49 protein-coding genes and 1 pseudogene (1 of these 50 running past the window's edge) are annotated in these 41,746 nt (G+C 48.3%); 16 read left to right on the top strand and 34 right to left on the bottom strand.

What is annotated here, in order from left to right; genetic code table 11:
* Window positions 1-115: pseudogene (locus tag BLP64_RS10890) on the bottom strand (nitronate monooxygenase); the annotation flags it as partial.
* Between the two features lie 385 nt (window positions 116-500).
* On the opposite strand from BLP64_RS10890, the gene BLP64_RS05160 reads away from it, so the two are divergent.
* The 4 genes from BLP64_RS05160 (at window position 501) to BLP64_RS05140 (ending at window position 2,488) form a co-directional block, all read left to right on the top strand.
* Window positions 501-947 carry a hypothetical protein gene (locus tag BLP64_RS05160; protein ID WP_092592443.1) on the top strand — a complete coding sequence of 149 codons (447 nt, stop codon included), beginning with the start codon at window positions 501-503 and terminating at the stop codon, window positions 945-947.
* A 489-nt stretch (window positions 948-1,436) separates the two neighbouring features.
* Window positions 1,437-1,718: a type II toxin-antitoxin system Phd/YefM family antitoxin gene (locus tag BLP64_RS05150; protein WP_092592439.1), complete on the top strand. Its 282-nt coding sequence runs from the start codon at window positions 1,437-1,439 to the stop codon at window positions 1,716-1,718.
* A complete protein-coding gene (locus BLP64_RS05145) occupies window positions 1,715-2,017 on the top strand; it encodes a type II toxin-antitoxin system RelE/ParE family toxin (RefSeq protein ID WP_092592437.1) in 303 nt (100 codons plus the stop codon). Before BLP64_RS05150 ends, BLP64_RS05145 begins: the two co-directional genes overlap by 4 nt.
* A gap of 225 nt (window positions 2,018-2,242) precedes the next feature.
* Window positions 2,243-2,488 (top strand): DUF6868 family protein, encoded by a 246-nt coding sequence (locus BLP64_RS05140; RefSeq protein ID WP_092592435.1) that lies wholly within the window; start codon window positions 2,243-2,245, stop codon window positions 2,486-2,488.
* 316 nt (window positions 2,489-2,804) lie between these two features.
* Here BLP64_RS05140 and glmS read toward each other — a convergent pair whose 3' ends face one another.
* The 17 genes from glmS to BLP64_RS05055 form a co-directional block, all read right to left on the bottom strand.
* Window positions 2,805-4,637 carry a glutamine--fructose-6-phosphate transaminase (isomerizing) gene (gene glmS / locus BLP64_RS05135; protein WP_092592433.1) on the bottom strand — a complete coding sequence of 611 codons (1,833 nt, stop codon included), beginning with the start codon at window positions 4,635-4,637 and terminating at the stop codon, window positions 2,805-2,807.
* Window positions 4,638-4,644: 7 nt separating this feature from the next.
* Window positions 4,645-6,018 carry a bifunctional UDP-N-acetylglucosamine diphosphorylase/glucosamine-1-phosphate N-acetyltransferase GlmU gene (glmU, locus tag BLP64_RS05130; protein WP_092592431.1) on the bottom strand — a complete coding sequence of 458 codons (1,374 nt, stop codon included), beginning with the start codon at window positions 6,016-6,018 and terminating at the stop codon, window positions 4,645-4,647.
* A 169-nt stretch (window positions 6,019-6,187) separates the two neighbouring features.
* Entirely contained in the window at window positions 6,188-6,610 is a 423-nt protein-coding gene (locus tag BLP64_RS05125; protein ID WP_092592429.1) for a F0F1 ATP synthase subunit epsilon, read from the bottom strand.
* Window positions 6,611-6,627: 17 nt separating this feature from the next.
* Complete coding sequence (gene atpD / locus BLP64_RS05120) at window positions 6,628-8,013, bottom strand: F0F1 ATP synthase subunit beta (RefSeq protein ID WP_092592427.1); 1,386 nt, start codon at window positions 8,011-8,013, stop codon at window positions 6,628-6,630.
* Between the two features lie 39 nt (window positions 8,014-8,052).
* Complete coding sequence (gene atpG / locus BLP64_RS05115; protein ID WP_092592425.1) at window positions 8,053-8,919, bottom strand: F0F1 ATP synthase subunit gamma; 867 nt, start codon at window positions 8,917-8,919, stop codon at window positions 8,053-8,055.
* A 57-nt stretch (window positions 8,920-8,976) separates the two neighbouring features.
* Complete coding sequence (atpA, locus tag BLP64_RS05110; protein WP_092592423.1) at window positions 8,977-10,518, bottom strand: F0F1 ATP synthase subunit alpha; 1,542 nt, start codon at window positions 10,516-10,518, stop codon at window positions 8,977-8,979.
* 14 nt (window positions 10,519-10,532) lie between these two features.
* Complete coding sequence (atpH, locus tag BLP64_RS05105; protein WP_092592421.1) at window positions 10,533-11,066, bottom strand: F0F1 ATP synthase subunit delta; 534 nt, start codon at window positions 11,064-11,066, stop codon at window positions 10,533-10,535.
* 18 nt (window positions 11,067-11,084) lie between these two features.
* The gene (gene atpF / locus BLP64_RS05100; RefSeq protein WP_092592419.1) at window positions 11,085-11,555 is read right to left on the bottom strand and encodes a F0F1 ATP synthase subunit B; all 471 of its coding nucleotides are present in this window, start codon (window positions 11,553-11,555) and stop codon (window positions 11,085-11,087) included.
* 47 nt (window positions 11,556-11,602) lie between these two features.
* Complete coding sequence (atpE, locus tag BLP64_RS05095) at window positions 11,603-11,836, bottom strand: F0F1 ATP synthase subunit C (RefSeq protein WP_092592417.1); 234 nt, start codon at window positions 11,834-11,836, stop codon at window positions 11,603-11,605.
* A gap of 63 nt (window positions 11,837-11,899) precedes the next feature.
* Window positions 11,900-12,754, bottom strand: a complete 855-nt coding sequence (gene atpB / locus BLP64_RS05090; RefSeq protein WP_092592415.1) for a F0F1 ATP synthase subunit A — start codon at window positions 12,752-12,754, stop codon at window positions 11,900-11,902.
* A 16-nt stretch (window positions 12,755-12,770) separates the two neighbouring features.
* Window positions 12,771-13,226 carry an ATP synthase subunit I gene (locus BLP64_RS05085; RefSeq protein WP_176754925.1) on the bottom strand — a complete coding sequence of 152 codons (456 nt, stop codon included), beginning with the start codon at window positions 13,224-13,226 and terminating at the stop codon, window positions 12,771-12,773.
* A gap of 14 nt (window positions 13,227-13,240) precedes the next feature.
* A complete protein-coding gene (locus BLP64_RS05080) occupies window positions 13,241-14,146 on the bottom strand; it encodes a ParB/RepB/Spo0J family partition protein (RefSeq protein ID WP_092592411.1) in 906 nt (301 codons plus the stop codon).
* 14 nt (window positions 14,147-14,160) lie between these two features.
* Complete coding sequence (locus tag BLP64_RS05075; RefSeq protein WP_092592409.1) at window positions 14,161-14,958, bottom strand: ParA family protein; 798 nt, start codon at window positions 14,956-14,958, stop codon at window positions 14,161-14,163.
* A gap of 4 nt (window positions 14,959-14,962) precedes the next feature.
* Window positions 14,963-15,583 carry a 16S rRNA (guanine(527)-N(7))-methyltransferase RsmG gene (rsmG, locus tag BLP64_RS05070; RefSeq protein ID WP_092592407.1) on the bottom strand — a complete coding sequence of 207 codons (621 nt, stop codon included), beginning with the start codon at window positions 15,581-15,583 and terminating at the stop codon, window positions 14,963-14,965.
* Between the two features lie 3 nt (window positions 15,584-15,586).
* Window positions 15,587-17,488 carry a tRNA uridine-5-carboxymethylaminomethyl(34) synthesis enzyme MnmG gene (gene mnmG / locus BLP64_RS05065; protein ID WP_092592406.1) on the bottom strand — a complete coding sequence of 634 codons (1,902 nt, stop codon included), beginning with the start codon at window positions 17,486-17,488 and terminating at the stop codon, window positions 15,587-15,589.
* 363 nt (window positions 17,489-17,851) lie between these two features.
* Window positions 17,852-18,301: a flavodoxin domain-containing protein gene (locus BLP64_RS05060; protein ID WP_092592404.1), complete on the bottom strand. Its 450-nt coding sequence runs from the start codon at window positions 18,299-18,301 to the stop codon at window positions 17,852-17,854.
* A 24-nt stretch (window positions 18,302-18,325) separates the two neighbouring features.
* Window positions 18,326-19,729, bottom strand: a complete 1,404-nt coding sequence (locus tag BLP64_RS05055) for a sensor domain-containing diguanylate cyclase (protein WP_092592402.1) — start codon at window positions 19,727-19,729, stop codon at window positions 18,326-18,328.
* Between the two features lie 171 nt (window positions 19,730-19,900).
* Between BLP64_RS05055 and BLP64_RS05050 the strand changes: the two genes are divergently transcribed.
* Window positions 19,901-20,716: a S1/P1 nuclease gene (locus BLP64_RS05050; RefSeq protein ID WP_092592400.1), complete on the top strand. Its 816-nt coding sequence runs from the start codon at window positions 19,901-19,903 to the stop codon at window positions 20,714-20,716.
* On the opposite strand, the gene BLP64_RS05045 is transcribed toward BLP64_RS05050, so the two are convergent.
* The 3 genes from BLP64_RS05045 to flgA form a co-directional block, all read right to left on the bottom strand.
* Window positions 20,713-21,165, bottom strand: a complete 453-nt coding sequence (locus BLP64_RS05045) for a flagella synthesis protein FlgN (RefSeq protein WP_092592398.1) — start codon at window positions 21,163-21,165, stop codon at window positions 20,713-20,715. The two genes, BLP64_RS05050 and BLP64_RS05045, sit on opposite strands and share 4 nt — an antisense overlap.
* A gap of 9 nt (window positions 21,166-21,174) precedes the next feature.
* Window positions 21,175-21,444 carry a flagellar biosynthesis anti-sigma factor FlgM gene (gene flgM / locus BLP64_RS05040; RefSeq protein WP_092592396.1) on the bottom strand — a complete coding sequence of 90 codons (270 nt, stop codon included), beginning with the start codon at window positions 21,442-21,444 and terminating at the stop codon, window positions 21,175-21,177.
* Between the two features lie 112 nt (window positions 21,445-21,556).
* Complete coding sequence (gene flgA, locus BLP64_RS05035; protein ID WP_092592394.1) at window positions 21,557-22,249, bottom strand: flagellar basal body P-ring formation chaperone FlgA; 693 nt, start codon at window positions 22,247-22,249, stop codon at window positions 21,557-21,559.
* A 152-nt stretch (window positions 22,250-22,401) separates the two neighbouring features.
* Here flgA and flgB point away from each other — a divergent pair, with 152 nt between their 5' ends.
* Genes flgB through flgL form a run of 11 tightly spaced genes read left to right on the top strand, consistent with a single transcriptional unit; the run spans window position 22,402 to window position 31,689 of the window.
* On the top strand, window positions 22,402-22,806 hold the full coding sequence (flgB, locus tag BLP64_RS05030) for a flagellar basal body rod protein FlgB (RefSeq protein WP_092592392.1): 405 nt from the start codon (window positions 22,402-22,404) through the stop codon (window positions 22,804-22,806).
* Window positions 22,807-22,819: 13 nt separating this feature from the next.
* Window positions 22,820-23,224: a flagellar basal body rod protein FlgC gene (gene flgC / locus BLP64_RS05025; protein ID WP_092592390.1), complete on the top strand. Its 405-nt coding sequence runs from the start codon at window positions 22,820-22,822 to the stop codon at window positions 23,222-23,224.
* Between the two features lie 14 nt (window positions 23,225-23,238).
* Entirely contained in the window at window positions 23,239-23,910 is a 672-nt protein-coding gene (locus tag BLP64_RS05020) for a flagellar hook assembly protein FlgD (protein ID WP_092592388.1), read from the top strand.
* Between the two features lie 11 nt (window positions 23,911-23,921).
* Window positions 23,922-25,106 carry a flagellar hook protein FlgE gene (gene flgE / locus BLP64_RS05015; protein ID WP_092592386.1) on the top strand — a complete coding sequence of 395 codons (1,185 nt, stop codon included), beginning with the start codon at window positions 23,922-23,924 and terminating at the stop codon, window positions 25,104-25,106.
* A gap of 26 nt (window positions 25,107-25,132) precedes the next feature.
* The gene (locus tag BLP64_RS05010; protein ID WP_092592384.1) at window positions 25,133-25,876 is read left to right on the top strand and encodes a flagellar basal body rod protein FlgF; all 744 of its coding nucleotides are present in this window, start codon (window positions 25,133-25,135) and stop codon (window positions 25,874-25,876) included.
* 13 nt (window positions 25,877-25,889) lie between these two features.
* The gene (gene flgG / locus BLP64_RS05005) at window positions 25,890-26,672 is read left to right on the top strand and encodes a flagellar basal-body rod protein FlgG (RefSeq protein WP_092592382.1); all 783 of its coding nucleotides are present in this window, start codon (window positions 25,890-25,892) and stop codon (window positions 26,670-26,672) included.
* Window positions 26,673-26,691: 19 nt separating this feature from the next.
* Window positions 26,692-27,360: a flagellar basal body L-ring protein FlgH gene (locus BLP64_RS05000; protein ID WP_092592380.1), complete on the top strand. Its 669-nt coding sequence runs from the start codon at window positions 26,692-26,694 to the stop codon at window positions 27,358-27,360.
* Between the two features lie 15 nt (window positions 27,361-27,375).
* A complete protein-coding gene (locus tag BLP64_RS04995; RefSeq protein ID WP_092592378.1) occupies window positions 27,376-28,488 on the top strand; it encodes a flagellar basal body P-ring protein FlgI in 1,113 nt (370 codons plus the stop codon).
* Entirely contained in the window at window positions 28,488-28,808 is a 321-nt protein-coding gene (locus BLP64_RS04990) for a rod-binding protein (protein ID WP_092592376.1), read from the top strand. The genes BLP64_RS04995 and BLP64_RS04990 overlap by 1 nt, the downstream gene beginning before the upstream one ends.
* A gap of 58 nt (window positions 28,809-28,866) precedes the next feature.
* The gene (gene flgK / locus BLP64_RS04985) at window positions 28,867-30,471 is read left to right on the top strand and encodes a flagellar hook-associated protein FlgK (RefSeq protein ID WP_092592374.1); all 1,605 of its coding nucleotides are present in this window, start codon (window positions 28,867-28,869) and stop codon (window positions 30,469-30,471) included.
* Between the two features lie 15 nt (window positions 30,472-30,486).
* Window positions 30,487-31,689 carry a flagellar hook-associated protein FlgL gene (flgL, locus tag BLP64_RS04980; protein WP_092592372.1) on the top strand — a complete coding sequence of 401 codons (1,203 nt, stop codon included), beginning with the start codon at window positions 30,487-30,489 and terminating at the stop codon, window positions 31,687-31,689.
* A 43-nt stretch (window positions 31,690-31,732) separates the two neighbouring features.
* Here the strand turns inward: flgL and fliR are convergent, their stop codons facing one another.
* The 13 genes in view from fliR to fliF are tightly spaced (at most 41 nt apart) and all read right to left on the bottom strand, a layout consistent with a single transcriptional unit that may run on beyond the window.
* Window positions 31,733-32,515: a flagellar biosynthetic protein FliR gene (fliR, locus tag BLP64_RS04975; protein ID WP_092592370.1), complete on the bottom strand. Its 783-nt coding sequence runs from the start codon at window positions 32,513-32,515 to the stop codon at window positions 31,733-31,735.
* Window positions 32,516-32,522: 7 nt separating this feature from the next.
* Entirely contained in the window at window positions 32,523-32,792 is a 270-nt protein-coding gene (gene fliQ, locus BLP64_RS04970; RefSeq protein ID WP_092592368.1) for a flagellar biosynthesis protein FliQ, read from the bottom strand.
* An 11-nt stretch (window positions 32,793-32,803) separates the two neighbouring features.
* Window positions 32,804-33,550, bottom strand: coding sequence for a flagellar type III secretion system pore protein FliP (fliP, locus tag BLP64_RS04965; protein ID WP_092592366.1), 747 nt, complete (start codon window positions 33,548-33,550; stop codon window positions 32,804-32,806).
* A complete protein-coding gene (gene fliO, locus BLP64_RS04960; protein WP_092592364.1) occupies window positions 33,551-33,919 on the bottom strand; it encodes a flagellar biosynthetic protein FliO in 369 nt (122 codons plus the stop codon).
* Window positions 33,916-34,320, bottom strand: a complete 405-nt coding sequence (gene fliN / locus BLP64_RS04955) for a flagellar motor switch protein FliN (protein ID WP_233340111.1) — start codon at window positions 34,318-34,320, stop codon at window positions 33,916-33,918. Before fliN ends, fliO begins: the two co-directional genes overlap by 4 nt.
* Entirely contained in the window at window positions 34,313-35,449 is a 1,137-nt protein-coding gene (gene fliM, locus BLP64_RS04950) for a flagellar motor switch protein FliM (RefSeq protein WP_092592362.1), read from the bottom strand. Before fliM ends, fliN begins: the two co-directional genes overlap by 8 nt.
* A 21-nt stretch (window positions 35,450-35,470) precedes the next feature.
* The gene (gene fliL, locus BLP64_RS04945) at window positions 35,471-35,962 is read right to left on the bottom strand and encodes a flagellar basal body-associated protein FliL (protein ID WP_092592360.1); all 492 of its coding nucleotides are present in this window, start codon (window positions 35,960-35,962) and stop codon (window positions 35,471-35,473) included.
* Window positions 35,963-36,003: 41 nt separating this feature from the next.
* Entirely contained in the window at window positions 36,004-37,149 is a 1,146-nt protein-coding gene (locus tag BLP64_RS04940) for a flagellar hook-length control protein FliK (RefSeq protein ID WP_092592358.1), read from the bottom strand.
* An 8-nt stretch (window positions 37,150-37,157) separates the two neighbouring features.
* Window positions 37,158-37,604, bottom strand: coding sequence for a flagellar export protein FliJ (fliJ, locus tag BLP64_RS04935; RefSeq protein WP_092592356.1), 447 nt, complete (start codon window positions 37,602-37,604; stop codon window positions 37,158-37,160).
* Window positions 37,601-38,974: a flagellar protein export ATPase FliI gene (fliI, locus tag BLP64_RS04930; RefSeq protein WP_092592354.1), complete on the bottom strand. Its 1,374-nt coding sequence runs from the start codon at window positions 38,972-38,974 to the stop codon at window positions 37,601-37,603. Before fliI ends, fliJ begins: the two co-directional genes overlap by 4 nt.
* Window positions 38,967-39,689, bottom strand: coding sequence for a flagellar assembly protein FliH (locus tag BLP64_RS04925; RefSeq protein ID WP_092592352.1), 723 nt, complete (start codon window positions 39,687-39,689; stop codon window positions 38,967-38,969). Before BLP64_RS04925 ends, fliI begins: the two co-directional genes overlap by 8 nt.
* On the bottom strand, window positions 39,676-40,683 hold the full coding sequence (gene fliG / locus BLP64_RS04920) for a flagellar motor switch protein FliG (RefSeq protein WP_199286041.1): 1,008 nt from the start codon (window positions 40,681-40,683) through the stop codon (window positions 39,676-39,678). The genes BLP64_RS04925 and fliG overlap by 14 nt, the downstream gene beginning before the upstream one ends.
* A gap of 1 nt (window position 40,684) precedes the next feature.
* Window positions 40,685-41,746 carry the 3' portion of a flagellar basal-body MS-ring/collar protein FliF gene (gene fliF / locus BLP64_RS04915; RefSeq protein ID WP_092592350.1) on the bottom strand. The gene runs 633 nt beyond the window's last position, so the window shows 1,062 of its 1,695 coding nt (coding positions 634-1,695); the start codon falls outside the window, past its right edge; it ends in the stop codon at window positions 40,685-40,687.

The following is a 41,746-nucleotide window of genomic DNA, read 5'->3' as shown; positions in this document are numbered from 1 at the left end:
TGAGAGCTAATGTGCTGAGTAGTTGATCACCTTTCTCGGGCTCAAATATTCCGCGATGCCCTCCCGCTTCAGCTCCTTGAGCAACAATGAAATCGATACCTGAGCCCTCAATGATAAGCGCTTCTTCTAGTCAGCTTTGAGCGAGGAGCGGACCTTTTGACTTTCAGGTTACTGCAACTAGTGACTAGCCGTCGCGTTATTAGTAAGTGATGGTGTCGCCAGCGATGTACGGCACATTCACTTCGGCAATATTGCGCGTTTTGTTGTTGTGTTGGGTATTTAAATCGTTTACTGTCAATGACATAACAAAAAACAAAGATTGGATATCGTGCGCTCGCTAGAGTGTAAGTGAGCATGCTCAAATTGCCTGTGCTAACTCGGATTCTTTCAAGTTAGGAATGCCTGCTTGCTCAGTAAGTTAAGAGCTGAAAACTATCAATTGGACGAGTTGCTAAACGCGCACGCACAATATACAAATGTTAGGCATTCAAGGAGGAAAGATGCACACTTCAAGTAACAAGTATCTTCTGGCTGCGGCAATATGTTGTTTTGCTGCTGCACTTGCTCATCTGGGCTGTATTGTATTCGGGGGCGATTGGTATCGTTTCTTTGGTGCAGGCGAACAGATGGCTCTGATGGCAGAGCAAGGGCTTTGGTATCCGACAATTGTAACCTCTGTCATTGTCATGGTACTTTTGGTTTGGGCGCTTTATGGCCTGTCGGGCGCGGGCGCAATTAAATGTTTACCTCTGACAAAACTAGCGCTAATCCTCATTACTGGTATATTTTTACTTCGGGGCGTTTCCTTCGTCGGGTTAATGCCAATGTTCCCAGAAAACAGTTTAACGTTTTGGTTAATTAGTTCTGGTATCTGTTTGTTTATTGGCGGCTTGTTTGCTTTAGGTTCTTGGCAGCAGTGGCCAGTTTTAGGTGCAAAAAATGCCTAACAAAACGCAGCACTCGCTCCCGTTGGTCGCTGGGACGCCAACCCGCTGCGCGGCTCGTCGCCCGTGTGCTTTGCGTTATGTTTCAAGGAATTAAGATGAAAGCTTATGCACTTATTTGTAGCCTTCTGCTATTTACTCCCACAACCGTCACAGCATTTCAGTCGATAGATAACCAGTCGGTGAAACGAGCTCTAGAAGAAGATCAAGCGTCGCGTTCGGAAGAAAACTTTCAACAAGGTAAGTTTCCTAAATTCGCCGATGAAATGAACAGACGTTTGCTGGTGTTTACAGCGCTATCTAGGGGAGAGCTTGTAGCAGCAAATGACTTTTACCATGCAGCGGTAATCTTGCAGCACACAAATCTTGAACACGTTGGCGATACATTGCGGAGTATGGGTACTGAAAATCATTTGTTGGCTCATTTTCTTGCGAAATTCTATATTGTAACGTACATTTGTAAGTACATTGAGTTGTACATAGGTGATGCCAATGACAAGAGTACGTGTAGACGAAGATATTCGACCTCTATCTGAATTTCGGGCCGGAGTTGCAAAATTTGTGAAGCAAATCCATGAGACGCGGCGCCCGATGGTACTAACACAGCGTGGCCGCGGGGTTGCAGTGCTGGTTGATGTTCAAGAGTACGAAAAGATGCAAGAGCGCTTGGAAGTGCTCGAAGAGGTTTACCGCGCTGAAGAGCAAATCGCTAATGGTGCCGGAATTTCTCATGAAGATGCGAAATCACGTATTTTGAGTAAGCTAGCTCAATGAAGGTAGTTTGGTCTCCGCTTGCACTAGAGCGCGTAGAAAGTATCGCTCAATACATTGCCGAAGATAAGGCGAGTGCGGCGTTACACTGGGTTGATGGTTTATTTTCTTGCGTCGATCGCTTAGCTGAATTTCCGGAGAGTGGACGAGTCGTCCCTGAGGTGCGTTTGCAGCGTATTCGAGAAGTGGTGTTTGGATCTTACCGAGTTATCTATAGCATAACAAATCAGGTGGATATTCTAACGGTTCGTCGCAGCAGTCAGTTATTGAAAGCCTCTGAGCTCGGTGTGGATGAAACATAACAAGTCAATGAATTACGCGCCTGCGGCGCCGGACGCGCTAAAGCACGCAGGTTATTGTGGGCGTTAGCCTCATTAATTGCATTCCTTCTAGGTATCTTAAAATCATTTAAACACCCTGTATTAATCAAGTGTGGACCAGCAAACTATTTTAAGGTATTGATTGGATAATATTGAAGACTAAATTTAACGCTTGGTTTGCCAAGCATTACTAAGGAAGACAACTCTATGTTTACTATCGAACAATTGACTGAGTTTTTAGGCTGGACTTCGGTGCTGGTAATTGGCTACTTATTGATAGCCGCAGTGTTGGTTGTAGTCTTTAAAGACATGATAATTTCTATTCATAGCAAACTTTTTGGAATTGAAAAGAGCGTCATCGAATTGAAGTACTTTGAGTTCTTAAGCAACTTTAAAGTGGTGGCTACGATCTTTGTTATTCTGCCCTACCTTGCTTTAAAAATTATGGCTTAGTACGACTTAACAAGATAAAAACAAAAGCTGTTGGCTCTACCCCCTAAACAGGAAAAAAGCCAGCAGCTTTTTTATGCGTAAATATAAAATAGAATACACCAGCAAAGCCATGCTTTTATGGAGCAAAGAGCAAGAGGTATCACTCAGTTTTATTCAGCCAGGCAAGCCTACTGCGGCATAATATTTTGCTTTAGCCATAATAAAAGTCCAGTATGCTTTTTCACAGCATAACTGTGACCTCTAAAAGTTCTCAACTATTTTGTTCGTTTCTCAACTTAATTGTCCGCCCACAGTCAAAAGCTAACAGCCAAACCCGTTACTCCACAGTAACGGATTTGGCTAAGTTACGAGGTTGGTCAACATCGGTTCCTTTAATAATCGCGACAAAATATGACAGCAATTGCAAAGGGATCGTATATACGATGGGGGCGATGAGCTCATCGCAATGAGTGACCTGGATCACACGCATCGTGCTGTCGCTTTGGAAGCGAGCTTGTTTATCAGCAAATACATACATGATTCCACCGCGTGCTCGTACCTCTTCAACATTCGATTTTAACTTTTCCAATAACTCATCGTTCGGTGCGACCACAATCACCGGCATGCTGGCATCAATGAGTGCCAAGGGGCCATGTTTTAGCTCGCCGGCAGCATATGCTTCAGCGTGAATATAAGAAATTTCCTTTAACTTCAACGCCCCTTCCATAGCAATGGGGTATTGGGTACCACGCCCTAAGAACAAGCTATGGTATTTATCTGCAAACTCGGGCACTAACGCTTCAATGGCATCACTCAGTCGCAGCACTTCTTCAAGTTTGCTAGGTAACACTTTCAACGATTGAACAACCGCCGCTTGTTGCGCTTCAGACATGCCTCGAAATTGCCCAATGGCGAGGGTTAACATCAGCAATCCCACCAACTGTGTGGTAAAGGCTTTGGTTGAAGCCACCCCAATTTCAGCTCCTGCTCGGGTTAAATAAGCCAGGTCGGATTCCCGCACCATCGACGAGGTCGCAACATTACAAATGGTTAAACTGCCTAAGTAGCCCAATTGTTTGCTAAGACGCAACGCCGCCAAGGTATCGGCGGTTTCGCCCGATTGAGAAATGGTGACTAACAAACTATTGCGATGAACGTGGGATGTTCGATAACGGAATTCTGACGCAATTTCGACGTTGCAGGACACTCCCGCTAACGCTTCAATCCAATAGCGGGCGACGAGCCCTGCATGGTAGGAGGTGCCACAGGCAACAATTTGTACGTGTTCAACTTGCTGCAGTAGCGCTAATGACCCATTGCCAAAGACGTCGTCGGCAATGCCGTGATCCGTCAGCCTATCTTCTAAGGCATGCCGTACAGCGGTCGGTTGCTCATGAATTTCCTTCAACATAAAGTGGCGGTACTCGCCTTTGCCACCCGCATCATATTGCCCGTCAAACTCATGCACTGTTCGTTCAACCCGCAGTCCATCACGGTCATAAATGGTGACCGTCGTACGGGTAATATCCGCAATATCCCCTTCTTCAAGGACAATAAAGCGGCGGGTTACCGGTAATAATGCCAACTGATCGGAGGCGACAAAGTTTTCCCCAATTCCTAAGCCAATCACCAACGGGCTTCCCGAACGAGCCACCACCAATCGGCCCGGCTCATGACAGTCCATCACCAGCGTGCCATAGGCGCCTTCTAAGTGTTGAATGGTTGCTTGCACTGCCGTTAACAGATCCCCATGTGTTTTGCGTTCATGATGAATCCAGTGGCAGATCACTTCGGTGTCGGTATCGGATTGAAAGGTATAACCCAGTTGTTGTAATTGCTGGCGCAGGTCGGCGTGATTTTCAATAATACCGTTATGAACAACGGCAATACACTGATTCGAAAGGTGAGGGTGGGCATTGGCTTCAGTCACACCACCGTGGGTGGCCCAGCGGGTGTGAGCAATCCCAGTTGTTCCTGATAGTGGCTGCTCACCCACTGCATCTTTTAATGCTTGTACTTTACCAACTCGGCGAACCACCTCGATGTTGCCTTGTTCATTCAGCACTGCTAATCCTGCTGAATCATACCCGCGATATTCTAATCGCTTTAACCCTTCTATTAATATTTCACTAATCCGACGTTCTGACGTGGCGCCAACAATTCCACACATAGGCAATTTATCCTTTTTTGATCGGCCGCTGCCAACCTTCGATGTTACGTTGTTTGCCACGGGCAATGGCAAGTTGGTTATCTTCGATATCTTTGGTCACCGTCGAACCTGCGCCGACCGTTGCTTGCTTACCAATCCGCACGGGGGCCACGAGGGAGCTGTTTGACCCAATAAAGGCACCATCGTCAATTTCGGTAATAAACTTATTCACCCCGTCATAGTTACAGGTGATGGTACCGGCGCCGATATTGACTGCTGCGCCAATTTTGGCATCCCCTAAGTAGGTGAGATGGCTGACCTTTGAGCCTTGACCCATTCGGGTTTTTTTAATTTCAACGAAATTACCAACATGCACCTCATCAGCCAATTCAGTGCCAGGGCGGATGCGCGCAAACGGACCAATGGCGCAACGTTCTGCAATCTGGGCATCCTCAATCACGCTGTTTGCTTTGATTCGAGTACCAGCACCAATGCGGCTGTTGCGGATCAAACAGTTATTTTCGATCACCACGCCGTCACCCAGCACGACATTTCCTTCAAAAATGACATTCACATCGATCACGACATCGGCACCCACGCTCACTGCACCACGCACATCAACACGGGCGGGGTCCATCAAGGTTGCCCCCTCTAACATCAATTGATCCGCTTGACGGGCTTGATAGGCGCGTTCTAAGCCAGCTAACTGAACACGATTATTCGCTCCCTCAACTTCTGGAATGTCCTGCGGGTGAGCTGTTTGAATGGCGACTCCTTCGGCTGCGGCCATCGCCACAATATCAGTCAGATAATATTCACCCTGGGCATTGTCATTGGTTAATTGGGCCAACCAGCGCTTTAATGCGCCACTGTGAACCGCCATAATGCCGGTGTTCACTTCATCAATCAGTAACTGCTCGGCCGTTGCGTCCTTGTGTTCCACAATACCAACGACTGCTCCCTGGCTATTGCGCACAATTCGGCCATAGCCGTGTGGATCAGGAAGGGTTACAGTTAGCAGTGCTAACGGGGAGTGCTGTGTTTGAGCCAGTAAATTACTAAGCGTTTCTGCCCGTGTTAAGGGGACGTCACCATACAGAATCAGCACCGTTTCATCGTCACCAAGGTGGGGAATAACCTGTTGTACAGCATGGCCGGTACCAAGTTGCTGGGCCTGCTCCACAAAGTTTAATGATTGCCCCTGTAATTGCTGTTTAAGAACCTCACCCCCATGCCCAAATACCACATGAACCTGTGCTGGATTCAAGGTGACAGCTGTATCAATAACATGCTGAACCATCGGTTTATGAGCAACTTTATGAAGTACTTTAGGGAGTGATGAACGCATTCGAGTGCCTTTCCCAGCAGCAAGAATAACAGCGTTAAGTGGTGAAGATGTCATTTGGCAAAGTCCTGTAGCATTTTGACAAATTAAAAAATGGCTTGAGAATCCAGTTTATCACTCTTTTCGTTACAAATAATCTACTAATTCTCATACCCGTTCATGAAAAAGAAAACCCGGCAAAGGCCGGGTTTTATTCGTTATCAGCTTAATGAAGCCTGTTATGCACTTATGCGCGGCGACGTAATTGTTGCAATACGCGCAGCTGTGCCATCGCTCGAGCCAGTTCTGCTGCTGCTTCTGCGTAGCTTAAATCAGAACTTTTATCTGCAATTGCTTCTTCAGCACGTTTCATCGCTTCGAGAGCTTTTTGTTCATCCAGCTCTTCACCACGAATGGCTGTATCAGCAAGGACCGAGACGTTATGAGGCTGCACTTCAAGCACACCACCAGCAACGTAGATGATTTCTTCTTCACCGCCTTCTTTTACCACCCGCACCATACCTGGTTTCAACGTGGTTAATAAAGGCGCGTGACCTGGGTAAATTCCCAGTTCACCTTCACTACCAGTCACTTGGAGGGTCTCAACGGCACCTGAGAACAACCGTTCTTCGGCGCTGACCACATCAAGCTGTACAGTTTTAGCTGCCATTTAAACCTCCCGGTTTATTACATTTTTTTGGCTTTTTCGATTGCTTCTTCGATGTCGCCAACCATGTAGAACGCTTGTTCTGGTAGGTCGTCGTAATCACCGTTTAAGATACCTTTAAAGCCAGCAATGGTGTCTTTCAACGAAACATACTTACCTGGTGAGCCGGTAAATACTTCAGCAACGAAGAACGGCTGTGACAGGAAGCGTTGAATCTTACGCGCACGAGCAACGGTGAGTTTGTCTTCTTCAGACAATTCATCCATCCCCAGAATCGCAATAATATCTTTCAACTCTTTGTAACGTTGTAATACTGACTGAACGCCACGGGCAACTTCGTAATGCTCTTTACCGATCACTAATGGATCTAACTGACGAGAGGTTGAGTCAAGTGGGTCAACCGCAGGGTAAATACCCAATGATGCGATATCACGTGACAATACAACGGTAGCGTCCAAGTGAGCAAAGGTTGTTGCTGGTGATGGGTCAGTCAAGTCGTCCGCAGGAACATAGACTGCTTGAATCGACGTGATTGAACCAGTTTTGGTTGACGTGATCCGCTCTTGCAACACACCCATCTCTTCAGCAAGAGTTGGCTGGTAACCTACCGCAGATGGCATCCGACCTAATAGGGCGGATACTTCAGTACCTGCTAGGGTATAACGGTAAATGTTGTCAACGAAGAACAAGACGTCACGGCCTTCATCACGGAATTTTTCCGCCATGGTCAAACCGGTCAACGCAACGCGTAAACGGTTACCTGGTGGTTCGTTCATCTGACCGTAAACCAACGCTACTTTATCAAGAACGTTGGAGTCTTTCATTTCATGATAGAAGTCGTTCCCTTCACGAGTCCGCTCACCCACACCGGCGAACACTGAGTAACCACTGTGCTCAATCGCGATGTTACGGATTAATTCCATCATGTTAACGGTTTTACCAACACCGGCACCACCGAACAAACCAACTTTACCACCTTTCGCGAACGGACAAATCAAGTCGATAACTTTGATGCCCGTTTCCAACAATTCAGTGGTACTTGACTGCTCTTCGTACGAAGGTGCTTCGCGGTGAATTGACATGCGCTCTTCTGCACCAATTTCACCCGCTTCGTCAATTGGCTCACCTAATACGTTCATGATACGACCGAGGGTTTTCTTACCCACTGGGACCATGATTGGCTCACCGGTATTTTTTACGGATACTCCGCGACGCAGACCGTCAGTTGTACCAAGCGCGATACCACGCACGATACCACCGCCTAACTGCTGCTGAACTTCAAGGGTTAACCCTGTGAGTTCACCTTCAGTCACTTGCAGCGCGTCGTAGACCTTTGGCACATCAGATTGTGGAAATTCGATGTCCACAACCGCGCCAATAATTTGCACGACTTTACCTTGACTCATGACATTTCCTCTAACTCTAAAATTCTTGCAAGCTTCGCCTTAAACCGCTTCGGCGCCCGATACAATTTCCGAAATTTCCTGCGTAATCGCTGCTTGGCGCGCTTTGTTGTACACCAACTGCAGCTGATCGATGAGGTCTTCGGCGTTGTCGGTAGCGGCTTTCATTGCCACCATCCGCGCTGCCTGTTCACTAGCGATGTTATCCACGACCCCTTGATACACTGTCGCTTCTACGTAGCGACGAATCAACAGTTCTAAAATTGGTTGTGGATTCGGCTCATACAGGTAATCCCAGCTACCTGATTGAACCTCGTCACGAGACTCTGCTTTTGGCAACGGTAGCAATTGCGCTATCGTTGGCTCTTGCTTCATGGTGTTCACAAACTTGTTGTACACCACGTACAGACGGTCAATTTTGCCTTCATCATAGGCATTTAACATTACCTGTACTGTCCCGAGCACATCATTGGCACTTGGTCGATCACCAAGGCCTGATTTTTGTGCCAGTAAACGGCCTCCAAAGCGTTTAAAGAAACCTGTTGCCTTGTTGCCAATTGCTGCAAAATCAACTTCGACACCGTTATCACGTTGTGCTTTCGCATGCTTCACCACCGCTTTAAATTCGTTGGTGTTTAAGCCGCCACACAAACCACGGTCCGTTGAAATTACAATGTAACCAACTCGCTTTACTTCCCGCTCAACAAGATACGGGTGTTTGTATTCTAAGTTGGCATGGGCAACATGGCCGATCACCTTGCGAATGCTATCGGCATACGGGCGGCTTGCAGCCATCCGTTCCTGCGCCTTTTTCATTTTTGACGCAGCCACCATTTCCATTGCACTGGTGATCTTCTGAGTATTTGCAATACTCCCGATTTTGGTTTTTATTTCTTTACCGCCGGCCATGATATTCTCCTGTTAACTCAACGACTTGTGGCCACACACCGTGTAGCCACTCTGCGCTTACCAAGACTGGGTTTGTTTGAAGGTTTTTAAGCCTTCATGCAGCTTGGCTTCGATGTCGTCGTTATAGTTGCCAGTGTTATCAATATCAGCCATCAGTTCAGCGTGCTCGCTACGCATGTACGCTAATAACGCACTTTCGAAGTCGAGGATTTTGTCTTGCTCTACGTCTTTAAGGTAACCCTTTTCCGCAGAGAAAATGGACACTGCCATGTCAGCCACGCTCATTGGCTTATATTGGTTCTGCTTCATCAATTCAGTGACGCGTTGACCGTGCTCTAATTGTGCACGAGTCGCTTCATCTAAGTCTGAGGCAAACTGAGCAAACGCCGCAAGCTCACGATACTGAGCCAATGCTAAACGAATACCACCACCTAGCTTTTTGATGATCTTAGTTTGCGCTGCACCACCAACCCGTGATACTGAGATACCGGCGTTAACCGCTGGGCGAATACCCGCGTTAAACAAGTCAGTTTCTAAGAAGATCTGACCGTCGGTAATTGAAATCACGTTCGTTGGTACGAACGCTGAAACGTCACCTGCTTGAGTTTCAATGATTGGTAATGCAGTTAATGAACCTGTTTTACCTTTCACTTCACCGTTGGTGTATTTTTCTACGTAGTCCGCATTCACTCGTGCTGCGCGCTCAAGTAAACGTGAGTGGAGGTAGAAAACGTCCCCTGGGTAGGCTTCACGGCCTGGTGGACGACGTAATAGCAATGAAATTTGACGATAAGCAACCGCTTGCTTTGACAAGTCGTCATAAACAATCAGTGCGTCTTCACCGCGATCGCGGAAGAATTCGCCCATGGTACAACCTGAATACGCAGCTAAGTATTGCAGTGCTGCTGACTCAGATGCTGATGCCGCAACCACGATGGTGTTTGCTAACGCGCCATGCTCTTCAAGCTTACGTACCACGTTCGCAATGGTCGATGCTTTCTGACCAATTGCTACGTACACACATTTAATGCCAGAATCTTTTTGGTTGATGATGGCGTCAATTGCCAACGCAGTTTTACCTGTCTGACGGTCACCGATAATCAACTCACGCTGGCCACGACCGATTGGAATCATCGCGTCGATTGATTTGTAGCCAGTTTGAACTGGTTGATCAACTGATTGACGCTCAATAACACCCGGGGCGATTTTTTCTACTGGCTCAAACCCTTCAGCGTCAATTGGACCTTTTCCGTCAATTGGCTCACCTAAGGTGTTTACAACACGACCCAGTAATGCGCGGCCCACTGGTACTTCTAAAATACGGCCGGTTGATTTAACTTTAACGCCTTCTTGCAAGTCTGCGTACGGTCCCATTACTACGGCACCGACCGAGTCGCGCTCAAGGTTCAAGGCGATAGCGTAACGATTGCCAGGAAGCTCAATCATCTCACCTTGCATACACTCAGCAAGGCCGTGAATGCGAATAATACCGTCGGTTACTGAAACGATAGTACCTTCGTTACGAGCTTCACTGACCACTTCGAACTGTTCAATTCGTTTTTTGATCAGCTCTGCGATTTCATTTGAATTCAGTTGCATGCTCAAGTCCCCAATTAGGATTGCAGCGCATGTGCAAGTCGTTCTAACTTGCCACGCACCGTGCCGTCGATTACTGTGTCACCGGCTTTAATATATAAGCCACTTACAATTTCCGCATCGACAGTGCAATTCAGCTTAACTTTGCGTGAAAAACGTTGTTCCAACGTCTTCGCTAGATCATCCTGCTGTTTTTTCGTCAATTCAGTTGCAGCGGTCACTTCCACCACAATCTCTTTTTCGTAGTCGGCGCGAAATTCAGCGAATAACGCCACCACAGCAGACAAAGCTTTCAAGCGGCCATTTTCAGCCATCAAACGAACAAAATTCTGGCCTTTATCGTCCAATTGTTCGCCACATACATTCAAGAAAACTTCTATTTTTTTATCTAGCGTTTCGGCGCTACTCAAAAACGTCGACATGGTGGCGTCGTTTGCTACCGCAGCAGCAAAAATCAACATGCCATGCCATTGTTCGATAGCGCTGTTCTCTAGTGCAAAATCAAATGCTGCTTTTGCATAGGGGCGAGCAACCGTAGTCAATTCTGACATTTGCACAAACCCCTTTGGTTAGAGTTCAGCGACCAGTTTTTCAACAATGTCACTGTGAGCGTTAGAATCAATCTCGCGCTCGATGATTTTACTTGCACCAGCAACCGCTAATACGGCAACTTGCTTGCGCAATTCTTCGCGTAAGCGATTCCGCTCTGCGGTAATTTCAGCATGACCAGCAGCAATAATTGCTTCACGCTCAACTTCACCACGTTGCTTGCCTTCTTCAATCGTTTGCTCGGCACGTTTTTTGGCTTGGGCAATGATTTCAGCAGCTTGAGCTTTCGCTTCTTTCAACTCGTCGGCAATTTTTGCTTGAGCAAGCTGGAGATCTTTCTCTGCTCGCTCACCGGCCGCAAGACCGTCAGCAATACGTTTTTGACGAGCTTCAATCGCATTATTTAGCGGAGGCCATACGAACTTCATACAAAACAGTACGAAGACGATGAACGCGATTAATTCTCCGAATAGGGTCATGTTTAAATTCATTAACCCCCCCTCCTATAAGTTCTTTTGTTCGAAAAGTGGATGACTTATTACGCTGCGAACAATAAGAACATGGCGATACCAACACCAATCATAGCAACGGCGTCGATAAGACCAGCTAGAATAAACATTTTAACTTGCAAAGAAGGCGCTAGTTCAGGTTGACGAGCACATGCTTCTAGGAATTTACCGCCCATGTGACCGAAGCCAAGACCAGTACCGATAGCACCGAAACCGATCAATAAAGCAACAGCGATATATTTAAGACCTAATGCTAGTTCCATTGTTTTCTCCAAAATTAAAGTTAAGAGTTAAAAAATAAAAGTACAAAAATTAAACCAAAAAGATTAATGCTTTGAGCTGGCCATACTTAAATAAACAATGGTCAACATCATGAATACGAACGCCTGGAGTGTAATGACCAGAATGTGGAACACCGCCCAAGGGAAGTGAAGTGGCAACTGCCACAGACCCACCGCACCGATCAGGATAAAGATCATTTCACCGGCGTATAAGTTACCGAATAAACGCAGTGCCAATGAGAACGGCTTCGCAAACAACCCGATTAATTCAAGTAACAAGTTAAATGGAATCAATAAAATTTGAACCACGATGTTACTTGAGCTGAACGGTTGCAACGTTAATTCTTTGATGAACCCACCCACACCTTTCATGCGGATGCCGTAGCCAATCATCAGTAAGAATACGCCCAACGCAAGGCCTGCCGTCATGTTCACGTCGGTGGTAGGAACAATCTTCATGTAGACATCAGCAGAGTCCATACCAAACACTGTTGCACCGACTAAACCTGCAAAAGACGGTAAGAAGTCAACGGGAATTAAGTCCATCAAGTTCATCAGGAAAATCCAGACGAAGATGGTTAAGGCAAGAGGGGCAATGAGTTTGCTGCTACCGTGGAAGGTATCGCGTACGTTATTGCTCACCATTTCGACGATCATTTCGACGAAACACTGTAGCTTTCCAGGCACACCCGTGGTGGCTTTTGTTGCTACGGAGCGGAAGATCATTAAGAAAATAATACCTAGTCCAATCGACCAAGCGAGGGTATCAACGTGCAAAGCCATGAATCCAGCGTTTTCACATGCCTTATTGAATACAATTTCGCCCTCAACGGAGCACATTGTTGCATTCGACAAGTGGTGCTGAATATGACTTTGAACGGTTAACTCTTCTGCAGCCATGTTATATCCCACAATTTTAAGTTGAATTTAAAAATAAAATTGGTGTCAGCCATTGCACGACCAAAGCGACGATGTAACCGCTCAAAACCGCAACCAGCGGGAGCGTGGTAAACACCAACAAGCCGATAAGCAAGGCTATGGCAAAGCAAATTTTTAATGCTTCGCCTGCAAAAAAGTTACTCACAATTTGCTGAGCTGCGCGAGCACCACCGGCTCTAAAAGCGCGCCAAGCGAACAGTGCTGTTGGAATGATGACTGCTAAACCGCCCCCAACAACACCCCAAAAATAAGTATATCCGGCAACAGGCTGTACAAGAGAAAACACACAAGCAAGTAAAAATATGGTCCCTACTTGGGCGCGAATAAGTTTCGCAGCGAGCTGTTTTCCTGATGCTGTTAAAGTATTTTTCACGGGCTGAAACCCCTTGGTTAAAAGCCCGCGATAGTATAAAGATTTAGCGTTGAAATGCAAATAAATTGGGACAGTTAACGCTCTGAATCGAGTTGAAAATGATGAAGGATTCCGTCGAGTTCATCTAAACTGCTGTAATTAATAACAACTTTACCTTTTCCCTTACGGCCATGGTTGATTGCAACGGCTGCACCAAGGCGTTCGCTTAGGCGTTTTTCTAACCGTTGGATGTCCGCGTCAGGTGTTGGTTTGGCTGGTTTTTCAGCGTTCGGTTCAAGGGCTTGGCGAATCACTCGCTCAGCTTCTCGAACTGTCATGCCTTTTGCAGCAATTAACCGAGCAATTTCAATTTGTTGATCGCCATCAAGGGTAAGCAATAATTTTGCGTGGCCTAATTCAATATCACCCCGTTCTAATAGCGTTTTAGTTTCTGCTTCAAGATTATTCAAACGGAGTAAATTGGTGACAGTTGCGCGCGATTTCCCCACTGCATCCGCAACTTCTTGGTGTGTAAGCTGAAATTCATTCAGTAACCGTTGCAATGCCACCGCTTCTTCCATGGCATTTAAATCTTCACGTTGAATATTTTCAATCAAAGCAATGGCAACGGCGGCTTCATCAGGAACGTCCTTCACTAAGCATGGAACCGTATCAAGACGTGCCATTTGGGCAGCGCGCCAGCGGCGTTCGCCCGCAATAATTTCATATTTTTCATGGCCAACTGACCGCACCACAATTGGTTGGATAATGCCTTGCGCTTTAATTGAAGCGGCAAGATCTTCCAATGCTTCGGGGGTCATATCTTTACGAGGTTGATAACGGCCAGGTTGGAGCCACTCTATGGGAAGCTTTTGCAATTCGCCTTTCGGCTGTTGTTCGTGTGCAACCGATGAACTCGATTGCTCTTTTTCACGAGCTGTTTTACTCGTTGTTAGTAACGCATCGAGACCGCGTCCAAGTCCTCGTTTTTTTGCAGACATAAAGCATGTTTTCCTTAAGCTTCAGCCGCCACGTCGGCTTGTTTCTGTTGTTCCGCACGGCGGATGAGTTCACCCGCTAAAGCAAGATAAGCTTTCGCACCCGATGATGATTTATCATAGTACATGGCCGGCGAGCCAAAACTTGGGGCTTCCGCTAAACGCACATTACGCGGGATAACCGTCCGGTAAACTTTATCACCAAAGTGGTTTTTTAATTGTTCCGATACATCATTGGCTAATCGATTACGTGGGTCGTACATGGTACGCAGAATTCCCTCGATTGTTAAGCGAGGGTTCACCGCCTCGGCTAAGCGCTCAATGGTATCCATCAAGGCCGTGAGTCCTTCCAAGGCAAAATACTCACATTGCATAGGCACCAGCACTGAATCTGCGGCTGCCATCGCATTGACCGTCAGCATGCTTAACGACGGTGGGCAATCAATAAAAATAAAATCGTAGTGATCCACCACCGGCTTTAATGCATTGGCGAGCCGCTGCTCCCGAGCGAACTCTTCCATCAGCTTAATATCGGCCGCAGTGGTGTCGCCATTGGCTGCAATTAAATGATATTTGCCATTGGTTTCCCGAATGATGACTTCTTCAATCGGTTTTTGCTCAATCAGAAGTTCATAGGCGGTATTATCCACGGAATATTTATCAACGCCGCTCCCCATGGTGGCATTGCCTTGTGGATCAAGGTCAATCAATAACACTTTACGCCGTGTGGCAGCCATGGACGCAGCTAAGTTAACCGCCGTGGTCGTTTTCCCCACGCCGCCTTTCTGATTAGCAATCGCTATAATTCTGCCCACAGGACTAACCTCTCGTTGTTATCATCACCAAATGGCGTTCACCATCGGCTTCGGGAACCTGTAACCGAATCACTTCATCCAGCTGATATTCTGGTGGTATTTGTTCAATTTCATGGGTGGGATACACCCCTTTTAATGCCAAGAACTTACCATGTTTCGCAGGTAAATGCCCGCACCAATTCAGCATATCATCCAATGATGCAAAAGCTCGGCTAATCACCCCATCAAACTTTAGCTCAGGCTGATAATCTTCAACCCGACTTTGCACCGCCGTCACATTGTTAAGATTCAACTCATGGCAAACCTGACGAATAAAACGAATTCGTTTGCCCAAGCTATCCAACAACACAAAGTGTTTATCAGGGGCAGTAATGGCTAACGGTAAGCCTGGCAAACCTGGCCCCGTACCCACGTCAATAAAGGTTTGCCCTGAAAGGTAGGGCAACACCACCAAGCTGTCCATAATGTGCCGACTTAACATCTGCTGCGGATCCCGCACCGAGGTTAAATTGTACGCTTTATTCCATTTATGCAGCATCGCCACCAAAGCGACCAATTGCTGCTGTTGCTCCTCAGGAATTGTGAGTGTGGTTTTAGCCAATAATTGTTGTAATTTTAACTGCATGATTTAAGCGCTTTTACGCAACAGCCCTTGTTTTTTTAAGTGAACGAGTAACATCGAAATTGCTGCTGGAGTAATTCCAGAAATTCGCGACGCTTGACCAACGGTTTCCGGTTGATGCTGATTCAACTTTGCAACTACTTCGTTAGATAAGCCTTTTATGGTGCCATAATCAAAATTAAATGGCAGTTTGGTGTGCTCGTGGCGTCGCTGTTTGGCAATTTCATCTTGCTGACGGTTAATGTACCCCGCATATTTGGTTTGAATTTCGACTTGCTCAGCTGCTTTCTCGTCACTTAAACCAGGGCCTAAGCCATTAATTTTCATTAATTCAGCATACGTGATTTCTGGGCGACGAAGCAATTCTTCACCATTCACTTCACGGGTAATAGGGGTTTTAACCAAAGCGTTGACCTGATCCACTGCAGGGTGATCTTTATGGATCCACGTTGCCCGCAATCGTTGTTGCTCTTGTTCGATGGCTTCCATTTTCGCTTGAAATGCCGCCCAACGATCATCATTGACCAAGCCCAGTTGACGCCCAATTTCAGTTAAGCGGATATCCGCATTGTCTTCTCGCAGTAATAAACGATATTCCGCTCGAGAGGTGAACATCCGATAAGGTTCTTTGGTGCCTAACGTACTTAAATCATCAATTAACACGCCCATGTAGGAATCATCACGACGTGGCGCCCATGGATCTTTTCCTTGCACCTGAAGTGCTGCGTTCGCACCGGCAACCAACCCCTGGGCAGCGGCTTCTTCATAACCTGTAGTGCCATTAATTTGGCCTGCGAAAAACAATCCCTGAATGTATTTTGTTTCCAAGGTTTGCTTTAAATCGCGCGGATCAAAGTAATCGTATTCAATGGCGTAACCCGGGCGGGTAATATGAGCATTCTCAAACCCTTTGATGGAACGCACCAATTCAATTTGCACATCAAACGGCAAGCTGGTTGAAATGCCATTTGGATACAGTTCATGGGTATCAAGCCCTTCTGGCTCAACAAATATCTGGTGCGAATTTTTATCGCTGAACCGCATGATCTTATCTTCAATTGACGGGCAATAACGCGGGCCAACCCCTTCGATCACTCCTGAGTACATGGGCGATCGATCTAAGCCCCCACGAATAATCTCATGGGTTCGTTCGTTGGTATGAGTAATAAAACAGGAAATTTGCCGTGGATGATCGGCAACACTTCCCATAAATGAAAACACCGGGATTGGCGTGTCACCCGGTTGTTCTTGCATCACGCTGAAATCAACGGACTTTGCATCAATTCGAGGTGGTGTACCGGTTTTCAAACGATCAACGCGTAACGGTAACTCCCGTAACCGCCGCGCTAAGTTATTGGCAGGAGGATCGCCAGCTCGACCCCCTTGATAATTGTTCAAGCCAATGTGTATTTGGCCACCCAAAAACGTTCCGACGGTTAATACCACTGTGGTGGCTGAGAACTTCAATCCCATTTGGGTGACCACGCCGACCACTCGATCATTTTCAACAATGAGATCATCACACGCTTGTTGGAATAAACTCAGGTTTGGTTGAATTTCTAACAAGTGACGAATAGCCGCTTTGTAGAGCGAACGATCCGCTTGTGCTCGGGTTGCTCGAACCGCTGGGCCTTTGGATGAATTGAGGGTTCTAAATTGAATCCCTGCGCGATCAGCAGCCATTGCCATCGCTCCGCCTAACGCATCCACTTCTTTCACTAAATGTCCTTTACCAATCCCACCAATAGCGGGGTTACAAGACATTTGGCCAAGTGTATCAATGTTATGAGTCAGTAATAACGTATTACAACCCATACGAGCAGCTGCAAGCGCTGCTTCAGTACCTGCGTGGCCTCCACCAATCACGATAACGTCATAATGCTGGTGGAAAGAAAAGGTGTTTGGCATACCGTGCGATCCTAGAAATTGAGCAAAGCAAAGAGATTACAGAACCGTGTATTTTAACCTGAAAACGGTCAGATCAAAACGGTTAAATTTTCAACGCCGATCCTTCGAGGATCGATAATCATTAAAATAAGATCTTTTAAATGATCTTTTATTACTATTACTATTAGCTGAGCATTTTTTGTGGATAACTGAATCTAGAGCTTTACTGATAAGGATCACAACGATCTGTTAAGGTGTGATTAGATCATGATCCTTGCAGTGATTATACTGTGAATAACTAGGATGGTTATCCACAGGGTTAGTTATTAACAAGTTTATTCAGTGAATATTAACAAGTTAAAATGGATCTTATACAACACTTAGTCACATCGCTTGGATGAAAAATTTGAGCCATGTTGATGATTTTTCGTCCGGATCGTCTTGCGACATGTCGATTTCAAGACGGCTGATCAGGCGTTTTGCACCTAATATAGCGAACATTGCATCGGCATCACGGCCAGCAGCGCAGAACGTGTCGTAGCAACTATCACCCACGGCTATAACTGCATACTTAAGCTGTTCTAACGACGGTTTTTCGGCGTGTAATTGCTCGGCAAAATCTAGCATTGAGTCGGCATAATCGCCAGCACCATGGCTGGCAATACAGCATAACCAAATACTTTGATCAGTTAATGACTCGAGTAATTCCGAGTAATCGGGTTCGTAATGTAAGGTCGTTGTATGGCCTGCATGTTGTAGCAACTCAGCTAATTGATCAGCGAGGTATTCGGTGTTACCTGACGTGGTTGCTACTAAAATATCGATATGATGCATTATTAGTCTCACTATTAAGCGCCATTATTCTACCGCAACAACACAGTTGCGACCCTGGTTTTTCGCTTGGTTGAGTGCTTGTTTGGCGCGTTTAATGGTGTCTTCAATAGGTTCACCAAACTGTACTTGGGTAACTCCAAAACTGGCGCGGATAGGTATTACGAAATCATCAAAGTTCAGAATAGGAAACGATAGCCGGATTTGGTTCGCTCGTCCGTTGGCTTGTTGCAAATCACGGTTGGGCATAAACACCATGAAGGTATCGTCTTCAACGCGGCAAATAACTTCACTATCACGTAATTCTTGCTGAATAATAGTGGTGGTTTGGCGAAGAGCTTCATCACCAATTGTATGCCCATAGTTTTGGTTGATTAAACCGAAATTATCCAGATTGAACACAGCGAGGCTGTGGTTCTGATTTGGCAGCGATGACTTCATGACTTGCGTGACGACTGTGGTAAACACCCAATAGGTAGGCAGTTCAGTCAGTAAATCGGCCATCGCCATATTCTTTAGTTGCTCGTTGCGGTACACCAACGCCGGTACGGCCAAAGCAAAATAAGAAATAGCAGCGGTTATATATAGCGCAAATTGATAGGTTATCGATTGGTTGGAAACGCCAAATATGCTGACCCCAAACGCTAGAATAGTCGTCAACAGTAGTAGTGATAATACACTACGGCTCGTGCGTTCAGTCAGTACGATCCAGAGCTGAGGAATAGTGACGAAGAAAATAAAGTAAGCAACGCCTGGGTGATCGATGTACCGATCAAACAATAAGATGCCGATCACAGTCGCAATGACGACTGATAGTTTAAATAAATAGGGTTTTAGTTGTTTTGGCAGGTATTCGTCGTGCTCGGAAAAATCCTTTAACCACGCAAAATTCTGATCCGTAAACTGGGTTAGAATGACGCACATTACTGGTGCTATGACCATCACGCCAATCAAATCACCTAACCACCAAGCAAACCAGCCTGTTTTCATAATGTGGTCATTGGTTTCTGTCGTAAATTGCCAGACAGACAAACCGCTTAGCGCTGCTAATAATGCCGCCGCCGCAGATAACACCAGTAGGCCTAAAATACGCAATGCAATTGGTAAATTGGTGAAGTGTTTTAGCCAATAGCGCGCGGCCAACCCCCCCAAACCATACGACACCGTATGTGCTAAAGAAAATAGTAAGGCTGCTGCAATGTGGGTTGGATCAAACGTGATTCCCCAAATTTTATCAAAGTGCAGTGATACATAGAAAATCCCAAGAAAAACCGGAATAAAAGCACGCTTGCCGAAAATTAAAAAGCCCCCTAATGCAACGCCTGCTGGCATATACCATAGCGAAATAAATTCTTCATAGGCCATGATAATTGATGCATAAAATGCACCAAGCCACAGGATCAGCAATAAGGCGTAGCCACTTAATCTCACAATAGTTTTCCTTCTCAGGTCCTGATACAAGAAATGCTAAGGTATGCACTGAATGGTGCATGATTAACAGAGCATGCACAAGACTTAGCTATTAATAGAATGCTAAAATGTAACAGAGCGTTGGTACGCTGAATGGCAACATAAATCAATGCAGTAGCGAAGGGTGGCAAAATGACTTCAGTATTTTTTCGAATAGTCGCTGGTGTGCTTGTTGGCGGCATGATCAGCTGGACATCTGTGGTATGGGGATACGGCGATCATGGCCATCGTGCTTTTTGCGATGCCGCCTATCAATTAGCACAACCGGCAACGCAGCAACATATTGATGAACTGGTGGCTAAACATCCAGAGTATGAGAATTTTGGTACGTTGTGCCATTGGGCTGATGACATTAAAAGTCAGCCTCAGTGGGATTGGGCAAAGCCTCATCATTATGTGAATTTTCCACGCCATGCGGCGAAAGTGTCTGCGGACGATTGTCCGGTTGCTGGGGGCTGTGTGATTTCAGCCATTATGCACCACTACCATGTGTTGCAATTTAACCCTGATGATTGGGCTTCATTAGCATTTATCGGACACTTTATTGGTGATTTACATCAACCCATGCATGTGAGTTTTGCTGATGATTTAGGGGGTAACCGTACCCAAATAAGCTATTACGGCGAACCCACTAACCTCCATATTATGTGGGATATTCATTTATTGGCGCAGCGTGGCGGCGAAGATGTGCCGGCTAAAGTGGCGGAACTGATTCAGGGCGTCGCTGCATTGCAACCATTCGATTTAACGGCGGATGAGGTATTAAGTTGGGCCAATGAATCAGCGGCCATTACGCGGCGGATTTATTCGCAATATCGCGAGGGCCAGCAGTTAGGTGAGGCTTATACGGCGCAATGGGGGCCAGTATTGGAACAACGGATGCAACAAGGCGCGCAACGGTTAGCTGCGGTGTTGGATCAGTTATTTGCGCAAGGGAGCAATGATTAAGCTTTTGAGTTGATCCGCTGTGGGGTGGTTTTTGATTGCCCTGCAGCGTCATAAATTGGTGCGCTGCCGGCAGCATCACGAAGAATATTTAACATGTGTTGGTTATGATGCAAACGGTGTTGAATAAGTTCACCGTTCAGATGGTTTAAATGCGCAACCCGTTGAGTACGTTCTAATAGGGTTGCCCAAAGATCGGCGCAACCAGCTTGTGCAGCAGCTTGACGTGCTCCTTGAGAGGTTGCTTCATAACCTAATTTAAGTTGGGCCGCCCGTCGAATCGCTTCTTGGCGATCTAATTGCTGTTGCAGTTCTTGCTTTTGGGTGGCGATAGCTTGCAATTGTTCCCCATCAATTTGGCCTTGCCCAAGAATTTGCTGCTCTTGTTCTAGCAACTGCTGCAAGGCTTCAATTCGTTCAATTTGTTGGGAAATATGTTGCGCTAAGCTCATGATTGCCAATTAACCTTTCGTTAAATCTTGCAAAAGCGCTTCAGCAATTTTTTCCGTATTCATGACCAGCTTTCCGTCACGGATAGCGTCACGTAATTCGGCCACACGAACGTGATCAATATCTTGACTGCTGTCTTGCGGTAACTGACTTAAGTGGGTCACGACATCCGCTTGTTGTTGCAACTCAGATGAAGTTCTGGTCGTTTTCTGCGCGCCTTGTGTACGGCTTGAGTCTGTCGAACCAACAGAACTTACTGGTTGATAACCATTAACTTTCACGGGAAATCCTCGTTGATAAATCAATCTTGGACCGAATTTTTCGGCCGTTCAGCTTTGTTATCGGCATCACCCTTAAATTCTTTAATGCGATTTACGCGAATTTAACGTTGATTCACAGCGGAATAGCACGCCCTGGGCCGATGACTTTAACGGTTAATAATTGTTGATTATTTAATCGAACCCGAATTGTATCATTGATTGCACCGTTCGCGAGAGCAGTTCCCACTCGAGAAATAGAAAATCCATCGCCCTGTAATTCAATCACCACGTCATCGCCCATGTTGACCACATGGGGCGCTGCTAAGAGCGTGGCTTGTAACACCGTATTGGCAGGAATGGAACGTTTCAGTTGCTGCCCTAGGTACAGGGTCATGGTTTCAGTTTCTGCCAGCAAAGCATGCCGTGGGAGTCGATTGATTTCCCCTTGGACAATTTTAATATCGTCAGCCGTTAATGTGTGTTGAGCCGGTAAGTCGTGAGCGGCAACCCAATAATCAGCCACTACGGAGACATGGACTTGTGCATAAATGGGCTGGGCTGAATGGTCACATTGCAATTTCATGATCATCCGCCCTGCAATCCGAGCCGGCGGTTGGTTAAAACTTGCTTGGATCTCATCACACTGCGCCAGCGGTTCAAATCCCTTTGTGGGGCTCAGAATCTCGATGTCATAAGACACGGTTGTGGTTGGTAATTGGGCCACAATGGTTCGTTGAATCGCTTGATACAACGCGGGCTCGGCAGCCCAAATCGGGGCCGAAATAATAGTGAGCAAAACAAGAAGGGGCAAGCGCAAAAACAACATTCAATAACCCGCATGTTCCAGTGGTGTTGCACGAATTATAACCAGATTCAAGGATCGCTAACGGCAGAATTGGCATTAAAAAAGGCTCTTAATTAACGCTTTGTATTGCCATCGATCAACGTAGTCTGCTAGGTGTACAGGAGGGTCTGCAGATGATCGACAAATTAACCAGTGCGCTGCAATTTCAGCAGCAAGCGTTGGCTTTAAGGCAGCAACGCCAAGAGGTGTTAGCGAGTAATATCGCCAATGCGGATACACCTCATTATAAAGCTCAAGATTTTGATTTTGCCGCGGCTTTGAAACGAGCAACCACCGCGCAAAGCGCCCCAACCAAGCTAGCGGTGACGCATGCTGGGCATCTGCAAATGTCACCTTCGCAACCACTGGTTGCCCTGCAATATCGCATTCCTGCGCAAAGCCGCTTAGACGGTAACACGGTCGACATGGACCTTGAACGCACTCAATTTTTGAATAACTCCTTGCGCTACCAAGCCGACATTCAATTTATGGATGATCGCATTAGTGGGTTGCGCAAAGCGATGCAACCTGAGCAATAACTGGAGCTAAAGCATGGCTAATTTTTCGATTTTAGATATATCTGGCTCAGCGTTAGCGGCGCAATCGCAGCGCATGAACGTGGCTGCCAGTAATATGGCGAACGCCAATAGTGTTGCTGGGCCAGACGGCCAACCTTACAAAGCGAAACAAGTGATCTTCCAACAACAGTTGCAAGCCAATGGCGTGGGTGGGGTTGCGGTAAAAGAAGTGGTTGAATCGGCAGCGCCAGCACGACGTGAATATCAACCCGGGCATCCGCTTGCGGATGAACAAGGGTATGTGACCATGCCCAACGTTGACCCAGTGGCAGAAATGGTGAATTTGATTTCTGCATCCCGGTCGTATCAAGCCAACGTTGAAGTCATGAATACGAGCAAAGATTTATTGATGCGTACCTTGACCATCGGCAAAGGATAATGAGGTAACAGATTATGGCAACGATCGATCCAGCAATTGTTAATCAAATTAACCAAACCTCGTCCACTCAGCGGGTGGCCTCCAATAGCCAAGAGATGCGCGATAACTTTATGACGCTATTGGTTACTCAGTTGCGTAACCAAGATCCACTGAATCCTATGGAAAATAACGAGATGACGTCACAACTGGCTCAAATTAACACGGTTAGTGGCATCGAATCACTGAATGAAACCATGTTGACCATTAATAACCAAATGGAGGCCGCCAAAAACATGCAAGCGTCGGCTTTAATTGGTCGTGCTGTATTGGTTCCGGGGGAGCGAATTCTTGTCGGCAATGACGATGTAACCCCATTTGGATTTGAATTAAGTGCGCCAGCGAAAAACGTGACCATCAATATTTTCAATGACAGTGGCATGTTGGTACGGCGGATGGAACTGGGTGCGGTAGGCACAGGAACTCAGTCGTTTAGCTGGGATGGCGCCATGGATGATGGTGAACAAGCACCTGCTGGTGCGTATCGATTCAGTGTTGAAGCGACCAATGGGGATCAAGTGATTACCTCAGAACGTTTCAACTATGCACAAGTAATAGCGGTAAGCTTGGGACATAAAGATGGACCACGCTTAGATTTGGGCGGCATTTTTGAGCCCGTTCGTCTTGAAGATATTAGACAGATTATTTAAGGAGCTCGGCTATGGGTTTTTCACAAGCACTATCCGGTTTACGCGCGGCGGCCACCAATCTTGACGTGATCAGTAATAACATCGCGAACTCACAAATTGTGGGGTTTAAAAGCTCTCGTGCACAGTTTGCTGATATTTATGCCAATGCTCAAGTGGGCTTGGGAACGCGAGTGGCAGGAGTATTCCAAGACTTTAGTGACGGGAATATTGAAACCACGAACCGCTCTATGGACTTAGCTATTACCGGGAAAGGTTTTTTCCGCTTTGAACAGCAAGGTCAAATTCAATACTCACGCAACGGCCAACTGACCATTGATAAAAATGGTTACATTGTGAATGCGCAAGGCGCCCAGTTAACGGGGTATCCGCAAGGGGTTGGTTTTGGTGGGCAGCCACAAGTATTGCAAGTTCCGGCCACCGGTTTGCCAGCGCAAGCATCAACCCAAGTAGGAGCGGTGTTTAACCTAGATACGGGTTCGACCACGGTTGATCGAGCCACAGTGCCTTTTGATATGGCAAACCCAGACAGTTTTTCTTATGCCAACTCGGTGGTGCTTTACGACTCCCTAGGGAACGCGCACCCCAGCATGATGTATTTCACCAAAACCGGTGATAACCAATGGGAAGTTCGTTTAGCTCGCGGGGATGACCTCGCTGCTGAAGTGGGGCAGTTGGAATTTGATAATAATGGTTTGTTGTTATCACAGACCGGCCTCGACAGCTTCACCTTTAGCCCAGGTGATGGGGCATCGGACATGAATATTAATATCAATTTAGCCGGTACCACCCAGTTTGCGAACCAATTTGAATTAACTTCAATGGAGCAAGACGGCTTTGTGTCAGGCACCTTAATGCAAGTTGCGGTAACGGAAGATGGCAGCGTTGTGGGCACCTACTCCAACGAGCAACAAGTAATTTTGGGCACCATTGCCTTAGCAAACTTCCAGAGTTTAGAAGGTTTGCAGCCGATTGGTGATAACGCGTGGATTGAAACCCAGCGTTCTGGTGTACCAATTATATCGGTGCCTGGCGAAGGTCAGTTTGGTTCCATTATGGCGGGTGCGGTGGAAGCTTCGAACGTGGATTTAACCCAAGAGTTAGTCTCGATGATTATTGCGCAACGTAACTATCAAGCCAACGCACAAAGTATCAAAGCCCAAGATGAAGCCTTACAAACCACCATGCAATTGAGATAGTGGTTGACGGACTGGGGAGTTAACTGATGGATGCCATTTTATACACGGCCATGAACGGCGCTCGTCAAACCCTTGATGAGCAAGCGGTGGTAACGCATAACTTAAGTAATGCGTCCACCACTGGGTTTCGTGCCCAACTTGCAGCTGCACGCGCCGTTCCGATTGAGGGGCCAGGAGTCTTTGACACGCGAGTTGCGGCAGTAACCACCACCGGCTTATTTGATACCCGTTCAGGTTCGCTCCAAACCACCGGTCGCGATCTAGATATTGCGATGCCAGAACACAACTGGCTAGCAGTGCAGACGCTAGATGGGGAAGCCTATACCAAGCGGGGCGACTTACAAGTGGATGCGGATGGTCAGTTGACCGTGAATGGCCGGCCGGTGTTGGGCGAAGGTGGTCCAATTATGGTGCCACTGGGGACCGAACTTAGCATTGGCAGCGATGGCACCATCAGTGGGATTGGTTTGGGCGGTCAAGCCAATGAATTAGTTCCGCTGGATCGTCTGAAATTAGTGCGAGTGGACCAACCCAACCAATTGGTTCGAGGTGAAGACGGCTGGTTCCGTTCTCCGCTTGGGGCACCCTTGGCCCAGGATCAAAACGGTCAAGTGGTCACCGGCGCGTTGGAAGGCAGTAACGTGAATCCCATTGAAGCAATGGTTGCGATGATCGATACCCAGCGTCGTTATGACTTGAATATGCGCGTGATTTCAACCGCGGATGAAACGGCACAAAGTGGCAATAGCCTGTTATCCGTAAGAGGCTAATTGGAGAATTCTCATGATTAAATCGTTGTGGACAGCGAAAACCGGGTTAACCGCCCAACAGCAGCAGTTGGATGTGATCACCAACAACTTAGCGAACGTGAATACGTCGGGTTTTAAACGGTCGCGGGCAATTTTTGAAGATTTGCTGTATCAGAACATGCGGCAACCGGGTGCCATGAATAATGCTCAAGATACCTTGCCATCGGGATTACAGGTGGGCACCGGGGTCCGAGCGGTCGCGACGGAGCGCTTGCACACCCAGGGAAGCTTGAACAACACAGAAAACTCACGTGATTTAGCCATTAATGGAAAAGGCTATTTTCAGGTGTTGATGCCAGATGGCAGCCTTGCGTATACCCGTGATGGTAGTTTTCAGATAAATCAAGATGGCCAACTGGTAACCGCCAGTGGCTTTCCAATCGAGCCAGGTATTTTCCTGCCAGCGAACGCCATGAGCGTAACCATTGGTCAAGATGGCATTGTTACCGTGACTCAACCTGGCACCACGCAAAACGTGCAAGTGGGCCAAATCACCTTAGCGATCTTTATGAATGATGCTGGGCTGGAAGCGCGGGGCGGCAACTTATACGTTGAAACACAAGCGTCAGGCGCGCCCACCGAATCCTTGCCGGGCTTAAACGGTGCGGGTACCTTGTACCAAGGCTTTGTGGAAGCTTCCAACGTGAACGTGGTGGAAGAAATGGTCAATATGATTCAAACCCAACGGGCCTATGAAATTAACAGCCGCGCCATTTCAAGCAGTGATGAAATGCTGGCGCGTTTAAGCCAACTCTAACTGCTTTAAGACAGGTGGAATGATGCGTCGATTGGGAATGGGACTGGCGGTATTCATGGTGGCAGTGGGTTGTAGTAGCTCGCCACCGCCCCCGGTGGTGGTCGAACCCTATGAACCTATAGATATACCGGATTATGCCGAGCAAGAGGCGAACGGCTCGATCTTTCAGGCTCAGCAAGGCTACATTCCGTTGTTTGAGGACCAGCGTCCTCGTCGGGTGGGCGATATCATTACCATCGTGTTGGAAGAACAAGTCAGTGCCCGCAAAAACTCGTCGTCACAATCCTCCCGCTCCAGCACCATTACGGTGGATTTAGAAGGGTTGCCTGATGCCCTTGAAAACATTGCGGAATATGGTTTTCAAGCCGGCGGTGGGAATGAATTTATGGGGTCGGGTGGTTCCAGCGCCTCGAACCAGTTCTCTGGCATTATCACGGTCCAAGTGGTGCAAGTGTATCCCAATGGCAACTTACGCGTGCGCGGCGAGAAGCAAATAGCGATTAATCAGGGCACTGAATACATCCGTTTCTCAGGCATTGTGAATCCACGGAATATCAATGGTCGCAATAGCGTCCTATCAACCGCTGTGGCAGAAGCGCGGTTGGAATATATTGGCGATGGCTACATCAACGAAGCACAGCGTCAGGGTTGGTTGCACCGTTTCTTTAACTTTATTGCGCCATTTTAAGTCACAGGTGTAAGCATGCAGCAAGTCATCAAAGTAGTTATCACCATCGTCCTATTGCAACTGGTCGCGCTGAGTACGCCTGCTCATGCAGAACGAATCAAAGATTTAGCGAATTTTGCCGGTGTACGTACCAATAGCCTGGTTGGCTATGGACTCGTGGTGGGCTTAGATGGCAGCGGTGACCAAACCATGCAAGCTCCTTTTACCGGCCAAAGCATGATGAACATGTTGGCCCAATTAGGGGTGAACGTGCCACCGGGCACCAACATGCAGTTACGGAACGTTGCAGCGGTGATGGTGACCGCCGAATTACCCCCATTTGCGCGACCCGGACAAACGTTGGATGTGGTGGTTTCCTCTATCGGCAACGCGCGTAGCTTGCGGGGCGGTACCTTATTGATGACACCGTTAAAAGGCGCGGACGGTCAAGTTTATGCGCTGGCGCAAGGGAACTTGCTCATTCACGGAGTGAGCGCCGAATCACAAGGGTCATCGGCGGCAATGAATCAGCAGGCAGGCGGGCGAATCACCAATGGTGCGACCGTCGAACGCGGTGTTGCCTTAGATTTAGGGCGCATGGGTAATGTGCTTGAGCTGAACTTAAAACAAGCAGATTTCACCACGGCATTGACCATGGTTGAGCGCATTAACGATGAATTTGGCTATGCCGTCGCGCAAGCGATGGATGGTGGCAGTATTCAGTTGCAAAGCCCAACCGATGCCAATGAACGGGTTCGGTTTATGGCACGTGTTGAAAACATTGAAGTAACGCCTGCGGCAGCAAATCCGAAAGTCGTGCTGAATTCACGAACCGGGTCGGTGGTGTTGAGCGGGCCGGTACGACTGCGGGAAGCAGCCGTTGCCCATGGCAATTTATCTGTGACCATTTCTCGGCGTCCCTTTGTGAGTCAACCGCCTGCCCTGAGTGGTGGTGAAACTGTGGTGGGTGAAACCAGCGACATTACCATTGCGCAAGAACAAGGCGCGCTGAAAATGGTAGAAGGTGTGGCGTTACTTGACGTGGTTGAAGCATTGAACTCACTGGGCGCAACACCGAACGATTTGATGGCAATTTTGCAAGCCTTACATGCCTCAGGTGCCTTGCGAGCTGAGTTGGAGATTATCTAATGAGCGATATCAAAACCACCATGGGAATGGCAATGGATGGGCGGTCTTTGCAGGCATTGAAAGTGCAAAGTCAGCGGGATCCTAATGCCGCAGCGGGTGAAGCAGCCCGTCAATTTGAAGCGCTGTTTCTGCAACAAATGCTGACCACCATGCGCGCCGCAGATGGAGAATCCACCTTATTTAAAAGCTCTGCAATGGATACGTACACGGCCATGTTGGATCAACAATTAGCGTCTGAAATGGCCGGCCGAGGCATTGGTTTAGCCGAGCAATTAACACAACAATTACAGCAATATACCACCCCAAAAAATAACGAATAACTCCTTAAGTTCTTGCGGGTGCGGCCGATAACCAAGGTATCAGTGTTAGGGAGCAGATATGAGTATTTTTTCCATTGGTTTAAGCGGGTTACGTGCAGCACAGTCGGGGTTATATACCACCAGCGGCAACATTAGTAACGTCAATACGCCGGGATACAATCGTGAACTGTTACAGCTGGGCGAAAGTCGCAGCAGCGGCGTGTCGGTATTGGGCTCGCAGCGGCAGTTCAATCAGTTTGTTGCAACTCGCCTGAATGCTGCTAGCGGTTCACTCGCTTCATTAGAAACCTATCATAACCAAGTGCGTCAAATTGATAATTTGCTCTCCGATGAACGCTCTGGTTTAGCGCCGGTCATGCAAAACTTTTTTAGTGCGTTGGGGCAAATGAATAGCCACCCAGCTGACCCGGCCGCCCGTGCGGGTGTACTTGGAACAGCGAGCACTTTAGTGAGTCAATACAAAGCGTTTGACAGTTATCTGGAAGACATTGAGCGTAGCGTTAACAACGAAATTAGTTTTGAAGTTAACAGCATCAATGCACTCACCGAACAAATCGCAACCCTGAATCGCGAAATTTTAGTTGCGCGTACTGGTACCGGTGAAGCTCCTAATAGTCTTTTAAACCAGCGCGATCAATTGGTGCACGAACTATCACAAAAACTCGATGTGCGCGTGCATGAACAAAAAACTGGCTCTTATACCATTTCATTAAGTAACGGCTCACCGCTGGTTGCAGGTGATTCGTTTTATACCTTAGAAGCCAAAGCGGACGAAAACGATCCAACCCGTACCGCTGTGTTTTATAACGATGTAAGTGGACACCAACGGCAGTTAGCAGACTCTGTCTTTAATCGCGGTTCCTTAGGTGGCTTACTAGAATTCCGCAGTAAGAGTCTCGATACCATCCGCAACCAAGTGGGACAAATGGTGGTGGTCTTTGCCGATGCATTTAACCAGCAACATCAACAAGGGGTTGATTTAAATCAGCAGCCCGGCGGTCAAATGTTTGCGACCGGTAAGCCTGTGGCATATAGCCATGCACGCAACAGCGGGAATGCCGTTGCGACGGTGGAAATTGTGAACAGCTCTGCGTTAAGCGCGGCCGACTATGATGTACGCTTAACCGATACAGGCTACCTTGTTACGCGGGTTGATAATGGCAAAGAAGTGACTGCCGCGTTTGACGCAGCAACCAACACCCTAAGCTTTAATGGTGTTGACGTCACACTTAACGGCAATGCTGAAGTCGGTGATAGTTTCCGTATTCGGCCATTGGCGCATCAAACGCAAAGCTTTGAGTTGCTATTAAGTGACGGGTCAGAAATTGCTGCGGCACAGTCTACTGCTTCGGGTGATAACCGAAATGGGTTGGCCATGTTGAACTTACAAAATGAGCTGTTGGTTGAAGGCAGTGGTACCTTTAGCCAAGCATACGGCACCATGATCAGCACCCTGGGCAACCAGATTAACGTGGTGCAAGCAAACTTGGCGGCGCAACAAGGGCTGACAGAACAATTACATATGCTGCAGCAGGCCGAATCTGGGGTGAACCTGGATGAAGAAGCCGCGAATTTAATCCGCTATCAGCAGTATTACATGGCGAACGCGAAAGTGATTGAAACGGCGACCACCATTCTCGACACTATTTTGCAATTGCGGTAAGCGACGGAGTGAATCATGCGTATTAGTACCTTAGCTATTTATAATCAAAATATTTCGTCGATGAACCGTCAACAAACGGAATTCATGAAAATCAGCCAGCAAATTGCGAGCGGTAAGCGGATTGTGAATATTTCCGATGATCCGCAAGCCATGACGCAGGCCATCAACATTGGTCAGTCGAAATCCGTCACCGGTCAGTTCAGTGAGGCGCGGGTTGGTGTTCGCAATGCGCTGTCACAAGAAGAAAGCGTGTTGAATAACGTGGCTGACATGTATTCACGCGCGAAAACCCTGCTGGTGCAAGCTTCCAGCGATACCTTATCGGATGCGGATAAAACAGCGGTTGCTAGTGAACTGCGCGGTATTTATGAAGCCTTGATTGGTTTGGGCAATACGCGGGATGGCAACGGACGTTACCTGTTCGGTGGTCATCAAGATGATAGCGCCCCTTTTGTGCGCGATCCGTCAGCTGGTGTCGTGAATTATGTTGGCAACCTGAATGTGCGTGAACAACAGGTGGATGGTGCTCGCTTAATGCCGGTCGGACACAGTGGCGACCAAATTTTCCGTAGTGTACATAGCAGCGCGCCGTACCGGGCAGAAGTGGCCATGGATAACCAAGGCTCGCTAACTTACAAAGGCATTACGATTACCGATTCCTCGGCTGCTACCTTCGGTCAAGCGTTTGATATCGAATTTGGTGAGGATGCGAGCGGGCAACTGCAATATCGCGTCAACGGTGGCGCTTGGAATGATTACAATGATCCCACAGTGGTTGAATTGGGTGGTGTTGCCATTGAATTAGAAGGCACGCCAGTGGCTGGTGACTCGTTACGTTTAGCGCGCGGCAACGACAACAACACGGATATTTTCGTCGCCTTTGAGAAAGCCTTGGCGGTGTTAGAAAATCCTGCTGATACCGCGTCGAAGCAAGCGACCCAACGCAACACCTTACGTACTGTGATGAATGAGCTGGATAACGGCTTGGACAACGTTTTGACGGTGCGGGCTGAAGTGGGTGCGCGCCTCAACGAGTTGGATGCACTGGATGCGATTGGTGGCAATCGTCAATTGGCTTATGAGCAAGCCTACTCCGATCTGGTTGACTTGGACTACATTGAAGCGGCGGCACAATACAGTATCCGCATGGTGGGGTTACAAGCAGCGCAACAAGCCTTTGTTGATATGAAAGGGATGAGCTTGTTCAACTTCTTATAAAACCCGGAGGTGTTGCAGGCCACTGACGCTAACGTACGCGACGTTAGAGCGCCTGCAACACTTGCTCCACCATATTTAACCCCACCCGAAACAAACGCTGTAAATACCCACCTAATTCTGTCGTTAATACCATTAACAATACTAATCCCAACGTTAAAGACATTGGGAAACCAACTGAAAATACCGTTAATTGGGGTGCCGATCGGTTTAGAATCCCTAAGGTTAGGTTCACAATCAGTAGCGCGCCAAATACCGGCAAGGCTAACAAAATTCCGGCGCTAAAGACCACGGTGCCAAACCGCGCGACGTGTTCAAACGCCCCTGCATTCATGCCTAAGGTGCCAATGGGCAAGAGCTCAAAGGATCGCACCAAGACTTCCAGCATCAGTAAATGACCATCAATGGCGGCAAACATTAAGATGGCAAAGGCATAAAACACCCGCGATAAAATCATCGTATTGGCGCCGCTATCGGGGGAAAAGAAGGTCGCGAAGGCTAATCCCATTTGCAGGCCAATATACTCACCAGCGGCTTGTACGGCGGCAAATATCACTTGCATGATTAAGCCAATGGTCACCCCAATCAGCAGTTGCTCCACGATAATGCCGACACTGGCCCAAGAAAATAACGGCACCGCTGGTAAAGTGCCACTAATGAGCGGGCTGACCACCACGGTCACAACCAAGGCCACCCCCAACTTGATGGGGTTGGGAACGCTGGAATGGCTGAGCATGGGGGCAATCAGGAATAACCCGCTAAAGCGGCAAAAGGGCCATAGAAATAAACTGATCCATTCTTGCAGTTGGGCGAACGTGACCGAAATCATATGCGCCTCACTGAATCATGACGGGAATATTCGTGAATAGACGCGTGGTAAAGTCAATCAGAAGCTGCAGTAAATAGGGGCCAATCAGCACCAGCATGGCAAGCACCCCAAGAATTTTGGGAATAAAACTCAGGGTCATTTCGTTAATTTGGGTGGCTGCCTGAAACAAGCTAATGAGTAACCCCAATAACAGCGCGGTGAGCAATAACGGGCCGGCCAGATAAAGACATAGCTTCATGCCTTGGTAGGCGATGGTCATTACTTGTTCAGGAGTCATGGTGGCAGCTCCTACACGTAAAAGCTAGCGGCCAAGGAGCCGATCAGCAATTGCCAGCCATCGACCAACACAAACAACATTAATTTAAATGGCAGTGAAATGGTGGCTGGTGGCACCATCATCATCCCCAACGCCATCAACACACTGGCAACGACCAAGTCGATAATTAAGAAGGGAATAAAGATGGTAAACCCAATTTGGAACGCGGTTTTCAGTTCACTGGTTACAAATGATGGTACTAATACGTGAAACGGCACATCCTGAGGGCTTTGCAAGGGGCCAACGTTGGCTAAATTGGCAAATAACGCCAAATCAGGCTCACGGGTTTGCGCCAACATAAACTCACGCATTGGGCCGGAAGCAAGCTCTAAAAACTGCGGGAATGAAATGGCATCTTCACTAAACGGAACCCACGCGATGTCGTACACCTGATTGAAAACCGGTGACATAATAAAAAACGTAAGGAATAACGCGAGGCCAAGCAATACTTGGTTGGGCGGTGCCGATTGGGTTCCCATGGCAGTCCGCAATAGCCCAAACACCACAATTAAGCGCACAAAGCAGGTCATCATAAGCAACACTGCTGGCAAGAAGGTGAGGCTGGTTAAAAATAACAAGGTTTGTAGCGACAGGGACCATTGCTGCCCACCATCCGGCGTGGGTTGGGTGATGACGCCAGGAATGGATTGCGCCAGCGCCTCACCCGGAACGATGAGTGCTAATAGGGCAATGAAACTTAACCATAACCCGTATCGCATTTAGCGTTTCTCTCTTGGCTTGGAATGTTGTTTTAAAGCGTGTTGAAACCGTGCGGCAAAATTCTGTGCAAGGGGTTCAGGAATCTCTTGGGCTGGCATTTCATGCAGTTTAGTCACTTGTCCAGCGGCTACACCGAGTACTAACCAGGTATCACCGACAGCAACAATCACCACACGTTCACGTTGCCCCACAGCAATGCTGCCGACCACGTTCAGTTGTTTCGAGGTGCCTGTGTGAACACCGCCGAGGCGTCGAAAGACCCAAGCACAGGCCAAGATCAAGGCAATAATCAGCACTAAGATCATGGCGACTTGCCCAACCAGGGCAAGTCCAGAGTCTACTTCAACGACGGCGGTAGAAGTGTTCATCGATTTAACTTTTGGACCCGTTCTGAAGGGGTGACAATTTCGGTAATACGGATGCCATATTTATCATCCAATACCACCACCTCACCTTGGGCGATTAAATAACCATTGATCAGAATATCCATGGGTTCACCCGCTAAGCCATCCAGCTCAACCACGGACCCTTGCGCCAGTTCTAGTAACTGTTTAATGGTGATGCGTGTGCGCCCCAGCTCAACGCTGAGTTTCACCGGAATATCCATGATGATATCCAGCTCATTCATTGAGCTTTTATCAACGGCCCCATCCAGCGGTTTAAACACGCTGTCCGCTGAACTTTCAGCGGTAGGGGTTGATTCTTCCTCTAGCGCATCTGCCCATGGATCTTGGTCATGTTCTGGATTGAGGGGTTCATTATTACTCATCATCAGACTCCTTTGCCCGCATTGGGGAAAATACACCATCTTTGGGATTGCGCAAAACCGATTGTGAGAAGCGATGGTTTTCGAGCAATCGCTTCACTTTTAATGCTCGATTTTGATTAAAACTGCCGTATTCACATTCCATGATAGGAAGGGAATTCACCGACGCTTTCACGGTGGTCGGTAACTCTATAGGCAATACATCACCAGGTTTCAGCGACATGACTTGTGGAATTCGCATGGGAATTTCTACAAAGTCGGCCACCAGCTCTACCGATGATGCTTGTAACTCGTGGCTGATACGCTCACGCCAGATTTTATCACTACTGCTACCAGCATCGGCTCGTAAGTTGGTGAGTTTGTCACGCAACGGCTCAACCATGCTATACGGCATGCAGATTTTGAAGTTACTTTCTAAATGCCCCACTTCTAAATGAAAGGTAGTGGTGACCACAATTTCACTGGGGGAGCTGGTAATGGCCGCAAATTTCGGCTGCATTTCAGAGCGCACATAGGTAATTTCTAACGGGTGCACCGAGCGCCATGACTCTTGATACGCATCAATGGCTAAGTTTAGCACGCGATTGATGATCCGTTGTTCCGTTCCGGTGAATTCCCGCGCCTCATTTCGTGTCATAAAACGCCCATCACCGCCAAATAGGTTCTCGACAATCATTGACACCATGGCATGAGGGAACACCATTAACGCGCTGCCGCGTAATGGTTTCATGGCAATGATGTTGAGGTTGATTGGGCTTGGCGTGGAATCCGCAAAATCACTAAAGCGCTGATAACGCATGGACTCAACAGAAATATCAGCGTTGCGCCGCAACAGGTTGAACAAGTTCATTCGAAACTGTCGGGCAAAGCGCTCGTTAATAATTTCAAGAGTATGCAGACGCTCCCGCACAATCCGTACTTGTGAGCCCGGATCAAATAACGTTTGCTTGCTTTTAGTGCGGCCTTTGGGGCGCACAAACTCAACATCAGCACCGCTACTAGATACCGTCTGGCCAGCCGCTGACGTTGACGGCGTCGCCATCACTGACTCTGCAGCCAAGTTCTCTTCTTCTACCATGCCCGCAAGAAGGGTATCGAGCTCTTCTTGTGACAGTTGGGGTCCGTTACTCATAACATCTCTAATGGTGGTGGCTTATTGCACAATAAATTCAGTGAACAAGACGTCATTAATGGCTACTTCGGCATTCCCGCTGTACGGTTCTGTCAAAGTCTCCATAATGCTTTGTGCCAGCATCCGTTTGCCTTCAGATTGGGTAATGCGTTCGGCGTTTTGGCCCGATAACAACACCAATAAGCGGTTGCGTACCTGTGGCATGTTTTTGACCAAGGTTGCTTTCACTTTTTCACTGGGAACTTCTAAGGTTAACCCAGCATACAGAAGGCGCGGGCCAAACTGATCACTTTGCAGGTTCACCGTGAAAGGTGAAATGGTCACAAACACCGGGTCGACCGGCTCTGGCGCTTTCACCTGAACACCACCCGCTGCCATGGTCGTCATATTACGGGTATCCCACAGTAAGTAAGTGTTCACACCCACCAAGATCACTAACACCCATAACACCAGTGTTAAGAGGGTTGATACTTTCGCAACAGGAACTGCTTGTGTATCTTTTTTACGCGCCATAATTGATCATATCTCCATGTATAAAGGTTGACCCTTGCCGCTTAAGCGTAGGTGTCAACTTGGCCATTCATTGGACGGCTTGCAGGCGTAGCGATTGAAGCCCTATCAATATTTTCGGCCGAAATTGAGTTTTCTACAGGGTGCGTTGGTTGATTCTGTTGTTGTCCCTGCTGTTGTTGGTGGTGTTGAGCAAAGTGTTCCCCATGATCGGCCACATTAGCATCATCCAATTGAATGCCTTGGTTTGCTAATGCATCGCGCAGCAACGGCATGGCTTGTTCAACAGCACCCCGAACTTGGTGGCTGTGAGTGAATACCATTAATTGGGCCTGCTGGTCTTCTACCCGTAGTTGAATCTGCAACGGGCCGAGTTCCGCGGGGTGCAAACGCAAGGTCATTTCTTGCTGGTTGCGCATCACCATGGTCACCATGTTTTGTTGCAGCTGGCCTGCCCACGCGCTGCTTGTTAGGGGCGCTGACAAGGACGACGTCGCGGGACTGGTGACCGGGCTGGGCACCATCACAATCTGGCTGTGAAGGTGGCTTGGCATGGGCCGCGGCGCATCTGCCAGTAGCTGAGGTGCCGTGGTGGTTGTGGCTTCAACTTGCGGCATGACGGGGGTTACCGGCGCGGACACTGCCGCTGCGGCACGACCGCGGTGCTCGTTCTGATGTTCACTCGCTAAAACGGCACCATGCGGCTGGTCTGCCAAGTGCTCTGCAGGTGCATTTGAAGCTGTCATTGCATTCGCCAAGGTCGCAGCAGGTGCGAGGTTCCCATTGGCTGCTGCTGCAGCCGTGTCGGCAGTGATAACCGGCGTCGCAACTTGAACCACCGGCGCCACAATAGGCTGTGGATCAATGATTTCTTCTGCAGGACCACGCCCTAGCTCGATCATTTCAGGTTGCGGCAAGGGGTCATGTGGCGTGCCTTGTTCCAATTGGGGCAGTAATAACGCCAGTAAGTCTTCCAATTGCTCGGGGCTGAGTTGTTCCAGCTCTGCCGTTTCATCAAACTCAGCCACTAGTTCTGGTAACTTTATCAGTGCATTGGGTTGCTGAGCCTGTAAGGCAGCGAATAATGCTGCAAACTCACCCTGCGGCGCGGTGTTGGCCGCCTGCGGATAGACATCAGCGCCGGCGGCTTGGGTCGATGCGGTTAGGTTTAAGGCTTTCATCAAATCCATGGGTCACCTCATTGTGATGCGCGATTGCGCAAGTACATGGCGATGGAAAGCTCGTCATTAAGCTTCTGTTCGCGTTGATTCATTTGATGCAAGGCCGCTTGGTGCTGGCGCTCTTGCAGCGTCTCATAGGATGCCAAGGTGCGCTGTTGCTGCAGCCAATGTTGCTGTTGCTGATCCACTTTTTGCTGTTGCGTGGTTAAGGCTTGTTCGGCGCGTTGAATCGCTGCATCGAGACTGGCCAAAAAGCGCTGGTAATTTTGCAACAAATGCCCAGCCAGCCCTTGTTGTAACTGCGCTTGCAATTGCACCACATAATCTTGCCGGTAATGCTGCAGCGTCGCAAGTTGCTGGGCAATTTTTTGTTTGTTATGGCGCTCTTCTGCCAATAGCCGTGCCGCTTCAGTACGAGCTTTTTCAGCTTGTTCGGTTAAATGTTCTAAGACGACAGGATTCATGCACTACCTCCTACCAACTCAGTCAGGCGCTGTTGGGCCATGGCGATGGTGGCTTGCTCCTGCATGCCTTGTTGCAAGTAGGCTTCCACCTGTGGATATTTCTGCACGGCTTGGTCCAACAGTGGATCATGGCCGGGGCTGTATGCTCCCACACTGATTAAGTCACGGTTGCGCTGATACACTGAGAATAACTTTTTCAGACGTTGGGCCTGTTGTTGATGTCCTAAACTGGTCACCGCTGGCATCACGCGGCTAATGGATGCTTCCACATCAATAGCGGGGTAGTGTCCGCTTTCTGCCAACTGGCGTGACAACACAATATGCCCATCCAGAATAGCGCGGGTGGCATCAGCAATAGGGTCTTGCTGATCGTCACCTTCGGTTAACACCGTATAAAAAGCGGTAATGGAACCACCACCGCGCACACCGTTCCCAGTTCGTTCAACTAAGGCTGGAATTTTGGCAAATACACTTGGCGGATAGCCCTTGGTGGCCGGTGGTTCGCCAATGGCTAACGCAATTTCTCGTTGCGCCATAGCATACCGCGTGAGCGAATCCATAATCAGCAACACGTGGCGGCCGCGATCACGAAAATCTTCGGCGAGACGTGTGGCATAGGCCGCCCCTTGCAACCGTTGTAAGGGGGAAGCATCCGCTGGCGCGGCAACCACAACGGCACGAGCCATGCCTTCAGCACCTAAAATGCTATCAATAAATTCTTGAACTTCACGGCCCCGTTCACCAATCAACCCCACCACAATGACATCGGCTTGGGTGAAGCGAGCCATCATGCCTAACAGAACCGACTTCCCGACGCCGGAGCCGGCAAACAACCCCATCCGCTGGCCGCGACCCACGCTCAGCAGGCCATTGATAGCACGAATGCCCACATCAATGGGTGTATCAATGGGGGCGCGCTGCATGGGATTAATGGTGCGCCCTGCTAACGAACCATAATCGACCGTGTGAGGTAACGGCAAATGATCCAACGGCCGCCCGCTGCCATCCAGCACGCGCCCTAATAAGGCATCCCCCAGAGGGAAACGACGGCTACTGTGCAGGCCATCTCCCAGCGGTAAAACTTGTGCTCCAGGCACTAACCCATGCACGGTTTCTAATGGCATGAGATAAGTCACATCGCCGGCAAAGCCTACTACTTCGGCTTCTACGTGCTCAGCAACTTGGCTCACCACTTGAATGGCGCAGCTGGCACCGACCGGTAAGCGTAATCCAACGGCCTCTAACACCATGCCCGTGGCACGCACCAAACGACCGCTGCGTTGCCAAGTTGGCAAGCCGTGCAGGCGTTGGGTAACCTGTTGCAGTGATTGTTGCCACTGGTGCACGAGGTGTTGGGTTGGATCAGCCATGGTGCCCTCGTACGTGATGGACGATACGTTGCCAACGGTTGGCAATGGTGGCGTCAATATCACCCGATGTGCTGGTTACTTTACAACCGCCGGCCTCAATACTGGCATCTGCCCGCCAATGCCAACCTAAAGTGGTCAATTCATTGGCTAAATGGGCCTCGACTAATTCGGCATCACTTGGATGCAATAAGAGCGTTGGTTTTTCTGATAGCAACGGGTCTTCCGTAATAATGGCGCGAATAAGGTCTATGATATGTTCTGGGTTTGCCGCTAATGCCTCACCCGCCAATTGACGCCCCACGGTTAAAGCTAACTGGGTTAAGCTTTCGCTGAGATGCTCGGCAAGCCCAGCAAGTGCGGCATCGGTGTGCCCCACCAGTTGTTGGAGCGTGGCTAAGGTTTGTTGAACTTGTTGGGTATATTCTTGCAGCCCTTGTTCGTAGCCGGCTTGCTTCCCTTGTTCCAGCCCCTCTTGATAGCCGGCGGCCTGGCCTTCAGCAAACCCTTCGTCGTAGCCCTGTTGATGCGCTAGCTGGCGTTGTTGTGCCAGTTCTTCTTGCTGGCGCTGGTGCTCATCGACCACCGGTGCCACGGGACGCTTGGCCCGCTTCACCTGTCCTAACGGCGCCAAATCCCAGCTTTGCCAATCACCGTTGGCAGCCAGTTGGGTTTCTGGGCGCTCTTCAAGCGCTTGAAAAGGCTTAAATGAAGGCATCGTCACCACTACTTAACACAATGTCACCGTTATCAGCTAAGCGGCGAACAATTTGCAGGATTGCTTTCTGCTCAGTTTCAACTTGCGAAACACGCACTGGACCACGGGTTTCCATTTCTTCGCGAATTAACTGGGCAGCACGTTGCGACATATTGCTCAAGAACTTGTCGACCAAATCGTCGGCTGCGCCCTTGAGCGCCACCACCAGCGAAGAGGTTTCAATTTGACGCAGCAAGATTTGAATACTGCGGTCGTCCAAGTCCAATAGGTTTTCGAACAAGAACATTTCGTCGATAATTTTTTGTGCCAGTTCGTCGTTGTACGCACGAATATTTTCCAGTGCGGTATCTTCTTGGCCAGCACTGAGTAAGTTAAGAATTTCAGCAGCAGTGCGAACACCGCCCATTTTACTGCGCTTGAGCGACTGACCATCCAGCATGCCGCCAAGTACTTCAGTAAGTTCTTGCAAGGCCGCCGGTTGCACCCCGGTAAAGGTTGCCACCCGGAGCACTACATCGTTGCGCAGGCGTTCGTCAAAGAGTTCTAATACCCCTGCGGCTTGGGCTCGATCTAAGTGAATTAAGATAGTGGCAATAATTTGCGGATGTTCATCTTTGATCATCTCGGCCACTTCAGGAATATCCATCATGTTCAGAGCTTCAATGCCAATGCCCCCGACTTTTTGCTCTAACACATCTTCGATCAGCGTATTTGCGCGGTCTGAGCCAAGTGCTTTAGTAAGCACTGAGCGGACATAGTCATCGTATTTATCAAGAGCAGGCGTGTCGGCGAGATCTTGGTGGAACAACTCCAAGGCGGCCTTGATATCGGTGTGTGAAATATCAGTCAGCCGTGTCATCTCTTTGCTGATTTTCTGGATTTGCGTTGGGGTGAAGTGCTTGAACACCTCAGCGGCGGCCTCTTCTTCCAACACTAACAGTAGTAATGCAGCCCGGCGTAAACCAGACATTGGTTTGGCGGTTCTGTCCATCATGTTAGAGTTGTTCCTCTTCGTTCATCCAGTTTTGTAGGATTCGCGCCACCTGACGCGGGTTATTCTTGGCGATATCTTTGGCTTTTGCTAAAGCTTGGGTGTAGCTCTTATTGTTATGCTGTTGTGGCCAATGGAATGAGCTTTCAGTATTGGGTCCATAGTCATCGTAATCTGAACTGTAGCCGCCGGTGTCATTGTCATCATCACCCACGACAGCGCGCAAGTTACCTTGGTTGTTGGCCAATGCTGCTTCGGCTTCAATTTCTTTCAACTCAAAATAGCGCTGTAAGAAGGGGCGAACTAAGACCAAATACAACACAATGATTGCAATCAGCACCAATACATAACGCATCACATTTTGGGTCATATCGAGTACCGCAGGGGTTTGATACCACTGCAGTTCTTTAACATCGTCCACCTCTTGAATAAAGAGGCTGTTCACCACCTCAAGTTCATCGCCGCGCTGCTCTGAAAAGCCCATGGCTTGGCGAACCAAACGTTGAATGTATTGCAATTCTTCTTCGCTGCGCGGCACTAATTCAACGTCGCCGTCTTCATTGATGGCGGTGCGATGATTCACTACAACGGCGACAGACAAGCGCTGTAGCTCCCCGCGCTGTTGGTCCACATGCTCAATCAGGCGGTCGACTTCGTAGTTCACCACTTGGTCTTGTTGCAGCGCGTGAGAACGGTTTGAAGGCGTGTTGTCAGCTTCTTCGTCGGCTTCAACAATCTCGATGGGCGAAGCGGCAATCCCAGGCGGGGTATTGCTTAACGCGCCGGGAATACCCATCGGACCATCCCCACTCCCTTGCAAAGACATGTTGCGCTGAATGCTACGAACCGCTGCGGTATCAGGGGTTTGGTTGGGGGTGTAGCGCTCAGCAGTGGCTTCACGCTTGGAGAAGTCAATTTGTGCCACCACTTGGGCGTTGATGTTTTGGCGACCTAAAATAGGTGCAAGAATATTCTCAATCCGCTGTTGGAATGAACGCTCTACTTGTTGGATGTATTCCAGTTTGGTGCTGCTGAGTTGATTGTCACGATCATTATTGGAGAGCAG

The sequence above is a fragment of the Pseudidiomarina indica genome, from assembly GCF_900104245.1.
In the GTDB taxonomy this organism is placed as follows: Bacteria; Pseudomonadota; Gammaproteobacteria; order Enterobacterales; family Alteromonadaceae; genus Pseudidiomarina; species Pseudidiomarina indica.
The sequence above is the reverse complement of the archived record's forward strand: the minus strand, read 5'-3'. Positions and strand labels throughout refer to the sequence as shown.

Bases quoted from the DNA above. Each gene is read 5' to 3' on its own strand.
- BLP64_RS05160 (WP_092592443.1), top strand. From the start codon at position 501: ATGCACACTTCAAGTAACAAGTATCTTCTGGCTGCGGCAATATGTTGT.
- BLP64_RS05150 (WP_092592439.1), top strand. From the start codon at position 1,437: ATGACAAGAGTACGTGTAGACGAAGATATTCGACCTCTATCTGAATTT.
- BLP64_RS05145 (WP_092592437.1), top strand. From the start codon at position 1,715: ATGAAGGTAGTTTGGTCTCCGCTTGCACTAGAGCGCGTAGAAAGTATC.
- BLP64_RS05140 (WP_092592435.1), top strand. From the start codon at position 2,243: ATGTTTACTATCGAACAATTGACTGAGTTTTTAGGCTGGACTTCGGTG.
- glmS (WP_092592433.1), bottom strand. From the start codon at position 4,637: ATGTGTGGAATTGTTGGCGCCACGTCAGAACGTCGGATTAGTGAAATA.
- glmU (WP_092592431.1), bottom strand. From the start codon at position 6,018: ATGACATCTTCACCACTTAACGCTGTTATTCTTGCTGCTGGGAAAGGC.
- BLP64_RS05125 (WP_092592429.1), bottom strand. From the start codon at position 6,610: ATGGCAGCTAAAACTGTACAGCTTGATGTGGTCAGCGCCGAAGAACGG.
- atpD (WP_092592427.1), bottom strand. From the start codon at position 8,013: ATGAGTCAAGGTAAAGTCGTGCAAATTATTGGCGCGGTTGTGGACATC.
- atpG (WP_092592425.1), bottom strand. From the start codon at position 8,919: ATGGCCGGCGGTAAAGAAATAAAAACCAAAATCGGGAGTATTGCAAAT.
- atpA (WP_092592423.1), bottom strand. From the start codon at position 10,518: ATGCAACTGAATTCAAATGAAATCGCAGAGCTGATCAAAAAACGAATT.
- atpH (WP_092592421.1), bottom strand. From the start codon at position 11,066: ATGTCAGAATTGACTACGGTTGCTCGCCCCTATGCAAAAGCAGCATTT.
- atpF (WP_092592419.1), bottom strand. From the start codon at position 11,555: ATGAATTTAAACATGACCCTATTCGGAGAATTAATCGCGTTCATCGTC.
- atpE (WP_092592417.1), bottom strand. From the start codon at position 11,836: ATGGAACTAGCATTAGGTCTTAAATATATCGCTGTTGCTTTATTGATC.
- atpB (WP_092592415.1), bottom strand. From the start codon at position 12,754: ATGGCTGCAGAAGAGTTAACCGTTCAAAGTCATATTCAGCACCACTTG.
- BLP64_RS05080 (WP_092592411.1), bottom strand. From the start codon at position 14,146: ATGTCTGCAAAAAAACGAGGACTTGGACGCGGTCTCGATGCGTTACTA.
- rsmG (WP_092592407.1), bottom strand. From the start codon at position 15,583: ATGCAGTTAAAATTACAACAATTATTGGCTAAAACCACACTCACAATT.
- mnmG (WP_092592406.1), bottom strand. From the start codon at position 17,488: ATGCCAAACACCTTTTCTTTCCACCAGCATTATGACGTTATCGTGATT.
- BLP64_RS05060 (WP_092592404.1), bottom strand. From the start codon at position 18,301: ATGCATCATATCGATATTTTAGTAGCAACCACGTCAGGTAACACCGAA.
- BLP64_RS05050 (WP_092592400.1), top strand. From the start codon at position 19,901: ATGACTTCAGTATTTTTTCGAATAGTCGCTGGTGTGCTTGTTGGCGGC.
- BLP64_RS05045 (WP_092592398.1), bottom strand. From the start codon at position 21,165: ATGAGCTTAGCGCAACATATTTCCCAACAAATTGAACGAATTGAAGCC.
- flgA (WP_092592394.1), bottom strand. From the start codon at position 22,249: ATGTTGTTTTTGCGCTTGCCCCTTCTTGTTTTGCTCACTATTATTTCG.
- flgB (WP_092592392.1), top strand. From the start codon at position 22,402: ATGATCGACAAATTAACCAGTGCGCTGCAATTTCAGCAGCAAGCGTTG.
- flgC (WP_092592390.1), top strand. From the start codon at position 22,820: ATGGCTAATTTTTCGATTTTAGATATATCTGGCTCAGCGTTAGCGGCG.
- BLP64_RS05020 (WP_092592388.1), top strand. From the start codon at position 23,239: ATGGCAACGATCGATCCAGCAATTGTTAATCAAATTAACCAAACCTCG.
- flgE (WP_092592386.1), top strand. From the start codon at position 23,922: ATGGGTTTTTCACAAGCACTATCCGGTTTACGCGCGGCGGCCACCAAT.
- BLP64_RS05010 (WP_092592384.1), top strand. From the start codon at position 25,133: ATGGATGCCATTTTATACACGGCCATGAACGGCGCTCGTCAAACCCTT.
- flgG (WP_092592382.1), top strand. From the start codon at position 25,890: ATGATTAAATCGTTGTGGACAGCGAAAACCGGGTTAACCGCCCAACAG.
- BLP64_RS05000 (WP_092592380.1), top strand. From the start codon at position 26,692: ATGATGCGTCGATTGGGAATGGGACTGGCGGTATTCATGGTGGCAGTG.
- BLP64_RS04995 (WP_092592378.1), top strand. From the start codon at position 27,376: ATGCAGCAAGTCATCAAAGTAGTTATCACCATCGTCCTATTGCAACTG.
- BLP64_RS04990 (WP_092592376.1), top strand. From the start codon at position 28,488: ATGAGCGATATCAAAACCACCATGGGAATGGCAATGGATGGGCGGTCT.
- flgK (WP_092592374.1), top strand. From the start codon at position 28,867: ATGAGTATTTTTTCCATTGGTTTAAGCGGGTTACGTGCAGCACAGTCG.
- flgL (WP_092592372.1), top strand. From the start codon at position 30,487: ATGCGTATTAGTACCTTAGCTATTTATAATCAAAATATTTCGTCGATG.
- fliR (WP_092592370.1), bottom strand. From the start codon at position 32,515: ATGATTTCGGTCACGTTCGCCCAACTGCAAGAATGGATCAGTTTATTT.
- fliQ (WP_092592368.1), bottom strand. From the start codon at position 32,792: ATGACTCCTGAACAAGTAATGACCATCGCCTACCAAGGCATGAAGCTA.
- fliP (WP_092592366.1), bottom strand. From the start codon at position 33,550: ATGCGATACGGGTTATGGTTAAGTTTCATTGCCCTATTAGCACTCATC.
- fliO (WP_092592364.1), bottom strand. From the start codon at position 33,919: ATGAACACTTCTACCGCCGTCGTTGAAGTAGACTCTGGACTTGCCCTG.
- fliN (WP_233340111.1), bottom strand. From the start codon at position 34,320: ATGAGTAATAATGAACCCCTCAATCCAGAACATGACCAAGATCCATGG.
- fliM (WP_092592362.1), bottom strand. From the start codon at position 35,449: ATGAGTAACGGACCCCAACTGTCACAAGAAGAGCTCGATACCCTTCTT.
- fliL (WP_092592360.1), bottom strand. From the start codon at position 35,962: ATGGCGCGTAAAAAAGATACACAAGCAGTTCCTGTTGCGAAAGTATCA.
- BLP64_RS04940 (WP_092592358.1), bottom strand. From the start codon at position 37,149: ATGGATTTGATGAAAGCCTTAAACCTAACCGCATCGACCCAAGCCGCC.
- fliJ (WP_092592356.1), bottom strand. From the start codon at position 37,604: ATGAATCCTGTCGTCTTAGAACATTTAACCGAACAAGCTGAAAAAGCT.
- fliI (WP_092592354.1), bottom strand. From the start codon at position 38,974: ATGGCTGATCCAACCCAACACCTCGTGCACCAGTGGCAACAATCACTG.
- BLP64_RS04925 (WP_092592352.1), bottom strand. From the start codon at position 39,689: ATGCCTTCATTTAAGCCTTTTCAAGCGCTTGAAGAGCGCCCAGAAACC.
- fliG (WP_199286041.1), bottom strand. From the start codon at position 40,683: ATGATGGACAGAACCGCCAAACCAATGTCTGGTTTACGCCGGGCTGCA.